46 protein-coding genes are annotated in these 57671 nt (G+C 68.7%); 15 read left to right on the forward strand and 31 right to left on the reverse strand.

Going from position 1 to position 57671, the window contains the following annotated elements:
* Positions 1 to 338: 338 nt before the first annotated feature.
* From ACFYY1_RS37815 to ACFYY1_RS37835, 5 genes are all read right to left on the reverse strand, one after another.
* Positions 339 to 779, reverse strand: a complete 441-nt coding sequence (locus tag ACFYY1_RS37815; RefSeq protein WP_388593884.1) for a hypothetical protein — start codon at positions 777 to 779, stop codon at positions 339 to 341.
* A gap of 116 nt (positions 780 to 895) precedes the next feature.
* Complete coding sequence (locus ACFYY1_RS37820) at positions 896 to 1555, reverse strand: glyoxalase (RefSeq protein WP_388593886.1); 660 nt, start codon at positions 1553 to 1555, stop codon at positions 896 to 898.
* A gap of 79 nt (positions 1556 to 1634) precedes the next feature.
* A complete protein-coding gene (locus tag ACFYY1_RS37825; RefSeq protein WP_388593889.1) occupies positions 1635 to 2045 on the reverse strand; it encodes a VOC family protein in 411 nt (136 codons plus the stop codon).
* A gap of 261 nt (positions 2046 to 2306) precedes the next feature.
* The gene (locus ACFYY1_RS37830) at positions 2307 to 3056 is read right to left on the reverse strand and encodes a dienelactone hydrolase family protein (protein WP_388593891.1); all 750 of its coding nucleotides are present in this window, start codon (positions 3054 to 3056) and stop codon (positions 2307 to 2309) included.
* 39 nt (positions 3057 to 3095) lie between these two features.
* The gene (locus ACFYY1_RS37835) at positions 3096 to 5246 is read right to left on the reverse strand and encodes a PQQ-binding-like beta-propeller repeat protein (RefSeq protein ID WP_388593893.1); all 2151 of its coding nucleotides are present in this window, start codon (positions 5244 to 5246) and stop codon (positions 3096 to 3098) included.
* Positions 5247 to 5743: 497 nt separating this feature from the next.
* Between ACFYY1_RS37835 and ACFYY1_RS37840 the strand changes: the two genes are divergently transcribed.
* The gene (locus tag ACFYY1_RS37840) at positions 5744 to 6283 is read left to right on the forward strand and encodes a L,D-transpeptidase family protein (protein ID WP_388593894.1); all 540 of its coding nucleotides are present in this window, start codon (positions 5744 to 5746) and stop codon (positions 6281 to 6283) included.
* Between the two features lie 52 nt (positions 6284 to 6335).
* On the opposite strand, the gene ACFYY1_RS37845 is transcribed toward ACFYY1_RS37840, so the two are convergent.
* Complete coding sequence (locus ACFYY1_RS37845) at positions 6336 to 7757, reverse strand: alpha/beta hydrolase family protein (protein WP_388593897.1); 1422 nt, start codon at positions 7755 to 7757, stop codon at positions 6336 to 6338.
* Between the two features lie 284 nt (positions 7758 to 8041).
* On the opposite strand from ACFYY1_RS37845, the gene ACFYY1_RS37850 reads away from it, so the two are divergent.
* Entirely contained in the window at positions 8042 to 9031 is a 990-nt protein-coding gene (locus ACFYY1_RS37850; protein WP_388593899.1) for a CorA family divalent cation transporter, read from the forward strand.
* A gap of 33 nt (positions 9032 to 9064) precedes the next feature.
* On the opposite strand, the gene ACFYY1_RS37855 is transcribed toward ACFYY1_RS37850, so the two are convergent.
* Entirely contained in the window at positions 9065 to 9673 is a 609-nt protein-coding gene (locus ACFYY1_RS37855) for a TetR/AcrR family transcriptional regulator (protein ID WP_388593901.1), read from the reverse strand.
* Positions 9674 to 9725: 52 nt separating this feature from the next.
* Between ACFYY1_RS37855 and ACFYY1_RS37860 the strand changes: the two genes are divergently transcribed.
* Complete coding sequence (locus ACFYY1_RS37860; protein WP_388593904.1) at positions 9726 to 10739, forward strand: GNAT family N-acetyltransferase; 1014 nt, start codon at positions 9726 to 9728, stop codon at positions 10737 to 10739.
* Positions 10740 to 10761: 22 nt separating this feature from the next.
* On the opposite strand, the gene ACFYY1_RS37865 is transcribed toward ACFYY1_RS37860, so the two are convergent.
* Positions 10762 to 11991, reverse strand: a complete 1230-nt coding sequence (locus ACFYY1_RS37865) for a PQQ-binding-like beta-propeller repeat protein (protein WP_388593907.1) — start codon at positions 11989 to 11991, stop codon at positions 10762 to 10764.
* Between the two features lie 208 nt (positions 11992 to 12199).
* On the opposite strand from ACFYY1_RS37865, the gene ACFYY1_RS37870 reads away from it, so the two are divergent.
* Positions 12200 to 13390, forward strand: a complete 1191-nt coding sequence (locus tag ACFYY1_RS37870) for a serine/threonine-protein kinase (RefSeq protein ID WP_388593910.1) — start codon at positions 12200 to 12202, stop codon at positions 13388 to 13390.
* Here the strand turns inward: ACFYY1_RS37870 and ACFYY1_RS37875 are convergent.
* Positions 13275 to 14261: a DUF3626 domain-containing protein gene (locus ACFYY1_RS37875; protein ID WP_388593911.1), complete on the reverse strand. Its 987-nt coding sequence runs from the start codon at positions 14259 to 14261 to the stop codon at positions 13275 to 13277. The two genes, ACFYY1_RS37870 and ACFYY1_RS37875, sit on opposite strands and share 116 nt — an antisense overlap.
* Positions 14262 to 14340: 79 nt before the next feature.
* Positions 14341 to 14931, reverse strand: coding sequence for a cysteine hydrolase family protein (locus ACFYY1_RS37880; RefSeq protein WP_388593914.1), 591 nt, complete (start codon positions 14929 to 14931; stop codon positions 14341 to 14343).
* A gap of 213 nt (positions 14932 to 15144) precedes the next feature.
* Between ACFYY1_RS37880 and ACFYY1_RS37885 the strand changes: the two genes are divergently transcribed.
* Entirely contained in the window at positions 15145 to 16173 is a 1029-nt protein-coding gene (locus ACFYY1_RS37885; protein WP_388593917.1) for a GlxA family transcriptional regulator, read from the forward strand.
* Between the two features lie 360 nt (positions 16174 to 16533).
* Here the strand turns inward: ACFYY1_RS37885 and ACFYY1_RS37890 are convergent, their stop codons facing one another.
* The 5 genes from ACFYY1_RS37890 to ACFYY1_RS37910 all read right to left on the reverse strand — a co-directional run bounded on the left by ACFYY1_RS37890 (position 16534) and on the right by ACFYY1_RS37910 (position 21894).
* Entirely contained in the window at positions 16534 to 17787 is a 1254-nt protein-coding gene (locus ACFYY1_RS37890; protein ID WP_388593919.1) for a hypothetical protein, read from the reverse strand.
* 166 nt (positions 17788 to 17953) lie between these two features.
* Complete coding sequence (locus ACFYY1_RS37895; RefSeq protein ID WP_388593922.1) at positions 17954 to 18688, reverse strand: GntR family transcriptional regulator; 735 nt, start codon at positions 18686 to 18688, stop codon at positions 17954 to 17956.
* Between the two features lie 152 nt (positions 18689 to 18840).
* The gene (locus ACFYY1_RS37900) at positions 18841 to 20157 is read right to left on the reverse strand and encodes an amidohydrolase family protein (RefSeq protein ID WP_388593925.1); all 1317 of its coding nucleotides are present in this window, start codon (positions 20155 to 20157) and stop codon (positions 18841 to 18843) included.
* Between the two features lie 213 nt (positions 20158 to 20370).
* Positions 20371 to 21180, reverse strand: a complete 810-nt coding sequence (locus tag ACFYY1_RS37905; protein ID WP_388593928.1) for an alpha/beta fold hydrolase — start codon at positions 21178 to 21180, stop codon at positions 20371 to 20373.
* A gap of 45 nt (positions 21181 to 21225) precedes the next feature.
* Positions 21226 to 21894: a DUF4097 family beta strand repeat-containing protein gene (locus tag ACFYY1_RS37910; RefSeq protein ID WP_388593931.1), complete on the reverse strand. Its 669-nt coding sequence runs from the start codon at positions 21892 to 21894 to the stop codon at positions 21226 to 21228.
* A 226-nt stretch (positions 21895 to 22120) separates the two neighbouring features.
* On the opposite strand from ACFYY1_RS37910, the gene ACFYY1_RS37915 reads away from it, so the two are divergent.
* Entirely contained in the window at positions 22121 to 22876 is a 756-nt protein-coding gene (locus tag ACFYY1_RS37915) for a helix-turn-helix domain-containing protein (RefSeq protein WP_388593933.1), read from the forward strand.
* Positions 22877 to 22894: 18 nt separating this feature from the next.
* Here ACFYY1_RS37915 and ACFYY1_RS37920 read toward each other — a convergent pair whose 3' ends face one another.
* A complete protein-coding gene (locus ACFYY1_RS37920) occupies positions 22895 to 23275 on the reverse strand; it encodes a winged helix-turn-helix transcriptional regulator (protein ID WP_388593935.1) in 381 nt (126 codons plus the stop codon).
* Between the two features lie 138 nt (positions 23276 to 23413).
* Here ACFYY1_RS37920 and ACFYY1_RS37925 point away from each other — a divergent pair, with 138 nt between their 5' ends.
* The 3 genes from ACFYY1_RS37925 (at position 23414) to ACFYY1_RS37935 (ending at position 25547) form a co-directional block, all read left to right on the forward strand.
* Entirely contained in the window at positions 23414 to 24349 is a 936-nt protein-coding gene (locus tag ACFYY1_RS37925; protein WP_388593938.1) for an NADP-dependent oxidoreductase, read from the forward strand.
* A gap of 130 nt (positions 24350 to 24479) precedes the next feature.
* A complete protein-coding gene (locus tag ACFYY1_RS37930) occupies positions 24480 to 24686 on the forward strand; it encodes a YdeI/OmpD-associated family protein (protein WP_388593940.1) in 207 nt (68 codons plus the stop codon).
* Positions 24687 to 24782: 96 nt separating this feature from the next.
* Positions 24783 to 25547, forward strand: coding sequence for an SAM-dependent methyltransferase (locus ACFYY1_RS37935; RefSeq protein WP_388593942.1), 765 nt, complete (start codon positions 24783 to 24785; stop codon positions 25545 to 25547).
* A gap of 45 nt (positions 25548 to 25592) precedes the next feature.
* Here the strand turns inward: ACFYY1_RS37935 and ACFYY1_RS37940 are convergent, their stop codons facing one another.
* Genes ACFYY1_RS37940 through ACFYY1_RS37950 form a run of 3 tightly spaced genes read right to left on the reverse strand, consistent with a single transcriptional unit; the run spans position 25593 to position 28118 of the window.
* The gene (locus ACFYY1_RS37940; RefSeq protein WP_388593945.1) at positions 25593 to 26162 is read right to left on the reverse strand and encodes a transcriptional regulator; all 570 of its coding nucleotides are present in this window, start codon (positions 26160 to 26162) and stop codon (positions 25593 to 25595) included.
* Complete coding sequence (locus ACFYY1_RS37945; RefSeq protein ID WP_388593948.1) at positions 26163 to 27725, reverse strand: helix-turn-helix transcriptional regulator; 1563 nt, start codon at positions 27723 to 27725, stop codon at positions 26163 to 26165.
* A gap of 60 nt (positions 27726 to 27785) precedes the next feature.
* Positions 27786 to 28118, reverse strand: coding sequence for a hypothetical protein (locus tag ACFYY1_RS37950; RefSeq protein ID WP_358950522.1), 333 nt, complete (start codon positions 28116 to 28118; stop codon positions 27786 to 27788).
* Between the two features lie 139 nt (positions 28119 to 28257).
* Here ACFYY1_RS37950 and ACFYY1_RS37955 point away from each other — a divergent pair, with 139 nt between their 5' ends.
* The 3 genes from ACFYY1_RS37955 to ACFYY1_RS37965 all read left to right on the forward strand — a co-directional run bounded on the left by ACFYY1_RS37955 (position 28258) and on the right by ACFYY1_RS37965 (position 30430).
* Complete coding sequence (locus ACFYY1_RS37955; RefSeq protein ID WP_388593950.1) at positions 28258 to 28464, forward strand: DUF5988 family protein; 207 nt, start codon at positions 28258 to 28260, stop codon at positions 28462 to 28464.
* 356 nt (positions 28465 to 28820) lie between these two features.
* A complete protein-coding gene (locus ACFYY1_RS37960) occupies positions 28821 to 29060 on the forward strand; it encodes a phosphopantetheine-binding protein (RefSeq protein WP_388593952.1) in 240 nt (79 codons plus the stop codon).
* A 50-nt stretch (positions 29061 to 29110) separates the two neighbouring features.
* Positions 29111 to 30430 carry a hypothetical protein gene (locus ACFYY1_RS37965; protein ID WP_388593954.1) on the forward strand — a complete coding sequence of 440 codons (1320 nt, stop codon included), beginning with the start codon at positions 29111 to 29113 and terminating at the stop codon, positions 30428 to 30430.
* 6 nt (positions 30431 to 30436) lie between these two features.
* Here the strand turns inward: ACFYY1_RS37965 and ACFYY1_RS37970 are convergent, their stop codons facing one another.
* The 11 genes from ACFYY1_RS37970 to ACFYY1_RS38020 all read right to left on the reverse strand — a co-directional run bounded on the left by ACFYY1_RS37970 (position 30437) and on the right by ACFYY1_RS38020 (position 51492).
* The gene (locus ACFYY1_RS37970; RefSeq protein ID WP_388593956.1) at positions 30437 to 31504 is read right to left on the reverse strand and encodes a protein kinase family protein; all 1068 of its coding nucleotides are present in this window, start codon (positions 31502 to 31504) and stop codon (positions 30437 to 30439) included.
* Between the two features lie 45 nt (positions 31505 to 31549).
* Positions 31550 to 32188, reverse strand: coding sequence for a hypothetical protein (locus tag ACFYY1_RS37975; protein WP_388593959.1), 639 nt, complete (start codon positions 32186 to 32188; stop codon positions 31550 to 31552).
* 142 nt (positions 32189 to 32330) lie between these two features.
* Entirely contained in the window at positions 32331 to 32633 is a 303-nt protein-coding gene (locus ACFYY1_RS37980) for a Dabb family protein (protein WP_388593961.1), read from the reverse strand.
* Between the two features lie 63 nt (positions 32634 to 32696).
* Positions 32697 to 34085 carry a condensation domain-containing protein gene (locus ACFYY1_RS37985; RefSeq protein ID WP_388593963.1) on the reverse strand — a complete coding sequence of 463 codons (1389 nt, stop codon included), beginning with the start codon at positions 34083 to 34085 and terminating at the stop codon, positions 32697 to 32699.
* Positions 34086 to 34126: 41 nt separating this feature from the next.
* The gene (locus tag ACFYY1_RS37990) at positions 34127 to 34882 is read right to left on the reverse strand and encodes an SDR family oxidoreductase (protein ID WP_388593966.1); all 756 of its coding nucleotides are present in this window, start codon (positions 34880 to 34882) and stop codon (positions 34127 to 34129) included.
* Between the two features lie 143 nt (positions 34883 to 35025).
* A complete protein-coding gene (locus tag ACFYY1_RS37995; RefSeq protein WP_388593968.1) occupies positions 35026 to 36789 on the reverse strand; it encodes an ABC transporter ATP-binding protein in 1764 nt (587 codons plus the stop codon).
* On the reverse strand, positions 36786 to 38429 hold the full coding sequence (locus ACFYY1_RS38000) for an ABC transporter transmembrane domain-containing protein (protein ID WP_388593971.1): 1644 nt from the start codon (positions 38427 to 38429) through the stop codon (positions 36786 to 36788). Before ACFYY1_RS38000 ends, ACFYY1_RS37995 begins: the two co-directional genes overlap by 4 nt.
* Positions 38430 to 38660: 231 nt before the next feature.
* Positions 38661 to 39737 (reverse strand): branched-chain amino acid aminotransferase, encoded by a 1077-nt coding sequence (locus tag ACFYY1_RS38005; protein WP_388593973.1) that lies wholly within the window; start codon positions 39735 to 39737, stop codon positions 38661 to 38663.
* Positions 39738 to 39824: 87 nt separating this feature from the next.
* Positions 39825 to 49376: an amino acid adenylation domain-containing protein gene (locus tag ACFYY1_RS38010; RefSeq protein ID WP_388593976.1), complete on the reverse strand. Its 9552-nt coding sequence runs from the start codon at positions 49374 to 49376 to the stop codon at positions 39825 to 39827.
* Positions 49377 to 49420: 44 nt separating this feature from the next.
* Positions 49421 to 50536 (reverse strand): glycine amidinotransferase, encoded by a 1116-nt coding sequence (locus ACFYY1_RS38015; RefSeq protein ID WP_388593979.1) that lies wholly within the window; start codon positions 50534 to 50536, stop codon positions 49421 to 49423.
* A gap of 80 nt (positions 50537 to 50616) precedes the next feature.
* Positions 50617 to 51492 carry a TauD/TfdA family dioxygenase gene (locus ACFYY1_RS38020; RefSeq protein ID WP_388593982.1) on the reverse strand — a complete coding sequence of 292 codons (876 nt, stop codon included), beginning with the start codon at positions 51490 to 51492 and terminating at the stop codon, positions 50617 to 50619.
* Between the two features lie 804 nt (positions 51493 to 52296).
* On the opposite strand from ACFYY1_RS38020, the gene ACFYY1_RS38025 reads away from it, so the two are divergent.
* Complete coding sequence (locus ACFYY1_RS38025) at positions 52297 to 53982, forward strand: carbamoyltransferase N-terminal domain-containing protein (RefSeq protein ID WP_388593985.1); 1686 nt, start codon at positions 52297 to 52299, stop codon at positions 53980 to 53982.
* A 93-nt stretch (positions 53983 to 54075) separates the two neighbouring features.
* Positions 54076 to 55983 (forward strand): amino acid adenylation domain-containing protein, encoded by a 1908-nt coding sequence (locus ACFYY1_RS38030; RefSeq protein WP_388593988.1) that lies wholly within the window; start codon positions 54076 to 54078, stop codon positions 55981 to 55983.
* Positions 55984 to 56056: 73 nt separating this feature from the next.
* Here the strand turns inward: ACFYY1_RS38030 and ACFYY1_RS38035 are convergent, their stop codons facing one another.
* A complete protein-coding gene (locus ACFYY1_RS38035) occupies positions 56057 to 56686 on the reverse strand; it encodes a sigma-70 family RNA polymerase sigma factor (protein ID WP_388593991.1) in 630 nt (209 codons plus the stop codon).
* A gap of 78 nt (positions 56687 to 56764) precedes the next feature.
* Here ACFYY1_RS38035 and ACFYY1_RS38040 point away from each other — a divergent pair, with 78 nt between their 5' ends.
* Positions 56765 to 57622 (forward strand): alpha/beta fold hydrolase, encoded by an 858-nt coding sequence (locus ACFYY1_RS38040; RefSeq protein WP_388593993.1) that lies wholly within the window; start codon positions 56765 to 56767, stop codon positions 57620 to 57622.
* Positions 57623 to 57671 lie beyond the last annotated feature (49 nt).

Raw genomic sequence — 57671 nt, forward strand, 5'->3', positions numbered from 1 at the left:
CCAACCTGATCATCAGCATGCACGGACACATCGTTCCAGACGCCCCGAACTCACACCCGACCAGCTTGACCAAAGACATAGGGGCACCCCCCCCGGCTCGACCTTCCCGAACCCGAGACCGAACCCGAGGGTGAATCTGAGGACGAGGACGAGGCTGAACCTGAATCTGAACCTGAGGTCGAGGTCGAGGTCGAGGTTGAGGCCAGGGCTGGAACCGGGGCCGGGGCTGGAACCAGGGCCGGGAACCGACCCGGGCGCGGGGCCCGGCGCCGCCCCCGGCGCGATGCGCGACCGTCCGCGGGAGCCGCCCAGGACGGGCAGCCGCCGACCGCACCGCGTCAACTGCCCGCCGCTGTCGCCGGGTTCGCCGGGCGCTGGGCCGAGCTGCGGCTGCTGGACGGGCTGCCCGGTGACGCGTCCGCCGGGCCGGGCCCGGCCGTCTGCGTGATCGCCGGCACCGCGGGCGCGGGGAAGACCACCCTGGCACTGCACTGGGCGCACCGCGCGGCGCCGCACTTCCCGGACGGCCAGCTGTACGTGAACCTGCACGGTTTCGCCCCCGTCACCGAGCCGATGCCGCCCGGCGAGGCGATCCGCGGCTTCCTGGAGGCACTGTCGGTGGCGCCGGAGCGGATCCCGGACGCGCTGGAAGCGCGGGCGGCGCTGCTGCGCACCGAGACCGCCGGTCGCCGCCTGCTGTTCGTACTCGACAACGCTGCCGACGCCGCCCAGGTCCGCCCGCTGCTTCCGGGCAGCTCCGGCTGCGCCGTGGTCGTCACCAGCCGGCAGCCAACTGGCCGGTCTCGCCGTCACCGACGGCGCCCTGTTGCTCTCCCTCGCGGGCGAGCCCGCAGCGCCGCGGGCAGGCGCGGCGGGCAGGCCCCGGCACGCGAAGTCACGCCCGGTGGTGATCGGCCGAACCGGCCAGCGAGGCGGCCTCCCACGCGAACCCGTCCGGGTCGGTGACGGGGCCGGCGTCGCCGCCGATCAGGAGCCCGTGCGTTCCGGTGCCCTCGGGGGAGACGCCGAGGTCCTTGGCCAGGGCGCGGCGCCGGTACAGCGCCAGCTTCACGGGGCTCTCCCCGGTGACAGGGTTCTCCCCGGCCGCGAACTCGACGTACACACGGCTGAAGCTCTTCGCCACGGCGAGGCCCCGGCCGACGTAGAACCGCTTGCTCGCGATCACGTCCGCGACTCCCAGCAGGAGCACGATCTCGTCGATCTTCCGGGTGGCGGGGCCGGTGTCCTTCTTCGCCGAGGTCGCGATCTTCCAGATCGTCCCGTCCGGAGCCTGTACGACGCCGCCGTAGCCCCAGAGGGACTTCGCGGCAGGCTTCAGCGACGTGGCGCCCGCGTCGAGCGCGGAGTCGATGAAGCCGTTCACGTCGGCCGGCTGGGACACCGTGAGGGCGAGCGTGAATCCTCGGAAGCCGGTGGTGGGGGCTTCCGAGGCACGCAGGCGGATCCGGGTGTCCAGGCCGAAGGCGGTGGCGTGGAAGCGGTCGGCGGCCTCGGGGTCGGCCACCTCAAGGGTCACGGTTTCGATGGTTGCCATGTCCCTCACGCTAGTTACGGCCCGGTGACCGGTGCTTCTCGATTCCTGATCGGTTCGGGCCGGGCCGCCGCCGGACGGCTCAGCGCACTTCCTGGATGCGCACCAGGTTGCCCGCGGGGTCGCGGAAGGCGCAGTCCCGGATGCCGTACGGCTGCTCGGTCGGTTCCTGGACGACCTCGGCGTCGGCGGCCCGCAGCTGCTCGAAGGTGCCGTCGAGGTCGCGGGTGGCCAGCAGGATCCAGCCGTACGTGCCCTTGGCCATCATCTCGGCGATGGTGCGGCGCTCGTCCTCGGTGACCCCGGGGTCGGCGGCGGGCGGTGCCAGCAGGATGGACGTGCTGGGCTGGTCGACGGGACCGACCGTGATCCAGCGCATCTTGCCCTGCCCGACATCGGCGCGTACCTCGAAGCCGAGGGCGTCGCGGTAGAAGACCAGGGACTCTTCCGGGTCGTCGTGCGGAAGGAAGCTCGTGTGAATGGAGATGTCCATAACGATCATGCTAGGGGCTGTCCCGTGATCCCTGGTGGATCAGCGTGCGGCGTCGGACGCGGTGCATCGCAAGGCGGAGGGACGCCCGAATACTGGATGTATCCGGGCGTTCCGACAACGCGGCGAGGTGCCGTGACTGTCGTCGCACGCCCGCCAGGGATCACGGGAAAGTCCCTGGGCGCGGCTCCGTGAACCGCACCTCGCGATTCCCGCCCGGCGGCCGCGCCCCTCGCTCCTCGCTCCTCGCTCCTCGCCGGATCCTCAGCTCTTGGTCAGGGTGCGGTCGAGGAGGGGGAGCAGGCGGTCCCAGTGGCGTTGCAGGGCGGCGGGGTCGAAGGCCGCGGTGTCGGCCATGGTGAAGCCGTGGAGGGCGCCGGGGTAGACCTCGCAGGTGTGGCCGACGCCTGCGGCGTCCAGAGCCTGCTCGAACCCGCTGATGGCCTCGGGCGACAGGTCGCCCTCGGCGAGGCCGAGATGCACCTCGGCCCTGATTCCGGGGACGAGGCGATGCGGGCTGTCCGGCGCGTCGGTGACCAGGCCGCCGGGGTGGAATCCGGCGACGGCGGCCACCCGGTCGGGATGGGCCACCGCGGTGCGCATCGCCAGGGCGGCGCCCATGCAGTAACCGATCGCGGCGACCGGTCCGGCGGCGACCTCGGGCCGGTCGGCGAGGAACCCGAGGTAGGCGTCGGCGTCGCGCAGGGCCCGTTCGGCGGTGTGCTCCTCCAGCAGGGGCACCAGCCGGCCGAACAGCGCGGGCCGGGCCTCCGCTCCGATGTGCTCGGGAAGTTCGACCAACGGTGCCGGGCCGTTCCGGTAGAAGACGTTGGGGACGAGCACGTAGTAACCGTGGCCGGCCAGTTCGCGGGCCAGCTCCTCCAGTACCGGACGCACTCCGAAGATGTCCATGTACAGCAGCACTCCCGGGTGCTGCCCGCCGCCATCGGGGTAGGCGGCGAACGCGTCGGCCTGGCCGTCTTCGGTGGGAATCCGCAGTGTCATGGTGGGCATGGGAACGAACCGTAGCAGCGGTGATCGGTCCGAATGCGCCTACGCCCGGCCGTCTTTGACAGTGGCGGTGGCGGTGGCGCTCAGGGCGTACACGTTCTTGTCGTCGCTGCCCACGTACACGACCCCGCCGGCCACCCTCGGGGACGACTTGACCATGTCACCGGTCGCGTACGCCCATTTCTTCTTCCCGGTGGCCGCGTCCAGGGCGTACACGTTCCTGTCGTCGCTGCCCACGTACACGACCCCGCCGGCCACCGCCGGCACCGAGTTGACCGAGTCACCTGCGTCGAACTCCCATTTCCTTCTGCCGGTGGCCGCGTCCAGGGCGAATACCCTGCCCTGCCAGCTGTCGCCCGCGCTGTCGTGGTTGCCGACGTACACGGCTCCATCGATGACCGCCGGTGCCGAGCAGCCGCTGAACTGACTGGACTCGATGCCGTGGACCCATTTCTGCCGGCCGGTGGCGGCGTCCAGGGCGTACACGGAGTGGACGCTGCTGACGTACACGACTCCGTCCACCACCATCGGCGCCGAATAGGTGCCCTCGGATCCGGTGCCGAAGATCCATTTCTTGGCCCCGGTGGCCGCGTCCAGGGCGTACACGGAGTGGATGTTGCCGACGTACACGTCCCCGCCTGCCACCGCCGGGGACGAGAAGAGACTGCCGCCGAGGGTGTCGAAGCGCCACTTCTGGTCCCCGGTCGCCGTGTCCAGGGCGAGGACGCCGCTGTCGCTGCCGACGTACACGACCCGGCCTGCCACCGCCGGCGCCGAGCGGACCGCGTGACCGGCGGCATAGGCCCACTTCTTCGTGCCGGTGGCCGCGTCCAGCGCGTACACGGTGTTGTCGAGGCTGCCCGCGTAGACGACTCCGCCGGCCACCGTCGGCGCTGCCTCGACCTTGCGGCCGGTGGCGAAGGCCCACTTCTTCTTCCCGGTGGCGGCGTCCAGGGCGTACACGCTCCTGTCGTCGCTGCCCACGTACACGACCCCGCCGGCCACCGTCGGGGACGACGTGACCGCGTCCCCGGTGGTGTACCGCCACCGGAGCGAGGCGGCGTTGCCCGAGCCGGCGCCGGGGGTTTCGTGGTCGGAGGCGTTCTGGTCGAACAGGGAGAGGGCGGCGGTGATTCCGGCACCGGCGGCGGCGCCGAGACCGAGCCGCAGTGCCGTGCGGCGGCTGAGGGCCCTCGTCGGCGCCGGTGTGCCGGTGGACGGGCCCGTACCGGGCTCGGGGGGTGGGACGGCACCGGGTGCTGTGGCGGTGACCGTGGCCAAGGCCGTGGTGCCGGAGTTCGTGTCCGTGTCGGGCGGACGGGGCGCGGCCACGGGGACCGGGGGCGGCGGGTTCGGGGCGGGCGCCGGGTCGGGAGGCGGGGCCGAGGTCTCGGCGGGGCGTTCGCGGAGGCGTTCGTGGACCTCGGCCGCTGCCGCGGGGCGGTCGTCGGGGTTCTTGGCCAGCAGGGCCATGACGAGGTCGTCGAGTGCGGCGGGAACACCGGGCCGCTTCCGGCCGGGCGGCTCGGGGACGCTGTTGAGGTGAGCGGCCATCAGCGCGACCGGGTCGGTGGCCTGGAAAGGAGCCTTTCCGGTGAGCAGCTCGTGGAGCACGCAGCCCAGCGAGTACAGGTCCGAGCGGGCGTCCGCGGGGAAGTCCCCGAAACGCTCGGGGGGCATGTAGGCCAGCGTGCCGATGACCTTGCTCGACTTGTGCGTGGAGGCTATGTACCGGGCGATCCCGAAGTCGAGGACCTTGACCCGGCCGTCCCGGGTGAGCATGAGGTTCGCCGGTTTCAGGTCCCGGTGCACCACCCCGGCGGTATGCGCGGCCTGCAACGCCTCGGCGGTCTGGGCCACCCAGTCCACGGCGGTGGCCACCTCGGGCACACCGTCCTCGCGGAGCACCGTGTCCAGGTCCCGCCCGGCGAGGAACTCCATCACCAGATAGAGGGTGCCGTCGTCGTCCTGCCCCAGGTCGAAGATCGTCACCACTCCCGCGTGGCTCAGACCGCCCGCGGTCCGGGCCTCGCGGAAGAACAGCTCGGCACCGGAGGTGTCCCGCCGGTCGTGCGGCAGCAGCTTGACCGCGACACGGCGCGCGATCACACGGTCGTGCCCCTCCCAGACCTCCCCCATTCCGCCCCGGCCGATGAACGCGACCAACTCGTAGCGGCCACCCAGAACCCTCACAGACACCCCACCCCGCTCGGACACCCACCACGCCACCCGCGGTCGGGCCGGACCCGCCTTCGCGGGACCGTATCGAAGATCCCACGCCTGCCCCGGGCCCACCGGCCGCTGAGCGGAATCGGCTCGAACCCGAGATGCCCGGCACCGGGTGCGCGGGCCTGTTCCCCCTTCCGGGTCCCCCGCGCGCCCACGGCTCGGCCACACCGCGTCCGATATTCATCCGGCGTGCATAAGCGCAGGCCGGAGCAGTGCATGGGGTGCGCATGAGGGCATGCATGACCGCCCATCGGCGCATCGTCGCCGGGCGTTCCGTGCCGTCTCCCCGAGGGCCCATGGTTGGTCCACGGCGCCCCGGGCTCCCGGGGCCTGCCGCTCCACACCACCCGTCGAAGGAGCAGTCACCCATGTCCGCAACCTCTACCTCTACCTCTACCTCTACCTCCGCCTCTCCCCTGCGTGTCCGTGCCACCGCCATCGGTCTGAGTGCCATGGCTCTGATGACCCTTGCCGCCGTCACCGCCCCGAGCGGTCAGGCCGCCCCCGCGGCCGTCGGCCGGCCGGCCGCTGCCGCCGCCGTCACCACCCTGAAGTTCGTACGGAACTCCGCCGACCCGCAGAACTCCCAGCTCCTGGTGGTACGCAACAACAAGACGCAGGCCGTCTTCCGCGCCGGCTCCGGACTCGGCCGCAACCACGCCAAGGGGCGCGACGAGTGTGCCTCGGCCAAGGGATGGCTGCCCGCGGGCACCTACACCGTCGGCGCCCGTCAGACCCGCTACAACGGCAACCTCATCAAGGGCTATGCCATCCCCCTGAGCAACAAGACGTGCAAGAACGGCCGGACCACGCGCACGGAACTCTTCATCCACAGCGAGATGACCCGTACCGGAGGGCAGGGCAGCACCGAGAGCCGGCGCTGGGACGGCGTGGGCGACTACAAGTCCGCGGGCTGCATCAAGCTCGCCCCGGAGGACATCAAGAAGCTGTTCCGCAACCTCGACCGGGGCGCGGCACCCAGGCATCTCGTCGTCGTCTGACACCGGGGAGCGGGCGCGCTCCGGGCTGCGGCCCCGGGCGCGCCCACCGCTGTCAGCGCCCCGGCAACTTCTCCTGCAACCAGTCGAAGACGACATCGCAGTGCTGCTGCGGGGCCATCGGGGAGCAGTGCAGCTGCGCTCCGGTGGCCGCGGTGAATCTCACGTAGTCCTTGGGGGACGTCAGCCGTTCGAACATCCGGCGCGGCTGTCCGGGATAGAACTGCTCGTACTCGTAGTCGAGGACCAGGGTCGGCATCGTGATGCGGTCCACGACGCTCGTGAGCGTCAGTGACTCGATGCGTTTGGCCGGGGTGTAGAAGTCGGTGAAGACCTTGCCCTCGCGGGCGGCGAGCATCGCCGGTACGGAGAAGGGTTCGAAGCGTTTCTTCATCGTCGCCGCATCGGCCGCGGACAGCTCGGGGACGACCTCCTTGTTCCAGATGTCGTTGGTCTCCGCCTTGCCCGGGGCGAGGATCTTCCGGATCTCGGGCGGGAAGCCCAGCCAGGGTTCCAGGCAGCCGGGCATCGCCACCAGGGCGGCGATCCGCTTCTCGAAGGCCGCGGCCCGGGGAGCCAGGTTGCCCGCCATGCTCAGCCCGGTCAGGGCGATCCGGTCGGCGTCCACGTCGGAACGCGCGACCAGCCAGTCGACGAGCGGGGTGACCACCGTCTCCCAGCGCGGCGTGAAGACCACGCGGTTCACGAAGAGCAACTGCCCCTGACCCGGACCGTCGTACACGAGGGCGTTCCAGTCGCGCTCCAGCGCGGCCGAGACACCGTAGGCCCACATGTCGACGTTCTGCCCGTCGCTGCCGTTGGTGAGGATCACGGTGGGGCGCTGCTCGCCGGAGTCGTCGGGGCGGAAGAGCCACACCGGCAGCGGGGTCTGCCCGTACGGAACGCTCGACGTCACCGGCGCCGGGTCGGACAGCTCGCAGAACGTGTCCCAGGCGCCGCGCCCCGACTTGTACAGCTGCTCCTCGGTGGCGGGGGTGTCGGAGCCTAGTACGAAGAACAGCGCCTGGGCGTAGTACTGCGCGGCGCGCAGTGCGCGAAAGCGCCTGGTCTGCCGGTCGGGCCGGCTGCCCCGGGGCGCCCCCATCAGCCGGTCGCCGAGCTTCTTGAAAGTCTCGACGTACGTCTGCGCGGAGAGGCCGGCCTTGTTGATCGTGTTCACGGCGGTGAGCACCTCGCCCACCTCGCTGCCGCCGAACCCCGCCCCGCCGAGGGCCCACAGGGCGCTGAAGTTGAACGCCGGGTCCTGGAAGAGCGTCATCGCCCCGGGCGTGGTGCCGGCCGGTGAACGGGTGGCCGACGCCGTGGGCGCGGGCGAGGGCCCTTGCGCGGAGGGGGCTCTGTTCGCGGGAGTGCAGCCGGCGGCCAGCGCGGCCCCGCCCCAACCGACGAGCCCGGTGAGTCCGGTGAGCGCGGTGCGCCGGCTCGGCCGGGACGCCTCCTGCGATACGTACGTCATACCGGCGACCGTAGGAGCCGGGACGCCCGCGCCGCCCCGCACGACACAGGCCGTTCCCCCGAACAGCCCGGACACCCGTCCGCCGGGCGGGAGTCGGTCCGTGGTCCGCGTCATCCTCGTGGTCCGCGTCATCCTCGTGGTCCGCGTCATCCACGTGGTCCGCGTCATCCACGTGGTCGGCGCGTACGTCCGGCCCGGCACGCTTCCCGCCCCGAAGATGGATCCGCAGGTGTATCCGCGGATGGATGCGAAGGCGGGTCGGAAGACGGATTCGGCGAGGGACGATGATCGTATCGATGGTGTCGATGCCGGACGGCACCGTCTCCCACACCCATGTGTCCCAGGCACGTGAGCGACTGGCGACATCCCGCTTCGTGCTCGTGGACATCGAACTGCCCGAGGAGGAACCGCCCGATGAACAGCCGGTCGCCCAACTGCTCGGGCTGGAGACCGAGGACGTGGCGTGGCTCGGCAGGGCGGGCGAATCCGCGCGGGTCGAGTTCCTCGGGGACAGCGCCGCGTTCGTCGTGCCCATGGTCCAGGCGGACCGGATCACGCATGTCCACGCCTTCGTGACCGAGCGGTACCTGATCACGGTGCACCGAGGTCCGGCCGAACCGATCAGGAGCCTCACCGCCAGGCTGCCGCACGAAAGGCCGCCCGACAGCGTGGCCGTGCTGTTCCTGCTGCTGGAAGAGGCCCTGGACACCTTCCGCAGGTCCGCCGTGCGGGCCCTGCTGGAGGTGGAGGACCTGGAGGACGAGATGTTCCAGCGCCGGGTCCCCCAGCACGTCTACCGGCTGGCACGGCTGCGCCGGCGCGGGGCGCTCCTGCACCACGCGCTGCTGCCCTACCTCCAGGTGACGGACGAGATCTTCACACGCCGGATGATGAACCCGGGGTTCCCCGAGCAACGCCAGAAGCTCGCGCGCGACTACCAGCACACGGCGAGGCTGGTACTCACGGACATCGAGTCGCTGCAGAACTCCGCCCGCCGCGCCTTCGCCAGTTACTCCTCGCTGGTGTCGGGCGAACAGAACAGCGTGATCAACCGGCTGGCGATCGTGTCGACGATCTTTCTGCCGCTGACCTTCCTGACCGGGTTCTTCGGCATGAACTTCAGCTACTTGACCAATGAGCTGGAGAGCAGGGACGTCTTCTGGCTGCTCGCCGTGGGGCTGCAGGCGGTGTTCCTGCTCATCGCCCTCTACGCGCTGCACCGCACCCGCATCTGGCGGAAGCTGCGCGACGACGAGGGCGTCGACGGCCGATAGCGCGATGCGCGCCCGCAGCCACCGGGCAGGGGCTCATCGCCGTGCGGGCCGGGGCGGTGCGACCGAGGCGAGGAAGCCGTCGAGCATGGCGATCTGTACGTCCTCGGGGAAGCGGCCGGGGTCGAAGAGGGCCTGGACGACGAGCCCGTGGGTGAACGCGACCGCCGTGGCGGCGAGTTGCTCCGGGTCGGCGGCTGCGGGGACCTCGCCCAGGCCCCGCGCGGCCTCGAAGTGCGGGCGGAGCGTCGAGCGCAGCCGGGTGTAGCGGCCGGCCTGGTCCGTGGCCAGCCCGTCGTCGGCGAGGGCCAGGTCCCAGGAGCTGACCCAGATGCGGTTGCGGGCGGTGTCGTCCGCGGTCAGCGGCAGGATGTCCAGCAGCATGGCCCGGACGGTGGCCAGGCCCTCGGCCGGACGCTCGCGGCGCGGTCGTTCCGCGGTGCGCTTCTCCAGCAGGTCCAGGGCATGCGCGATCAGGGCCCGCTTGGTCGGGAAGTAGTGCATGAGCATCCCGGTCGAGACGCCCATCGCGGCTGCGACGGCACGCAGCGTCAGCCCGCCGAACCCCTTGTCGGCGAGTACGTCCCACACCGCCCGGGACACGTCGTCGCGGCGGGCTTCACGGTCTCCGGGTGCGGGCGGCATGCTGCTACCTTACGTACCGAACGCTTGTTACGTACCCAGGGACGAGGTATCCGTGCTCACTCTGCCGCTCGGCGACACCGCTCGACTCCGCCCTCTGGAGCCCTGGCACGCGCCGGAGTTCCTCGCCCATATCGACCGCGCACGCCCCCATGTGGACCCCTGGATACCCTGGGCGACCTTCAGCACGGACCTCGCCTCCGCCACCGCCGTCCTCCAGCGTTACGCCGACAAGCAGGCCCAGGACGCCGCCCGGATCTACGGGATCTGGCTGGACGGCACGCTGGTCGGCGGCGTCATGTTCACGCGCTTCGACAGTGCCTCCGGGGTGTGCGAGGTCGGCTGCTGGCTGGAGGCCGCCGGGGAGGGCCGGGGGCTGGTGACCCGGGCGTGCAAGGTGTTGATCGACTGGGCTTTCGCGGAGCGCGGGATGAGCCGGGTCGAATGGTGGGTCCGGTCGGGCAACACCCGGAGCGTCGAGGTCGCGCGCCGCCTCGGGATGACCCGTGACGGGGTGCTGCGCAAGCACACCGAGTACCGGGGCGAGCGGCACGACATCGAGGTCTGGTCGGTCCTCTGCGAGGAGTGGCCCTCGGGGGAGGCCGAGGCCGAACCCACCGCCACGGCCGAACCCTGCGTCGACGCCGCGTCCGGCGTCAAGGCCGAACTCGACCGGCTGATGCACGCCTTGCTCGGCGCGTTCACCAACACCGGCGGCAGCCGGCCGAACCTCGACGCCGTCCGTGAGGTGTTCATCCCGCAGGCGACGATCATCGCGAACACCGGTGGCACCGCGGACGGCGGGGCCGAGCCGGTGGTCCACGACCTCGACTCCTTCATCGCCCCCCGGGAGAAAATGCTCACCGACGGGACGCTGACCGAGTTCTCCGAATGGGAGGTCGCCGAGCGGACCGAGGTCTTCGGGTCCATCGCGCACCGGTTCAGCGAATACCGGAAGTCCGGAATCCGCGACGGCGAGCGGTTCGAGGGGGCCGGCCGCAAGACGGTCCAGTTCGTACGGACGCCTGCCGGCTGGCGGATGAGCTCGATGGCCTGGGAAGACGTGTAGGCGCTCGACTGTCCGGATCAGATCACACGGCGGGGAGCGCGTAGATCCGCTTCCCGTGCATCACGGCCAGCCGCTTGCCTCCCGCCACCACGTACCACTGCTGGATGTCGCCGGTCCTGTCGTTGTAGGTCCAGCGCAGCTTCCCGGTCGCCACGTCGAAGGCGTGCACGCCGCCGTCCTTGTCGAACTCGGTCGCGCCGTACAGGGTGCCTTTCACCTTGGCGAACTGCCATGCCTGCGTCGCCGACTCCCGCAGGTCCTCGTTGTGCCAGATCTTCCTGCCCGTACCGGGGTCCACCGCCCACAGGCCGCGCGCGCTGTCGGCCGCGTAGAGCACCCCTTCCAGGACGTGCGGGTCGTTGAACGAGCTGAACTCCTCCGTCCGCAGCGACCAGCGTTCCTTCCCCCCGGCCAGCTCGAAGGCCCGCAGCCGCCGGCCGTCCGCCACGATCACCAGCTCCTTGTGCATGGCGAAGCGGCGGTTGTTGGACCGGCTGATCTTCTTCGTCCACACCTGCCGGCCGGTCGCCGTGTCGCGGACGGTGACGTTCTCCCGGTAGTCCGTGTAGACCAGGCGCCCGTCGACGGCGGCTGCGGTGATGCCGAACTCCTCGGTCCCCGCGTCGCGCTGCTCGCGCCAGGCGATCTTGCCGGACGTGGTGTCGATCGCGGCGATCACGTTGTTCGGCGTCGTGAAGTCCTTCTCCAGGATGCCGGCGATCACGTACACATGGCGGTCGTCGGCCGCGATCGGGCGCGGCTGCTCGTACTGCTTGCCCAGGCGGCTGCGCCAGGTCTCCTTGCCGGTCGCCGGATCCAGTCCCACCACGTCGCCGTCGTACTCGGCGCTGGCGAGGTAGAGCGTGCCGCCGCCGAGGATGAGCTTGGCACCGGGGGTGGTGACGCCGCGGCGCGACCACTTCTCCTTGCCGGTGGCCATGTCCCGTCCCACCAGCGGGTCGCCCGCCACCAGGGCCACGTCCCCGATCACCGCGAGCGCCTCGTCGCCGGACAGGCTGGTGTTCGCGGCAGCCGCCCGCCACAGCGGCTCGGGCGCGGTTCCCGGCGGCGGGGTGGTGAAGGTGTCACCGCTCCTGCCCCCGCCCGGCTTCGAGCCCCCGCCCGAGACATCCGCTTCCTCCTCGGGACCGCACCCCACGACACCGGCCCCGAACACGGCCAGCCCCAGCCCGGTCCCGGCCAGCCTGAGTATCCGCCTGCGTGACACCACGTGCCCGTCACGACCGCCCATGTCTTTTCCCACTTCCGTCCGGCTGTTCCGGCGTCCCCCAGGGACCCCTTGAGCGCCGCCAGGCTAGCCATCGATTTTCGGCCGACCGACGGATGGCACACAGCCGGGACACAGCCGTGAAGGTCTCGTCACAGGGCAACCGACGCACCGGGCGCCCCGGGTGCTGAGTCATACTGATGCGCTGAGCACAGGGGAGGGCTTACAGCGCATGGGGCACGGGGTGGACGGTGCGGGCCTGCCGGATCGTATCGGCGGGTATGCCGTGGAGCGGGAGCTGGGGGCCGGCGGGATGGGCACCGTGTATCTGGCGCGTTCGCGCGGCGGGCGTGCGGTGGCCGTGAAGGTGGCGCGCCCGGAGCTCGCGGCCGATCCGCACTTCCGGGAGCGGTTCCGGGCCGAGGTCGCAGCCGCGCGCAGCGTGGGCGGCTTCCACACCGCCCCGGTGGTGGACGCGGACCCGGCGGCGGTGACGCCCTGGCTGGCCACGGCGTACGTTCCCGGGCCCACGCTCGCCGCGCTGCTCGAAGCCGAGGGGCCGATGGACGAGGCGCGGCTGCGGCAGCTGGGCGCGGCGCTCGCCGAGGCGCTGGTGGCGATCCACGGCTGCGGCCTGGTGCACCGTGATCTGAAACCCGGCAACATCATCATGGCCGCGGACGGCCCGCGGGTCCTGGACTTCGGCATCGCGCGGGCACTGGAGTCGACCCGTCTGACGGCCACCGGTGTGGCGTTCGGGACGCCGGGGTTCCTGGCGCCCGAGCAGGCGCAAGGTCTGGAGGTCGGCGGCGCCGCGGATGTGTTCGCGCTGGGGGCGGTGCTCGTCGCGGCAGCGGGCGGCAGCGCGTTCGGTGCGGGTACGCCGATGGGCCTGATGTACCGGTCGGTGCACGAGGCACCGGACCTGGCCGCGGTGCCGGACGGCCTGCGGCCGGTCCTGGCGGCGTGCCTTGCCAAGGAACCGGGCCAACGGCCCACGCCGGAAGGCCTGTTGGACCTGCTGGTGCCGGACGGTACGACGCACTCCCCCACCGTGGCGATTCCCGCGCCGCCCGCCTACGCACCGTCCAACGCCGTCCCCCTGCACCAGGCGCCCACCGAGGCCGCCCCCGTGGGCTACGCGCCGGACGACAGCGACATCACCTTCGTTGCGCTTGCCCAGGAGAGTTCCCTCCTGGTCGACGCCGGGGGTGTCGTGCTCGGCTCGAAGGCCGGGGACCAGGCGTTCACCTGGGAGGAGATCAGCACCGTCGAGTACGCGGCCGAGGGTCCCAAACACCTCAAGGTCACCGTCCGCCTCCACAACGGCACCATCCACCAGGTCCTGCTCGCCGCTCGCAGACGGGCCCGCCTCCAGGAGTGGCTGGCGGATCTGCCGCTGATCCTGGAGTGCTTCGCCTGACGCACACGCCGCCCCGGCCGGCCGGCCTCCCGGTGTCGGGCGCCCCGAAGCGCGCCAGGCAGTGCCACACCTTCTTGAGCGCCTGGGGGTCGTGGCGGCCGTCGCGTGCCGCGTCCCCGACGATGCGGGGATCGAGTACGCCGCCGACGGCGATCCGCGTGCCCAGTTCGACGTACTCCTGACCCCGGTAGCCGGGGTGCAGGCGAAGCGTCTCGACCCCGAGGCGGAAACCCGGGTGCCACTCGACGGGGCAGCCGAGCCGCCCTGCCCCGGCCTCGACAGCCGTGTCCCGGTAGCACGGGTCCAGAACCAGCGCCTCCACGTGACGGTCCAGCAGGACCGGTCCGTGCACCTGGGCTTCGACGTAGTCGTCGAGCTCGTCCCGGCTGTCGGCCAGGGCGAGGGCCATGAGCCCCATGCGGGCCGCGACACCGAAGTCCGAGGGTTCGAGGAAGCTGTCCGGGTAGCAGAACGTGGTGCGTGCCAGTGTCCGTGCGGTCAGCCGGAAGTGGGCGGAGCCGAACCGCGGTGCGCCTCCGACCGGCTTGCGCCGGAAGTTCAGCGCCCCGTAGACGGGTCGCTCATGGGCGGACGCCGCATCGTACGCCCCACCGAAGATCCGGCTCTCCCAGCGCCACCGGTCCCCGCCGGGATGCGCGGTCAGTCCGCCGTTGCTGGTTCCGGTGACGAACTGGGAGCGGTAGACACCGTCTTCGGCCAGGGCTTCGAGGATCGGCTTGCCGTGCAGCAGGCGGTCCGGGTGGAAGTTGAGGGTCACCCGCAGCGCCGGGTCCAGTGGAGGACCCGACGCGAGTTCCGCGACATGGCGGATGGCCGTGGCCTGTGGTGTCCGGGACGCGTCGGGGATCATCCGTGCAGTGTCCACCGGGCCGGCCGGCCGTCACATCCGGATTCTCGCCGGCCACGGTCCGTCGCGGACGGCACAGGGTTCAGGTCAGGGACTTCCCGGTCTCGACGACGACCCCGTAGAGGTCGGAGATCGTGGCGAGCGCGCTGCGGTGGATCTGGTCGGCGGTCAGCTCGGTGCCCACCGAACGCAGCGGGCGCGTCGCGCAGGCGTCGGCGACCACCGTGGGCCGGTTTCCCCGCAGGAACGCGCCCTCGGTGGTGAACGTCACGCACATGTGCGTCATGAAGCCCGCGACGATGACGTCCTTGTGGCCGGCGGCGTCGACGTGCTCGGCGAGGTCGGTGTCGACAAAGGCGTTCGGGGCCTTCTTCACGACGACGGGCTCGCCCTCGACGGGCGCCACGCTCGGGTGGATCCGGCCGATCTCCGCACGGATGTCGTACGGGGTGCCCTCGCCGCCGTCGTTGATGACGTGGATGACCTTCGTGCCCGCCTCACGGGCCCTGCCCAGCAGCTCGGCGGCCGAGTCGAGCGCGGCCTGCCAGCCCTCCAGCTCCATCACGCCACCGACGTAGGTGTTCTGGTAGTCGACCAGGATCAGGGTCGAATCCGCGAGCGACGCGGGCGTCTCGTCGAAGCCGTTGAGTTCGCGCAGAGTCGTCGTAGCCATGGAATTACCGCCTCGGGTCTTGTGCCGCATCGCGTGCCGCGCATCGGGCCAGGTTCTGTCGCCCACCGACGCGGTGAGCCGACTCCAGAACGCTACGGCCGACCCGAGCATGTCGGCAATGCCATCTAACATGCAGATACCGACATCGCCGCGTCCGGCGTCCGGCCGGGCCGAGCCCGTCGGACGCATGGCCCCGAGGAACACGGAGACCTCATGAGCACCGTCGAACGACTCGTCGTCATCGTCCTGTTCGAAGGTGTCGACCTGCTCGACGTCACCGGCCCGCCGGAGGTGTTCGCCCTCCTGCGGCGCGAGACGGACGACGAGGCGGGCTACACCGTCGTCCTCGCCGCCGAGACCATGGACCCCGTCACCACCTCCGCCGGCGTGCGCATCCTCCCCGACGCCACGTTCCACGAGGTGTCCACGAGGAGCATCGACACCCTCCTGGTGCCCGGGTCGGTCGAGGTCGACGGCCGGCGCCGGGTGCACGCCCTCACCGACCCCGCCGTGGTCGGCCGGGTGAGGACGCTCGCCACCAGGACACGGAGGGTCGCGTCCGTCTGCGTCGGAGCGCACATCCTCGCCGCCGCCGGACTGCTCGACGGCAAGCGCGCCACCACCCACTGGTCGACCGCGCAGCAGCTCGCCTCCGACCACCCCGAGGTCGAGGTCGACGCGGACCCGATCTTCATCCGCGAAGGCGACGTGTGGACCGGTGCGGGCATCAGCGCCTGTCTCGACCTGTCGCTCGCCCTCGTCGCCGACGACTTCGGCGAGACCGTCGCGCTGCGCGTCGCCCGGCAACTCGTGATGTATCTGAAGCGGCCGAGCGGCCAGAGCCAGTTCAGCGTTCCGCTCGAACCCGTCTCCACGACCCGCCGCATCGAGGACCTCCGCCACCACATCATGGGCAACATCGGCGCACCGCTCACCGTCGCGGACCTCGCCGCGTACGCCCACGTCGGCGAGCGGCAGCTCACCCGGATCTTCAAGGCCGAGCTCGGCATGACGCCCAGTGCGTACGTCGAGTCGGTCCGCGTCGAAAGGGCGCGCAACCAGCTCGAATCCACCGACGCCACCCTCGAACGCATCGCGTCCGCCTGCGGGTTCGGCACGACCGACACCCTCATCCGGGCGTTCCGCCGGACGCTGGACACCACACCGACGGAGTACCGGCTCCGGTTCCGGGCCGGCTCCGACGGCCCGTCACCACGGGGCGGCCGACGACGCAGGAGTTGAGAGCCGTCCCGTACAGCCCGTACAGGTCGACGCGCATGATGCACAGCGGGGACGAGCCGGACGATGCCGCTGCCGTTGTGGCGGCGTGGGGCCGAACAGAGACACGGCTGACGGCGCACGCCCCTATGTCGCGGGCGACGTTGCGCTCGCCCGCGACCCCCGAGCAACTGGCCGCGGCCGAGCAGAACACCGGTCCTGCCCTGCCCGCCGGGCTGAAGGCGCTGTGGTTACCTGGTGAAGGCTGGCCACCGGGGCCGACGAACGTGCCCTCCCCCGGCCAGGAAACCCTCACCGGACACCTCTCGCGCGCGGCCGACGCACTGACCCGAAGGAAGTGGAGGAGCACCCCCGCCACACGGCTCAGGGGGCGCCGAAATCCTTCGCGTCCGGGTACGTCACGTGGGTGCAGCCGCGTCGCTCGGTGATGTCGTCCACGTAGGCGCGGAACAGGGCCGACAGCGTCCGGGGGGCGAGCACGTTGTCATAGGTGTAGCCGGCGCTGAGGGTGTGCAGGGCGGGCTTGCCGTCGCAGACGGAGGAGGCCCACCATGCGCCGCTCGCGTGTCCGGCCGTTCCCGCTGTGATGATCTTGTCTTCGTCGTCCCTCCCTTCGTCGCCCCTCTCTTCGTATCCCACCGCGCGCGCCTCCGCGCCGAAGTAGGAGACGGTGCGCAGCCACCACGGTGCGAAAGTGAGCGCAGCGCTCGCGTAATCCTGATCGGCGCCGTCCAAGCCGTCCGCGATACGGCCCACCTGGTCGGGGCTGACCGCCAGCAGGCAGCCTTCGGTCGGGGACGTGTCCAGGGTGGGTACCGCGAGGGCACGGTCGGGCAGTCGGCCCTGCCCTCGCTCCTCGACGTGCCGGGCGAACCAGCGGCATGAACCGTCCGTCGCCCGCGCGGGGCGGAGAGCAGTCGGTACGGGCGCCAACTGGTGGTCGGGCAGGGCGGGCAGCCGGCTCCGGCAGCCGATCCGGTCGATGAGCTCCTCGGTGGCCGAGCGGGCGATGTGGGTGAGGCGCTCACGGTCCGCTGCGGAGACCTCCTCGTAGTCGGCGTATTCGGCACGGGCCGTGACGGTCAGCAGCTTCGGGGCCGTGGCGCGGCTGCCGGGACCGCACTCCGCGCGGATGGCGGTGTACCAGTTTCCGTACCGGCCCAGGGTGCCATCGCCGATCGGTCGCGATTCGGGGCGCCGGTCGGCGATCGCGGTGACATCGGGTCTCCCACTGACACGGCTGTCGCGGAACGGCTCAAGATCGGTGTCATCACCGATCCGGTACACCGGCTCGGAAGTGTCACTGGCCCGCACCGACAAGGTGAACAGTCTCGTGATCCCACCGGAACCAGGCACCTTGAAGACGGTGCAGGAACTGGGCAGTTCGTCCACATCGAGCCTGAACTCGTCGTCGTCGCCGCCCCTTGCCCGGACCATCCCGCCCTGCAGGTCCATCACCGCGGCCCCGGACACCAGCCGGTCACATGCCGCGCTGATGTCGCGCTCGCTGGAAGCGCGGTCCCGGATGTCATCGAACGTCAACCAGCCCGCGTACAGACTCAGTCCGATCCCGCCCCACGCCGTCCACTGCCACAGCCTGATCCACCCAGCGCGCATCGCGCATCCCCCTCAGAACCCGTCCGGCGCGATCACTGTCGCCCGGACGTCGAGCGTAGATGTCCGGCCTCGGGCCGGTCGAGGCCGGTCGAGGCCGGGCGCGGACCCGAGGCCGAAACGCGCTCGTCGAAACGCTGTCGGTGTCCCGGCTCCCGCTGCGCGGCTCTCACACCTCGGTCGTGCGGTCCGCGTCCGGGCCGCCTGTCCCCGTCACCGCGCGCAGGGCCAGCTCCCGGCTCTTGCGTACGTGGAGGAGGGTGATCGCCGCCGCCGCGTCGGCGTCTCCCGCGGCGATGCGTTCGTACATCTCACCGTGCTGGGCACGCATGGGGGCGGGTTCCGTGTTCAGGCCGAAGAGCAGTCGCAGCTGGCCGTTCAGCCGTTGCATGAGCTGGGCCAGCAGCGGGTTGTCGGCGAGGGCCACGATGCCTTCGTGGAAGGCGGTCGCGGCGCCGTTCTCCCGGGTCCGGTCCCCGGCGGAGGCGGCCGCCTCCGCCCGTTCCAGTACGGCCCGCAGCTCCGCCAGGGCCCCGGGCCCACCCGGTGCGCACCGGGCCACGCGGCGGGCGGCGAGGCGGGACGCCTGGATGGCCAGCGGCTCCCACACGTCGTACAGGTACTCCACGTCGGCGCGCTCCAGCCGGCGCACCCGTACGCCGCTGTGCGGCAACAGGTCGAGCAGCCCTTCCTCCACCAGGGCCCGCAGTGCCTCGCGCACCGGCACCCGCGACATCCGGAGGTCCTGGGCGATCTCGCGCTCCACCACCCGGGTGCCCTGGGCGTAGCTGCCGTCGATGATGCGATCCCTGACGGCCTGGCGCGCGACCTCGCTCAGCGGGGTGCGCGTCGCCGGGGCGGACGGCTGTTCTCCGTCGCCCTTCCGGCCGGTGCCTGCCGTCACGTGTGCCGTCCTCCCTGTGCCTTCCCGGCCTGTCCCGGCCGCCCGGTCCCGGTCCTGGTCCGGGGCGTCCCGTCACCTTATGCGTAGGCTGGGGCGACGGGACGCCACCGGGGTCACCCGGTCCGGGTCCGGGAGCCGGGAACCGACACCCGTCAGACCAGTCGGCCGTCGCGGGCGACCACGCGTCCGCCGTGCACCACCATGTCGCGCGCGGGCATGTCCACCACGACCTGCGGCACGCACTCGGCGCGAACCAGCACGAAGTCGGCCGGCGAGCCCGGGGAGAGGTCGGCGCGGGGCAGCCGCATGACATCGGCACCGCCGTGCGCGCCGGCGTCGAAGCAGTCGGACAGTTCCTTGTCGAGGCGGACGTCCGTGACCCAGCCGAGCAGGTGCGTCCGGTGGAACATGTCCGCGTTGCCGAAGGGGCTCCAGGAGTCACGCACCCCGTCCGAGCCGAGCCCGACCCGTACGCCGTACTCGCGCAGCTTCTCGATCGGCAGGACCAGCGACGCGCTCGGCGCCACGGTGGTCAGGGCGATGTCCAGATCGCTCAGGTCCGCGGCGGTCTTCGCCAGTTCGGCGTCGGAGAGGCCGGGCAGGCAGAAGACGTGACTGACGGTCACCTTGCCCTTGAGGGAGAGGGCCCGGGTGCGGTCGATGATGGCGCGCAGCACCGTCGTGCCGTTCGCGCCCCGGTCGTGGAGGTGGATGTCGACGCCGACGCCGTACCGGTCGGCGAGACCGAAGAGCAGGTCCAGCTGCTCGTCCATGGCGTGGTCGAAGCTGATCGGGTCGAGTCCGCCGACCATGTCGATGAGTCCGCTGCGGGCGGCCTCCGTGAGCAGCTCGGCCGTGCCGGGCTTGCGGATGACGCCGTGCTGCGGGAAGGCCACGATCTGTACGTCGAGGGCGTGCTTGAGCCGCTCGCGTGCCTGCGCCACGCCTTCCACGGAGGCCAGGCCGTAGGCCGGGGCGATGTCGGCGTGCGCCCGCATGGCACGCGTGCCGCGGGTGACGGCGTGCGACATGAGCGCGTACGCGCGCTCGGACACCGGCCGGCGCTGGCTGCGGAACAACTCCGCGTCCTGCTCGGCGAGTTCGGCGATGGTGCCGGCCGGCTTGCGCGACACCCATTCACCGCCCCACGTCGTCTTGTCGGGGTGGATGTGCGCGTCGACCAAGGACGGCAGGGCGATGCGCCCGCCGCCGTCGATCACCTTGGCTCCCCGGGGCGCCGGGTCGCGCGTGATGCGGCCGTCGACGACCGTGAGGTCCACCGGCTTCGCCGCACCCATGGGCCGCACGTCGCGGAAGACCACCGCGTTGCGGGGCTCACGGCGTGAGTCGCGGCGGGAGTCGGCCACCGCCGACGGGATACCGGCGGACATGGCGACACCGGCACCCGCCAGGGATGCGGCGCCCGCGAGGACACCGCGTCGGGACGGCGTGGAGGGAGGGGGCGTCATGGGACTCCTTCGGCTTGGCACGGGATGCGATTGGAAACCAGTTTGTATACCAACGCGGCGGGCCGAACAAGGCCTTCAGGGGCCATCGCAGCATTCGTCCGGAATTCCCCCCATGAATCTCTCGCCGCACAGGTGTTGGTATACGAATATTTCGTCTATCAAGTGCGCATCAAGGCGAGCGCGCCGGCCGCACCCCGCACATGGACCGGCCGGTCAGGGCGTCGTGGTCCGGCCGGTCGCCCCGGTCTCGCGTACGGCGTCGGCGATGGCCAGGGAGTCCTTCTTCAGGATCGCGCCATGGTTGCTGGCGACCTTCGCGCTGATCCTGATGTGCGGGTTGCGGGCGGTCACCCCGTCGAGGCTGGCCCGAATCCGCTCCTGCTCGTCACCGCGGCTTCCCAGTGACGTCCCCGAGGCGACCACGTACCGCACCGGGACGGTGATGCCGTCCAGCACCGGGCCCAGCTCGCGCTCGCGGGAGAGCCTGCCGAGCTCGATGTTGCTGTCCGCCTGCTGCTCGGCACTCATCCGCGGGGTCAGGCCCGTCGGGCGCAGCAGCGGTGTGAACCAGCCCATCCGCCGGAACAGCTTCCGGATCCGCTGCTCCATGGCCTCGTCGAGCCAGTCGTGCGGGAAGGCGCCGTCGACCAGCACCGCGCCCAGGGCCCGGTCCGGATTCCGGCCGGCCCAGTGCGCCGCGACGAACGCTCCGTAGGACCAGCCCACCACCAGCGCCCGGTCCACTCGCCTGGCCGCGAGAACGGCATCGACGTCCCGCAGGGCGGCGGCGAAGGAGTAGTCCGCCGAACACTTCGACTTCCTGCCGCGCGCCCGCTCGTCGTAGGTGATGTGCCGCCATCCCGTGCCCAGTTGGGCGATGGTCCGCCGCCAGTACCCCTGAGTGGCGAACTGACCGTTGAGGTAGAGCACGGGGATTCCGGGACCGCCGGTGTCGGTGACGGCCAGGGCCGTGTCGTCCACCGGCACCATGCCGGTCCAGGCGGATTGCTCGATGGTGGTCATGGTTCCTCTTTCTCCGGAGCTGGAAGCGGATCGGGGAGGGTGCCCTCAGAGGCTGCGGGCGTCGATGTTGCCGTGGTCGGTGGTCGCGTGGATGTTCAGGACGGCGTCGCCGTCGGCGTTCTTGAGCGCGTTGTGAATCCGGCCGTAGCCGGTGCCGGCGTCCAGGGAGGCGGAGACTCCGGCGGCGGCCGTGACCGACACGTCGCCCATCTGGGTGCGCAGCACGACCGCGCCGCGCACGGCCTCGGCGATCCGGATGTCACCGCGTCCGGTGCTGATCTCCGCCGGGCCGCCCAGACGGCCGATCGACACGTCGCCACCGGAGGTGGTGACGCGGACGCCCGCGGCCTCGTCGACCTTGATCGCGCCCTGCGCGCCCTCGAAGGCGATGTCACCGAACCGTCCGACGCCCCGGAGTTCGGCGCAGGACGACTTCACCTCGACCCGGGATCCGGCCGGCAGCTGGACGGTGACCTCGATGGATCCGGAGGGGCCGAAGTACTGGTGCTTCGCCGCCGGGGCGCCGATCCGCAGAACGCCGTCGGCGTAGGCGACCTCGGTCTGCTCCGCCGCCTTCACGTCGCGGCTCTTCGAGGCGTTCGCCGGCAGGACCTCGACGGTGGTGTCGGTCCGGTCGGCGGCGATGAACTGCACGCGCCCGGCGGGGATGTCCAGGACGGCGGAGATCGGGGTGGCGGTGTCGAAGTTCTGCATGGTGCTCTCCTCTTGCGTTCGTCGTTTCTGACATCGCAAACGCTACGTTGCGTTCGAGGATTGAGCAACAAGCTTGTTGCACTCTATGGCCATCAGTGCAGATGAGAGGCCAATTATCGTTGCAATGATTCTGTCTTTAACGCAACGTCAGCCACCTTGCTCGTTGCATTGGATGGAGAGTGAACGCTATGCTGGAGGCACCAGGGAAGCGTGAAGGGAGATCGCGGTGCCGGGAGGCAGACTCACTCAGCAGGAACGCCAGCAGATCGCGCTGGGGGTGGCCGACGGGCTCGCCTACGCGGAGATCGCCAGACGCCTGGACCGTCCCACCTCCACGGTCACGCGCGAAGTGATGCGCAACGGCGGCCCGACCGCCTACCGCGCCGACCTGGCCCACCGCGCCACCGAACGCCGCGCCCACCGGCGCAGGCAGGCCACTCCTCGCGGACCGCAGGCGCCCGAGCAGGTCCACGGACGCGACACCGAGGCCGTGCGCGAGTACGAGGAGGTGTTCACCACCCTCCTGATGCAGCAGGGCCTGCCCCAGATGATGGCCCGGGTGCTGACCTGCCTGCTCACCAGCGACGCGGGCAGCCTCACCGCGTCCGAACTCGTCCAGCGCCTCCAGGTCAGCCCGGCGTCCATCTCCAAAGCGATGGCCTACCTCGAAAGCCAGGGCCTCATCAGCCGCGAACGGGACGAACGCCGCCGCGAGCGCTACCTCGTGGACGACGAGGTCTGGTACCGGTCGATGATCGCCGCCGCGCGGGCCAACGCCCAGCTCGCCCGGACCGCCCGGCAGGGGGTCGGCATCCTCGGCCCCGACACCCCGGCCGCCGTCCGCCTGGAGAACATCGCCCGCTTCGTCGACTTCGTCGGCGAGAGCATCACCCGCGCCGCGGAGCAGGCCCGCGAGATCCTCAGCACGCCCCCCGAACCGACTTCGGGCGAAGCGGCCACACCCCCTCCGGACCGCGGATGAGCAGGTCCGCCCGCCGCGTCAGGCCTCCGCGTCATAGCCGGACCGGGCGGCCAGGACCTCGTCCATGTTCGCCTCCGCCCACATCTTGATCGCCTGCATCACCGGAACCAGGCTCTCCCCGAGAGGAGTGAGGGCGTAGTCGACCCGGACCGGCACCGATGGTGTGACGGTCCGGGTGAGCAGACCGTCCCGTTCCAGGTTGCGCAGGCTCTGGGTGAGCATCTTCTGACTGACGCTCACCAGCCTCCGGGACAGCTCGGTGTAGCGCTGCGGCCCCTCGGCGAGGGCGTTGACGATCAGGCTGACCCACTTGTTGCTGATGCGGTCCAGCAGGTGCCTCGCGGGGCACTCGGCGAGGTAGGCGTCGTATGCGGCACGTGCCTCGGCTCGCGTTGCCATGGCTCTCCTTGCGTTCCCTGGGCACCTTGAAGTGCCTTCTTCCCCATGGAGAGTAACTCCCCTTAGGTTCGCCCCAGTTGATCGGAAGCCGAAGGACCGCTGGACCGATCGACCGAGGAACCGAGGAAGGGGCTGCGCGTGCGCGCGATCGTGGTACGGACAGTGGGCGGACCGGAGGCGCTGGAGCTGGTGGACGTGCCGGTGCCGGCCACCGGAGCCGGGCAGGTACGGGTGCGGGTCGAAGCAGCCGCGGTCAATCCGGTCGACGCGGCCACCCGCTCCGGGAATCTCCTCTCGGCGGGACTGATGGCACCCAGGGAGGTCATCGGCCTGGGCTGGGACGTCGCGGGCCGGATCGACGAGGTCGGTCCGGGAGTGACGGCGTTCTCCCCGGGCGACCGGGTGATCGGGGTACGGGACAGGCTCGACCTCTCCCTCGGCACCTATGCGGACTTCGTCGTGCTCGACGCCACCGCGGTCGCGACGGCGCCCACCGGGCTCTCGGCCGTCGAAGCCGCGACGCTGCCGCTGAACGGACTCACCGCCCTCCAGGCCCTGGACCTGCTGGCCCCGGAGCCGGGCTCGACCCTGCTGGTGACCGGTGCGGCCGGTGCGGTGGGCGGTTACGCGGTGGAGCTGGCCGCCCTGCGCGGGCTGCGGGTGGTGGCGAGCGCCGCGGCCGGGGACGAGGCGTTCGTCCGGGCGGCGGGTGCCCGGTGGTTCGTGCCCCGCTCGGCCGACCTCGCCGAGGCCGTTCGCGCGCTGGTGCCGGGCGGTGTGGACGCCGCCCTGGACGCCGCCGTGGTCGGGATCCCGGCGCTGGGTGCCGTACGCAACCGCGGCGCCTTCGTCTCGGTCGTCGGCGGTGCCGCGCCCGTGGCACTGCGCGGTATCACCGTGACCGAGCAGTGGATCGCGGCGGACGCCGATGCCCTCGCCCAACTCTCCTCGCTGGCCGGGACGGGACAGCTCACCGTGCGGGTGGCCGACACCCTGCCCCTCCACGAGGCGGCACAGGCCCACCGCCGACTGGCCGAGGGCGGCATCCGCGGCCGACTGGTCCTGGTTCCCTGACGGGGGCTTCGGGTCATCGTCCCGGCGCCGGCACGGGCATCGGCCGCCGGCATCAGCACCACATCAGCCGGACATCAGCAGAACGACAGTACGAGGGTCCACGCTGGGAGCAGACCAACCGCCGCACCACATGCAGCAGCGCCCCGGAAACTCCCCCGTTCCGGGGCGCTGCGACGTGGTCCTGGTCCGGGGCGGTGCGTGCGCGTTCGAGGCGCTCGACCGGTCGGGGCGCTACCAGCTGATCCTGCCGTTGCTCCGGGCGCTCACCCCGGAGAACCGGAAGGCCCGGCTCGACAAGGCCCTGCACCGGCTGGCGCACACCGATCCGCCGCAATGAGCCGAGGGCGGTGTGCGGCTGGGCGACGGCTTCGCCGATGATGGCGGGCGATAACTCGGTGTTCGTGGCGGGCCCTTCGGAGCTAACCTGCGCCGCATGACTGAGAACGATCTTCCGCCGCGCCTGACCCGGCTCACCTTCCACGGTCCGCTCTCCGAGGCGCGAGCCGCACGGATCGTCGACCGGCTCGGCCGGGCCGCCCCGGCGCGGGTCCTGGACATCGGTTGTGGCTGGGGGGAGTTGATGCTCCGCGTCCTCGACGCGGTGCCGGGGGCGACCGGGATCGGCGTCGACCTCAACGGCAAGGACCTCGCCCGGGGGCGCGCGAATGCCGAGGCCCGTGCGCTGGCCGGCCGTGTGGAGTTCGTCGAGGGATCCGCCGCGGGAACGTCCCACGGACCCGCCGACCTCGTCCTGTGTCTCGGGGCCAGTCACGCCCTCAGCGACGAGGAACCGCCCCTGCACAGTGCCGACGCGCTGCGTGCGCTGCGCGGGATCGTCGCGCCCGGGGGGCGGGTCCTGCTCGCCGAGACCTTCTGGCAGCGCTCCCCCACCTCCGCCGAACTGGCCGCGATGTGGCCGGACGCCCGTGCCGACGAACACCACGACCTGGCGGGACTCGTCGATGTCGCGGTGGCCGCCGGGTTCCGGCCCGCCTGGATCGAGACAGCCGGCGAGGACGAGTGGGAGGAGTTCGAGTCCGGCTACCAGTCGGACGTGGAGGAGTGGCTGGCCGCTCACCCGGACCACCCGCTGGCGCCGGAGACCCGCGAGCGAGTCGACCGGCACCGGGCGAGCTGGCTGCGGGGCTACCGGGGAGTGCTCGGGATGGCCTACCTCACGCTGATCCCCGTGGACTGAGCATTTCCCGCACAGCGCCGGGGCCTGGGTCGGGGTCGGGGTCGGCTACGCGGCGAAGCCGATGTTGGTGACGTACTCGTACTGACCCCACTGCGACCCCAGGTCGACGATGACGTCCTCCCAGGCGTCGTCCAGGCCCTGGTGGTCACCGGCCGCCCAGGCTTCGACGATGCGGTCCCAGCGTCGGACGTTCATCGTGCGGTACTCCACCAGCCGCTGAAGCGGACGCGGCACCTGAGACTGGTTCAGCGGGTGGATCTCCACCCGCGTCCCGCCGTCGGCGTTCAGGCGCCGCAGGAGATACCGGGCGACGTTCTGGCGACGCACCTGACGGTAGGCGGCGTCGATGCGTTCCAGGTTGGCGCTGGTCGGGCGGCGCTTCTCCTCCAGCCACGCCTTCAGCGTGCGGTCGGTCACCGTCAGCCCGGCGTCCCGGGCCGCCCGGCGGCTGTGCTCCGTCCTCGTCAGGTAGTGCAGGCGCGCCATCAGGCCGCGCTTCACGGTCACCGGGGTGACGACGCCGTCCGCCAGCTCGTCGAGTTTGCGTGCGACGGCGTCGCTGCCCTTGATCCCCCGGGCGCCGAACTTCCCGAAGTCGATGGTCCTCTCCGGCATTTACCCCTCCTCCCCCATCCCCGACATGTCCTCGGTGTCCTCGGTCTCGGCTCTGCCCGCGGTGTAGGTGTCCTTCATCTTGACCTCGGTCACGCCACGGCCCTCGGGGAAGACACGGTGCCAGTCACCGATCACGTGGAGCTCGTCGGTGCCCATCGCGCGTACGACGGTGAGTCCCTCGTCATGTGCCTTGAGGGCCTTCATCCAGAGGTTGGCGAACGCCTGGCTGCGGATGATGTGCATCCAGTCCGGGCGGTAGAGCTCCCGGTTGTAGTTCGACTCCCCCATCGTGGAGACGAACTTCGAGTACATCGCCTTCACGTACTCCAGCGTCACCTCGTCGCCGTCGGCGATCGCCGTGTCCCTGGCTTCCTTGAGGGCGACGCGGAACTTCTCCAGCAGGTTCTCCGTGGCCCCGGACGTGTAGGACTCGTGGATCTCCGGGGGCGCGCACAGGGCGTGCTTGGGACCGGAGAGGCGGAGCAGGAGGCGCAGGGTCGGTTCGGTGACCCACAGCGGGCCGGGCTCGTCCCGGTTGCCGATCGGGTTGGGCAGCACCGCCCCGTGTTCCCACTCGGGCGGGGTGATGAGGTGGACGCCGGCGCGGCGGCGGTCGTGGGCGAATCCGGCGCTGTGTTCCAGCTGGCCGAGCGGGAGGTGGGTCTTCAGGGCGGAGAGGTAGGCGCCGTTGATGTCGAGTGCGGTCACCTCGTGGCGGCCGGGCGGCAGTTCATGGCGGGTCCACTTCGGGCGCGCCTCCCAGATCCGGTCCGCGCCCTTGGAGGTCTGCTTGCGCAGGATGTCCGGGATCCACGGGTGCGCGACGATGTCGTACCGCGCGCCCTTGCGGGTCTCGTCGAGCAGCCGCATCGCGTCCGGGATCGCCCGCTTCAGCAGCGCCGCGAGGGCCGCTTCGACGTCGCCCCGGTGCTCGGCGAGCGCCGCCTGCACCGTCTGCCCGATCAGGTCCCCGGGCCCGGACTGCTCCTGGAACGCACGCTTGGCCGGGCCCCGGGCGGGCCGGGCGGGGGGCGGGGTGGGCTGCGCGGCGGCGGGCTGCTCGGCAGCCGGCTGCTCGGCGGTGGGCTGCGGCGCGGTCGCGGGGCGGCAGTCCGACGGGTCCAGGTGCTGGGTGAAGCCCGCCACCCGGTGCCTGGCCGGTGCTCCGCACAGCACACACGGCTCGGCGGCGGCGAGGGACTCCACCTCGTCCCCGGTCTCACCCGCGGTCCCGGTCTCACCCGCGCCCTCGACTTCGCCTGCTCCCTCGTCCTCGGCCTCGGCCTCCTCCTCGGCGGGCACCGCTCCCTGCCCCGTCCCGGCGGGGAACTTGGCGGCCAGTCCGTCCAGCAGGTACGCGTACTTGGCGCGGATCTCGTCCGACGGCTCGCGGCCGCCCTCCCACGCGCCGACCGTGCTGGGGCTCACACCGAGCGCCCGGGCCACCTGGGCCTTGGAGAGCCTGGCCTGCTCCCGCAGCTCGCGCCGGACGTCCGGCGGCGGGAGTTCGGCCTGCGGACCGACGTCCGCGAGCAGCGCGTCGATGGCGTCGAAGTCACTCACCGGAGCGCTCCTTTCGCGGCGACTGGGGTGTCATGAGGCCCATCGGACGTATCGGGCACATCAGATGTAGGTGACGGGGTTACGGGACAGATGCGGGCTACGGGTCGGGCGGCCGACCCGGGGGTCGGCACGCAGGAGTTCGCCTTCGAGAGCGTAGCGGTCACCGTGCTTGGAGATTCCGATGATCCTGGCGACCGCGAGGACCGTGCCTTCGGTGTTGATGATCTGCACCTCGTCCTGCGACAGGGCCCGGTCGGCGTTGAACTTCCAGATGCCCCGGCCGGCTTCCCATGCCTCGTCCTCGCTCATGCCCCGGCGCCACCCGAGGGTGGTCCGCATCAGGCGGTCGTCCGGGTCCGCCGCGCGCTCGGCACCGATCTGGATCTGCAGCACCCGTCCACCTCCCGGCGCCATACTGTTCAACTTGTTGGAAAGTTACCATGCACGCCGTCGGAGTGGGGCACGGCAGGCCGCGGTGAGCCCTTCGGCGCGTCACGAAGGAGCCGGACCACCGCCCGGAGAAACTCTCGCCATGACCGACGCAGCGAAAGCAGTCCTCGAAGGCGGGCCGGACGATCTCCCCGACCGGATCGTCCCCCTCGCCGAACCCGGGCCCGACATCAAGATCCCGTTCCGTGGCGGGTACGAACACTTCAGGGCCACGGCACGCCAGCAGGAAACGGCCGAGGGTCAGTTGCCCGTCTACGAGTGGTGGGAGCGCACCGAGGTCCCCGGGTAGGACCCCCGCGCAGACCACCGGATCAGCCCTCAGGCGTCATCCGCCGCCGCGTCGCGAAATACGGGGCGGCGGCGCACACACTCACCCGGGGCCATGTACGCGAGCGACGCCCCCCAGCCACGCAGCCACGCAGCACCGAGGCGCAATTCGGCACGAACCACACCAACGTGATATTAGCGCGGGAATTCATAAGCGAATAGACGAAGACACCACCGCTCCCCCGCAGTGCAATGCCGGTCGTCAACACAGCAGTGACATGAACTCACCCCTGTGGTAGCTTCGCAGAAAGCGCTTCCCATCAATCCGGTCCAATTCCACTCGAATTCCGGACAATTCTTGCCACGAAGGGAAGAAATATGGGGTCCTCAGAAGATCTGACCATAGTGATCAATATAGCGAGCGAAATATTCGACACACAGGTCAGCGCCTCCGACAGTTTCTTCAACCTTGGCGGAAACTCACTCCTTGCCGTGCAGATGGCGACCCGACTCGAAGAATCCCTTCGGAGAGAAGTCGACATACTCGACCTCCTCACCGCGGAGAACTTCAAAGAATTCACAGAAACAATCGACGGAGGAAGAACCGGGAAAGATTGAAGCACGCACCCTCAGCGCCCACCCCGGTCCGCCCGAAAGGCTGATTTCCGATGTCTGTGCAGATCGAAGAAATTCACATCCCAGGGGCACGTGGCAATGTCTCGTCACCACTCACCTGGGCGCAGAGGGCCATGTGGGACACCCTGCAGAGTCTGAGGAATGATCAAGCGAGGCTGAACACCCTTCTCACCATTCCAGTTCCGCCGGAGGTGGGGGTACCGGCGGGGGTGAGGGCCCTGATTCAGCTGATCGAGGACTGCGAAACGCTCAGAACGACTTACTGCGACACCGGCGACCAACCGACCCAGACAGTGATATCCGATTATTCAGCACACATCGCGATCCATGACATGCCTCCTGGTGACGGAGTGCATGAAGTGACCGAAGAAATGCTCTCAAAACGGATGGACTACAGTTCGGCCCCACCCGTCCAGGTGGCCTTCTTCGCCCGGAACGGGGCGCTCCACAGCGTTCACATCGTGGCCAGCCCCCTCGTGGCGGATGCGGCAGGAGGCGCTGTCCTGAGAGCGCGGTATCTGCACAACCTGTCGCAGCGCCCGTCGACGCCGGCAGTTGCGCAGCCCCTTGAGCGAGTGGTCTACGAATCCTCGCAAGCAGGGCGTGACGCGAATTCCAAGGGAATAGCTCATTGGAAGAATCGCCTGTCGGGCCTTTCGTCTCCCCTGATACCATCTGCCAGCAAGGGCGGATCGAAGGACTCGCTCCCTCATTTCACGCTCAGGTCTCCAGCCGTACTGTCATCCGTCGATCGCTTCGCGATACAGACCAGAAGCCTCAGGTCGGCAATATACTACGGCGTGCTGGCCCGACGCCTCTGCTCACGCTTCGATGTACCACAGTGCATACTCCCAGTAATGTCTTCCAACAGGAACAATAATTCCACCGACGACTACGCCGGAATATTGGCACAGCGCAGCATCGCACTCTTCGACTCCACATCAGAAGATGGAATCGTGGGCAGCAGGTCCGCGAATCGGGAAATTCTCCGATCGCTGCAGAACGGTGCATACGACCCGGTCGAGCGCAACTCGGTCGAGCAATCCATCGGCTCGCTCCGGGGGCACGATGCGGACGACTTCCTTTATCACGCGAACTTTCTGAGCGAGCCACGGGAACTGGATGCGATGAGCCGCCCTCCCGTGAACGGCCGTTGCCACGGCTCCGCAGAGCTGGAGGAAGATCCTCCGGTGAGCAGGAGCAATCTTCATTTCTGGATTCAATTTCTTGAAACACAGTCGGACGTACAGATCTCGATGTTCGCCAACCCGTCATGCTTCACGTCGACGGAAACACAAGATTTCCTGATGCTGTTGGAACGGGATCTCACCACGCTGACGTGCGGATCCTGACCTCTGTCAGTCGGCGGGCGGGCCGTACACACCTCCGATGCGGCGGATCTCCTCCAGCGGGTAGGGGGTGCTCCTGCTCTCGTACCGGAGCTTGCGGTTGAAGTCCGACATCACTGTGGCGATCCGCGCGTCCCGGGCAAGGATCGCTGCGGCCGCCGCGGGCACTCCCGTGGGGCGCTTCCCCTCCGCGAAAGCACGCACCAGCGCGCTGCGGCCCTCCCGGTCCTCCGGCTGATATCCGTACAGAGCGGTGACCAGCCAGTTCACCAGATACGTGGCGGTGTAACAGCGGTCGTAGGTCTGATGCCGGTCGAAGAAGCCCGTCTCGCCCTGCGACAGCTCGAACCGGGAGGAGACAGCGAGGCCGTAGTCCGTGAAGTAGAGGCGACGGCCGTCGGTCAGGATGTTGTCGAAGTGGGCGTCGAAGTGGAGGAGACCGCGACTGTTCATGAACGCGGTTCCCTCCGCCAGGCCCTTCTCCACCATGGTGAGGGCCCGGCAGGTGGCCTCGTCGCCCGATTCGACCTGCCCGCGCAGCCACTGATGCAGGTTCTGCGGGAGGTACTCCAGGAACAACGCGATGCTCGCCGGCGACTGCCGCAGCGCCTCGATCCGGTGACGTACCTGCTCCCCGCCGCCCCAGTAGGCAACTGCCCTTTCGATGTCGGCCAGTTGCTCGGGCAAGGGCGTCGAGTCGGGCAGGACCCGCCAGTGGTACAGGAGGGGGAATCCCTCGTGCACCCCCTTGACCACCCAGTCCGTCGTCATGGTGTGCACAGCGAGCTCCCGCCAGGCCCCGAAACCCGGCCCGCCGATGCCGTACTGGCAGAAGACCGGTAGCCCGAACAGGTTCGCCGTGCACCGGACGTTCTCCGGCCGCATCTCCAGGTCGGTGAGGGGGACACGCTTCACGAAGACCGTGGTTCCGGCGACGTTCAGCAGAGCCGACTTCCCGCCGTGGCCGAAACCGATCGGCACCGCGGCGTCCACGAGTTCGCGCAACGCGCCCTCATCACACAGAGCCAGCGAGGCGGAGACCGTGCTGTGAGTGGTGAGCCGGGCGTCATGTGACATGTCCGGGACTCTCACTGCTACCTCCGCCCGGGCTCCGCCGGCGATTCATCGGTGAACCCCACGCATCTCTTCGCTTCGCCTGTCCGGCGAGCCTTCCGATCTTTCGAACACCACGAAGCTCATGGGCGTTCCGGCCGAAAGGACATCAATGACGCTCAGCCCGTAGTGCTCCGCACATATGGCGTTGGTTATCGCCGCGGCCTTGCCCGTTTCAGCCATGGCCCGACGGCAGGCAAGACTGTTCGAGGTGACCTGCTCCGTCTGGGAAAGGCTGGAACGGCTGATGGTCGCCAGCAGCGGGACAGTGGCCGGATGATGATAGATCCTGGAGAACTCCGTAGCACCATTCGCGTTCTGGTCGGGAGCCGCGAGGACCATGTCCGGAAGCGTGGCTATGAACGCCTCGACCGCCTTGAGTTCAGGGTCGAAGAAGAAGGACCGGATCTCCGGATAGGCTCCGGCGACCAAAAAGGCGTCATGCCTGCCGGCTTTCACGCTCTCCGCAGCCGATTCGAATGTCGGATATCCGATCAGAGCACTCGCCCGCCCTTCGACGGCCCACTTCATTCCCGCGTCGACACTGCAGGTCAGCCCGGCCGGGTCATCGGCCAGCGTAGCCGCGGACCTGTAGTGCCCGACACGGTTCGTCTCACCACGGAAGGCGGGTTCCGGAACGTCCGGCATGTGCATTCTGGTATGCAATTGCTTCACCGATCCCGAGGAGGTGGTTACGGAGAGGGGTGGACTCGTGCGGAGTCCCCCGGCGTGGAAGTTTCCACGCCATTCTTCATGGCACGGTTCGATTCTCACGCGGACAGGTCGGCAGTCATTGCGGTGGTGTCTCGAAATCCGCCATCACCCAGGTGGAAAATTCACGCCAACTGTCGACGCCGCGTACGTGAACGGGGTGGTAGAGGTACGCTTCCACAGCATCTCTGTCCTCGAAGCCTCCGATGGCCGCGTAGTCATACGCTATATTTCGCTCAGCGACATTCCGCCCGCACTCCCATTGCAGTATCTCAGGAACATGGTTCGGAAGATCATGAATTTCTTCCTCCGCGCGGAGGAAGCGCGGATCGCCGTAGTCCACACCGTCGTGAAATTTGAAGAGCACAACATGCCGGATCATTTGTATTCCGCCCCTTGATCGTTTCGGGTCAGCTGAATTGGAGCACCGGACAGCGGTCGAGTTCTACGGCCGGCTCGCCGTTTCGGTTTCTGGAAGACAATCGATGACGAAGTGCTCCAGCTCTCGGAGAAAATCTACGATGCCGTTCGATGCGAGTGTCGCCGTATCGACTCGGAGAGTTATGTGGAAGTCCGACGGTGAACCGTGCGCAGCGAGATGGAACCGATCGTTCTCCACCGGGGTTCCCTCGACGTACTCGTACCGGGACTCGCTGAGAAGACACGCCGCCTGAGACCTGGTGAGTCCCCTTGCGTCGGTCGGAGGAAGAGGATCTGCGGCAGCGGGCAGGCTGAGGTTCACCGTGCATGCCAGCTTCGCCCGGATCCCCTCGGGTCCATACGCTTTGCTCATGGATTCGGCCAGGTGAACGGGGTCGCACTGCCCTCCGAGAGCGGCCAGCATCGCCGCGCGATGAGTATGGGCGATGAGCTCGCGAGGGGTCCTTCGGGACACATCGATGGCCACCGGAACACCCTGGACCAGGGTTCCTGGATAGCGCATCGACGCAGGATCGTATCTATGACTCGCGGCCATGATGAATCCGGTCAGGCCATTTTGTGTTCTCTTAGCCACCAGAGCGGCTGCCATGGCGTGAATGACCGATGCGGTGCTGACGCCCAATTCCAGAGACAACTTGAGCGACGCCGCACGCACGGCGACGGAGTGCATCGCGAACGTCTTGTAGCGAGGGCTCTCCGGCCGTTGAACGGGCTCCGGGAACGAGCTGTCCGGGAACTTGGCAAGCTCTTCCTCCCAGAATCTGATTCCTTGGGCCGAACGCCGGAGAGATCTCGGCTCCCCTTCCATGCGTGCCCGGTCCACCGGATGTGCCATGTCATCGGCCGCCACTCCTTCCGCGTCGACCGGGTGATCACTCACCAAGGATCGAAAATCTTCCAGAGCGAGTACCATCCCATGACAGTCCATGGCCATGTGAAAAGCACAGAGAACAATAAATTTTGGCATGCCGCCTGAAGTCACGACCGCAGCGCGGAAGGAAATTTCGGGCGCCGTGAACGGGATGCAGTTGAACTCTGCCTCGATGATGCCGGCCGTCGATCGCGCGTCCTCCTCGGCTACATCACGCACCTCGACCCGTAGGTTTCCGCTGTTCAGAACCATTTGGTACGGCTGCTCATCGAGCGATACGGAAAATCTGCTGCGAAATGATTCATAGCGATTGAGGAGTGCGCCGAGGGAACGGGATATCGTGTCCAGGTCGCATTGCTCAGGAGCCTGGATGATGTGGCTGTCGTTCAGGTCTGCGTAGTACGGGGCACGCGAAGAGACAGAGTTCCATATCCAGCGCTGCCCCCATGTGAGTACGAAGGTTCCTGACCTGTTTCCACTGAATGGAATGTTCAGGAAGCGTGTCCTGTAAGTCGCATACACGTCTTGTTCCTCTCTGTTCGGGATGGCCGGGGGCTCAGGAGTCAGAACCCTCGCAGGCCGCCTCCGTCCACCGGAACCATGACGCCTGTGAGGTAGGACGCCGCGGGAGACATCAGGAAAGCCGCCACCTTGCCGAATTCATCCGGAGTGCCGTATCGGCGCAGCGGAATCTCTGCAGAGTTGCGCTCACGGATTTCCTGGGCATCTCCGGTCAACGTATCTATTTCGCGGGCCCTTTCGGTGTAGATGCGGTACGGAAGAAGGCCCACGACCCGGATCCCACGTGGTCCGACCTCGTTCGCCAGGGACTTGGCGAAACCCGCCAGACCGGGGCGGAGACCATTCGACAGGGCGAGGTCTGGAATCGGCTCGTACACCGAACTGGAGAGAACGAAGGCGACCACGCCCCCTTCGGGGAGCTGGTCCACCGCCGCCCGGGCAAGCCGTACCGGGCCGAGGAAGACCGAATCGATCGCCTCCCGCCATTGGGCTTCGGTGATGACGGAGGCAGCTCCCGGCAGTGGCCCTCCGGTACTGATCAGCATCCCGTCGAAGCGTCCGAAGTGGGAACGTGCCGTTGCCATCAGCCGATCGGGCGTGGCGGGATCGGCGGTGTCCGCGGCGACTCCGACGGCACTGCTGCCGAGCCGGGCCGCCGATTCCGCGGCCCGCTCGCCGTCGCGCCCCGCGATGACGACGCGTGCGCCTTCGGCGACCAGCTCTCCGGCCGCGGCCAGCCCCAGGCCCCGCGACCCTCCGGTGACCACGAACGCCTTGTCCTTCAGTTCAAGATTCATGGCGATACTCCGCCGGGCCCGGTGGGCCGGGCCCCGGCGTTCTGCCCCTTCTCCGAGTGCGAATATGCGGGACGGCCGGGGATGCGCCGTCCCCTGCCTGCGGTACACCGGCACCAGGACATTCCCGAGCCGTGTCAGCCGTGTCAGCCGTGTCCACCTGGCCGATCGGCCGGCGAACGGTGATCGGACCAGGCCCGCCAGAGCGTCGCGTAACGACCGTCGATCGCGAGCAGGTCGTCGTGAGTTCCCTGTTCGGTGATGGCGCCCTTGTGCATCACGAGAATGCGGTCGGCCGATCGCACCTGGGAGAGCCGGTGCGCCACGACCAGGGCGGTCCGGCCCTCCATCGCCGCCTCGGCGGCTCTGTCCAACAGGTGTGCGCCCGCCGAACCGGCCTCCGCGGTCGCCTCGTCCAGGACGACGAACCAGGGATTCCTCAACACGATCCGTGTCAGGGCGAGTTGTTGTACCTGATCCGGTGTCAGTCGATGCCCGTGATCGCCGATGATCGTCTCCAGGCCGTCGGGGAGCGCCGCGACCCACCGATCCGCCGACGTCACCGCCAGTGCGTCGTGGATCTCCTCGTCCGAGGCCGTCGGCCGCACCAGCGTGAGCGACTCCCGTACGCTGCCGGCGAAGACATGGACGTCCTGGGTCACCAGGAAGACACCCGAGCCGGAACCGGCCCGCTCGGGGCCGTACGGAAGCCCGGCCGCCGTCACCGTGCCATGGGTCGGCCGGAGCACGCCCGCGGCGATCGCGCCCAGTGTCGTCTTGCCGGCTCCGGTGGCGCCGACCAGGGCAATCCGCTCACCGGCCGCGATCCGCAGATCGACGTCGCGCAGGACCGGTCTGCCCGGCGCGTACTGATGGGTGATCCCCGAGAGAACGACCTCTCCCGGGCCGACGGCCGGGGCGGGGTCCGAGGCCGATGGCATCGTGGCGATGCCCACCAGCCTGGCCAGCGCCGAGCCGACCGCCTGGAACTGGTCGAAAGTGAAGAGCAGTCCTCCGATGGGGGTGAAGAGACGGAGGAAATAGAGCGCCGCCGCGGTCACCGCGCCGACGCTGGTGAGGCCGTTCCGCACCAGGACGAACCCGAGACCGAGGACCGCGGCCAGCCCGAAGAACTCCGCCAGGTTGTTCCGGTTCAGGAAACGGAGCGTGAGCCGGTACACGGAGACGGAGACGTCCGCGGCCCGCCCGGAGGTGACCTCGATCCGTCGGCGCAGCGCGTCGCCCGTCCCGAAGGCCCGCGCCGTCGGAGCGGCGTCGACTCCCGCGAGGAGTGCCTCGGCGCGCTCTCCCTGCACGATCCGCTGCTCGCGGTACAAGCGCCCGGAGCGTGGCAGGAACCACCTCAGCCCGAGCACATAGAGCGGCGCCGACGCGAGCATGGCCAGGCCCAGTCGCCAGTCCAGGGCCAGCACGCCGGCGGAGGTGAACACCACCGTGACGGCCGAGCCCAGGACGAGGGGAATGACACCCTTCAGCCCTTCCGACACGGTCCGCACGTCGTCGGAGAGCCGCGAGAGCAGGTCTCCGGCGGAGGCCCGCTCGATCCGGTCCGCAGGAAGGCGCAACGCCCGGACGAGTACGCGCTCGCGCAGTTCGGCCAGGGCCGGCTCGCCCGCCCGCGCCAGCGCAACCGCCGACAGGCCTCCCAGCACCGCGGCCGCCACTGTCGCGAGAGCGATGATCAGCGCCGAGGAGAGGATGGTGTCGCGCCCCGCACGGATGTCATCGACCACGGTGCCCAGAACCCAGGGCGACACGACGCCGGCGGCGCTCGCCAGGACGATGGTGAGGGCCGCGACCGCGGTCGCCCAGCGGTCCGCCCAGGCCATGCGGCCCAGCAGGGCGAAGGTCTCCCGGTGGGTCGCGACCGGCAGCAGGTCCTGGCTCATCGCAGCACCAGCTCCCGGTACCCGGGCCGGCCGAGCAGTTCCCGATGCGTGGCCTCCGCCACGACACGGCCGCCTTCCACGAGTACCACGCGCTCGGCCTGGGCCAGCAGGGCGGGACTCGTGGTGATGATCCAGGTGGTGCGGGTGCTCGTGGCGCCGTGTCGCAGGGCCCGGATGCCGAGCGCGATGTCCTGTTCGGTGACCACGTCCACCGCGGTCGTCGGGTTGTCGAGAAGCAGGATCGGGGAGTCGGCCGCCAGCGCACGGGCCAACGCGATGCGCTGCCGCTGGCCACCGGAGTAGGTCGCGCCGGAGGGGGTCACCGGCTGGTCCAGGCCCAGTTCGTCGAGGGCGACGATGTCCTGTGCCGCCGCCGCGCCGACGATGTCCGCCAGATCGGTGTCGCTGTACCGGCCGTCCGGATCGAGATTGCTGCGCAACGTGCCTTCCAGAATTTCGGTGTGATGGGGGTTCACCAGGCGGCGCTCGGCGCGGGCTCGGATGCTGAGGTCGCTCGACGCGGCCCCGTCGAGGAGGACTTCGCCGGTCATTTCCTCGCCGTGTGTCTCTCCGGCCAGCACGCCCGTCAGAGTGGCGACGACGGCCGGATCGTCCACGACGAGGCAGAGGAGCTCGCCGGGCCGGGAGGTGAGGGTGAATCCGTTCAGCGCACCGGTGGTCACGTCCTTGAGTGAGAGCACCGGTGCCGAGTCGCCCGGCGGTTCCACGACGCCGTCGGCCAGCAGCGGTGGCTTGTGCAGGAACTCGACGATGCGGGAGGCGGAGGCGTATGCGGACGCCACCTGCGCGCCGACCCGGCCGAGCGCCTGGACGGGCACCGCGAGGAACTGGGCGAGGCCGACGATGGCGACCAGTTGCCCGACCGTGATGGCTCCGTCCAGTGCCCGGTGGCCCGCGAGCAGGGTGACACCGGCCAGGAACACTCCGCTGAGCCCGGTGGACAGGCTCTCCAGGACCCCGGAGGAGCCGGCGAGCCGGATGCCCGCGGCCTTGGCGAGCTGGCTCCGTACCCGGTAGCGTGCGGCGGCCTCGTCCTCCGCGCTGATGCCCTTGATGACGCGCAGGCCGCGCACCAGGTCCGCCGCCGCACCGCTGGTTCTGGCGATCTCGGTCTTCTGGTCGAGGTTGCGACGGGACAGTACGGGCGTGACGAACTGGATGACGGCCAGCACGACCGGCACGCCGAGCAGTACGACGAGCCCGATCGCGATGTCGATGCGCAGCAGGATGACCGCGCTCACCAGCACCGCGACCGCCGAGGCGAACGTATAGCCCACGGACCGGGTGAACCCTCCGACGCTCGTCGCGTCGGTGGTGGCCAGGGAGAGGGTGGCGCCGGGCAGGGTGCCGGTCCGTGCGCCGAGGGGCCGAAGGACGTGGTGTGCGATCTCGCCCCGGAGCCGGTGGCTCTCCCCCTGGTCGATCCGGAACGCCTCGGCGGCACCGTAGCGGTACGTGAGCATCAGTGAGGCGAAGACGAGGACCAGCGCGCCGGCCGCCCCGGCGAGGTCGACGACGCCGCCGCCCGCCACCGCGTGGTCGATGCTCAGGCCCACCACCACGGACACCATCGCCTCGGACAGCTGCCAGGCGGCCAGCAGGACGAAGGAACGTGCCACGCCGGATGCGTTGCGACGGATTCCCCGGAGCAGTAGCCGCGAAGCGGAACCGGGGGCCGGATCCGTCCGCTCCGGCGCAGGACGAGTTGTCGGCTTCGCACGGCTTCCAGGCCGTGCGTCGGCCTGAACATCAGTGATGGATGCCTCTGATGCAGGGCTGTTCATATTGCTCCCGTCGGCTCACGCGTCGGACTCACCGCTCCTTCTCCCACCCCCCGATTGCCGGTCGGTCTAAAGCACTCGTCGCATCCAGCCGAAGCTGTCCTCCGCTCGGCCGTGCTGGATGTCCAGCAGGTGCTTTCGCATGGTCGTCGTCTGTTTCCCGGGAGTGCCGTCGCCGATGACGAACTCGTAGCCCTCTCCCTTGAAGGCGACGACCGGTGTGACCACCACGGCCGTCCCGACGGCGAACACCTCGGTGATGGTGCCGTCCGCGGCTCCGCGGCGCAGCTCGTCCAGCGTGACCGTCCGCTCCACCGGGGCGAGGCCGAAGCCGGCGGCCAGGGTGAGAACACTGTCGCGGGTCACTCCGTCGAGGATCGTGCCCAGCGCGGGTGTGATCAGCTCTCCGCCGGAGGTGACCAGGCACAGGTTCATCGTGCCTGATTCCTCCAGCGTCCCCTCCCCCTCGCTGTCCAGGTACAGGACCTGGTCGCAGCCGTGCTCCCGGGCATCGATCTCCGCGGCCAGTCCCGCCGCGTAGTTGGCACCGCACTTGGCCGCACCGGTCCCGCCCCTGGCCGCTCGGGTGTACCGATCGCTCACCCACAGAGTGATGCCGTGGGAGTAGTAGGAGCCCGACGGGGTCGCGATCACCGCGTACACCACCTGCGTGGCGGGCCGGAGGCCGAGGAACGGGTCGGCGGCGAACATGAAGGGGCGCAGATACAGGCTCCGCTCGCCGTCGGACGGGGGAACCCAGGACTCGTCCGCCCTGATCAGCCCCTCCACACCGGCCAGGAAATCCGCTGCCGGCAGCTCGGGCAGTGCCAGGCGGCGGGCTGAGCGGGCGAAGCGGCGGGCGTTGGCCTCCGGCCGGAACAGCCAGACGCTGCCGTCGGCATGGCGGTACGCCTTCAGACCTTCGAAGATCTCCTGCGCGTAGTGCAGGACGGCGGTTCCGGGGTGAAGGCTGAAGGGTTCGAGCGGGCGGATCCTGCGGTCGTGCCACCCGTCCTGCGCGGTCCATGCGGCCGAGGCCATGTGATCGGTGAAGTGCGAGCCGAACACGGGTTCCGCGAGAATCCTGGCGCGCTCGGACTCCGGCACCGGACGATCGGTCCGGGACAGCGGGAATCCGGCGCTCATGGCCTCCCTCCGGCGGTGGACGTACTGCTGGACGGATCGCTCTGCCCGGCCACGGTGGTGGTCTCGGGCCATGCCGGGTGCGGCACGTCAGTTCCCCTCTGCGAATTGGTCGAGGATGGCGCGGTACGTGGCCGCGAGCCTGCTCACGGTGGTCCGCTCGAACATGCTCGTGGCATAGCCGAAGGTGCAGACGAGCTGCTGACCGCCGTCATTGACCACCAGGCCGAGGTCGAATTTGGCAGCCGGGTCCGCCTCCGCGCCGAGTTCGGGTCCGTGGTGATCGTCCGTGCGCCGGAGAACCCGGTTCGGCGGCCGGTCCGCGGCCACCTCCCCGAAGGCGTTCACGTCGAACCAGACCTGGAAGAGCGGGTGGCGGCCGGGGTCGGGCGGCAGGTTCAGATGACCGACCAGCTGCTCGATCGGCAGTTCCTGGTGTTCCTGCGCTTCGAGCAGGCGAGCCGAGACCTTCCTGATCAGCGTCTCCACCTCGTCCTCGCGGTCGATGTCCAGGTCGAGCGCGAGCGAGTTGACGAAGTAGCCGATGAGGTCGCGCGTCTGCCAGTGGTTCCGATTGAACGCCGGAATGCCGACGACGAGGTCGTCACGGTTGGCGAACGCCTGGAGCAACAGGCAGTAGGCGGCGAGCAGCACGCTGAACAGGCCGACGCCCATCTCCCGCGCCAGCCGCCGCAGCGCCTGCGTGGTCTCCTCGTCCAGCTCGATGACGACCTGCCCGCCGCGGTAGTCCCACTTCTCGGGCCGCGGCCGGTCGGTGGGCAGCTCCAGCGGCGGCCTTCCTGCCAGGTGGCTCCGCCAGTAGGCCAGCAGCTCTTCGAGGCGGTCGCCCTTGAGCCGGCGGCGCTCCCAGACCGCGAAATCACGGTACTGGACCGTCAGTTCCGGCACGTCCGGCGTGGCCTGCGCGCCCGCTTCCAGCCGGCTGAAGCAGTGGTGGAACGCCGCCAGTTCCTGGAGCAGGAGATCGGCCGACCAGCCGTCGAAAGCGATGTGATGGACCAGAACGCTCACGAACACCCGTGATGCGCTGCCCTCGCCCTGCCGGAAGAAGGTGATCCGGAACGGCGCGTCCTCACCGAGGTCGAAATGGTGGGTGGCCTCCGCCCTGAAACCGGCGGCCAGATCGTCCTCGTCGGTGACGGCGACGTTCCGGATGACGAGCGGAACCTGGTGGTGGTCCAGTACGACCTGGTGGGGCTCGGCCCCCGAGGTCTTCCGGATGACCGTCCTGAGCACCTCGTGCCGTTCGTGGACGGCACGGAAGCCGCGTTCCAGCAGCTCCACGTCCACGCCCGGCAGGACCTCGTAGCGAAGATGGACGTTGTACGCGTCCGTCCCCTGCTCGTACTGGTCGATGAACCACAGCCGTTCCTGTGCGAACGAGAGCGGCTGCCGCGACTCGTCCGAGCGCGGGATCGACTCGATCGGCACGGGCTTGGCGGCCATGGTGGCGAGGCTCTCCACCAGACCGGCGACCGAGCGGTGCCGGAAGATCGAGGCGATGCTGATGTCGATGTCCCATGCGGCGGTCAGGCGGCCGGCCAGTTTGATCGACAGCAGGCTGTTTCCGCCCAGCCCGAAGAAGTCGTCGTGCACGCTGATCCTGTCGGGCGCCATGGCCAGGATGTCGGCCATGATGGTCCGGGCCTCCGCCTCCGCGTCGTTCCGGGGAGCGATGAACCCGCCGTCCCCGCAGAGCTCGGAGGCAAGAAGCGCCGCCGCGGCCGTCGGCTGCGCGGCCGGCACGTCCGGGTTCCGACGGGCACGGTGCTCGAACGCCCCGTGCCGGACGGCGCTGCCGTCGTACCGTCGCTGAGGGGAGCTCCGGTTCTCCACCACGTGGCGTTGCCGGGCCCCGTCCGGATACGTCAGGTTCGCGATCGAGAGCCGGCGCCGCGCCGGTTCGTCCCCGGCGAGGTCCGCGATCTGCCGCAGAAGGTGCACGTAGGTCTCGCCGAAACTCTCGACCGTCGCCCGGTCGAACAGACTCGTGGCGTAGTTGACATCGACTTCGAGCTCTTCGCCCGAGTCGTCGACGTAGGTACTGAGATCGAACTTCGCGACCTTGTACACGTCTCGGCTCTCCGCCGTCGTCCGCAGGATCCGGCTCTGCCGTACGCCCCGTCCCTGCGCGGGATGGCCGAAACTCTGCACGCTGAACAGCACTTGGAAGATCGGGTGGCGGCTCGTGTCCCTCGGGACGTCCAGCGCCGTCAGAAGCCGCTCGAAGGGCAGTTCCTGGTGCAGGAGCAGGTCCATGACCTCGCGCGAGGTCGCCTCGATGTGATCGGCGACCGTCGCTGTCGGGTCGATGCGCACCCGCAGGGGCAGGGTGTTGACGAAGAAGCCGACGAGGCTCTCCAGCTTGGGGTGGTCCCGGTTCGCGACCGGCACACCGACGACGATGTCGTCCTGGTCGCTGAAGGAGCGCAGGGCCAGGTGGTGGGCGCCCATCAGCAGGCTGAAGAGGCTGACGTGCAGCTCCTGCGCCAGCTTTCGGAGCCCGCGCGACACCTCAGCGTCGACGGTGAGGTAGATGTCGTCGCCTCGATAGTCGATGCTGTCCGGTCGCGGGTGGTCCGGAACGAGATCGAGGCCGGTGCGGTCGAGGAGCTTTCCCTCCCAGAACCGGATGAGTCCGTCGACCCGTTCGTCGGTGAGGTACTGCCGCTGCCAGGCGGCGAAGTCCTTGTAGCTCAGCTCCGGGGTGGGCAGCGGGCCGGTGGGAGCGGCCCCCGGCGGAACCTGTTCCAGCAGGGCGTAAGCCGACGTCAGGTCCTCCAGGAGCACATCGGTCGACCAGCCGTCGAACGCGATGTGGTGGATCACGAACGTCAGATAGCGGGCCGCGGGCCGCTCCACCTCGTAGAGCCGCACGTGCAGCGGGCCCTCGTCCACCAGGTCGAAGACCCGGTGCACGTCTCCTCTCAGCTCCTCGCGGAAGGCTTCGTGGCCGGGGACGCGCACGACGGAGGCCGGCGGCACATCGGCCATGTCCCGCACGAGCTGGTACCCGACGCCGTCCGGGGTCTCCTTGATGAGGGTCCTCAGGGTCTCGTGGCGTTCGACCACCACGCGCACGGCGGACAGCAGGGTGTCGCCGTCCACGTCGTCGGCCACGCCCAGGACGAGTGACACGTTGTAGGCATGGGTGCCGCGCTCGAACTTCTCGATGAACCAGAGACGCTCCTGCGCGAAGGACAGCAGCTGGTCCTCCGGCCGGTCGAACACCGCGGGCGTGACCTCGGCCGGCCGGGAGCGCCGGAGCTCAAGACCGGCCACGAATCTCCTGACCGTACGGTTCTTCAGGAGGTGCGCGACGGCCACCTGGAGGCCGAGTTCGCGGCGCAGCGCCGAGACGAGCTGGATGGACAGGATGCTGTTGCCGCCGAGTTCGAAGAAGTCGTCGTCGATGCCGACCTCGTCCGTGTGCAGCCCGAGCAGTCGGGCGATGGCCTGGCACAGATCGGCTTCGAGCCGCGAGCGGGGCGGTGCGGGCTCCCGCGCGGGGACGAAATCCGGCTCGGGCAGGGCCGCGCGGTCCACCTTGCCGCTGATGGTGCGCGGCAGTGCGTCGATGCGTATGCATGCGGCCGGCACCATGTGCGCGGGCAGCGTCCGCCGGAGGTGGCCGGTCAGCTCGTCGGCGTCCGGGGCGTGATCGGCGACGTAATAGCCGACGAGTACCGTGCGGCCGATGTCCCTGACGACGACAACGGCCTGCCGGATCCCGGGAAGACGGAGCAGGGCCGCCTCGATCTCGCCGAGCTCGATCCGGTGTCCGTAGATCTTGACCTGGGCGTCGTTGCGCCCGACGAACTCCAGCACTCCGTCCGGGAGGAGCCGCACGAGGTCGCCCGTGCGATAGAGCCTTGAGGGGGCACCTGCTCCCTCGGTGGCCGACGGCGCGGTCACGAACCGCTCGGAGGTGAGGTCGTCCTTGCGCAGGTAGCCACGGGCCAGTCCCCCGCCGCCGATGTGGAGTTCACCGATCGCGCCCACGGGCAGCGTCCGCCGGAATTCGTCCAGGACGTGGACGGTCTCACCGCCGAACGGCCTACCGAGGTTGACCGGCAGCCCGTCGCGCGGCTGCGCGTGCCCGTAGAACCAGGACGTGGACCAGATCGTCGTCTCCGTCGGACCGTAGACGTGGACGAGGTCCAGCGAGGCCGCCATCACCCGGTCGAGGAGTTCCGGGTCCATTTTCTCACCGCCCACGAGCAGCAGCGTGCCGTCGGTGTCCGTCAGACGGTCCAGCAGCACATCGCACACCGTGGGCGTCACCTGTACGAAGTCGTAGGGCGCGCAGTTCAGGGTGTCCGGGATCCCGACCGCGAGATCGACGGTGCCGCCGGTGCTCAGCGGCAGACCGTATTCGAGGCCGAAGATGTCGAATACGTGATTGGTGATGCTGCAGGTGCTGACCGTTTCCCTGTCCGCGAAGTACTGCGCGCCCGTCTGGGAGACGAGCAGGTCGAACGACCCGTGCTCGACCATGACTCCCTTGGGGTCACCTGTGGTGCCGGAGGTGTAGAGGATGTACATCAGGTCGTCGGCGGCGGCGCGCGCCACGGGGTCGGCGGGCTCCGAAGCCGCGAGCGCGGCGGCCGTCCCGGGGGAATCCGGTGCGAGAACCGACAGGGTCCGGTGCAGCTCGCCGAGGCCGGCCAGGCGGGCCGTGTCGCGGTGCGCGGTGAGGACCACCCTCGCCCTGGTGTCCTTCAGGACGTAGGCGATCCGCTCGTCCAGATAGCTCGGGTCCAGCAGCACGTACGCGCCACGTGCCTTGAGCACGGCGAGGATCGAGACCAGGAGGTCGATGCCCTTGTTCATGCAGACGACGACCGGCTCCTGTGGCTCCAGGCCGTGTGTCCGGACCAGCAGGTGCGCGAGCCGGTTGGCACGTTCGTTGAGGCACTGGTAGGTGAGACTCTCGCCCTCGCAGTTCACGGCGGTGTGCCGCGCCCGTAGTCCGGCCTGTGTCTCGAAGCGGTCGAGGAAGGTGCCCGCGACGGGGGGCTCCGCGACCGGCGGGCCGAGAAGGCCGGTGACCGCCGCGCGCTCTTCCTCGGTCAGCGGCTGGATCTCCCGCCAGGGCCGGCGGGCGTCCGCGACCACTGCGTCCAGCAGGTTGCCCAGGATCCGCAGCATCCCCTCGACGGGTTCCGCGTCGAACAGCTCGGCGGCGTACACCAGACGGATCCCGATGCTGTCGGGCGTGTCGGAGACGACCACGGAGAGCGGGTAGTCGAATTTCTCGTACTCGCCCTCCTTGCGCACCCGTAGCGCCCTCTGCCAGCCGCCGGGGCTGATCCTGGGCCAGTTCTCATAGATGAAGAGCGAGTCGAACAGCCGGTTGGAACCCTCGTGCAGCGCGGCCAGGTTCACCGTGCTCCGGGCGTTCAGCTCGTTGATGCGGCTCTGCACGTCGTGGAGGGTGTCCACGATCAGCTCATCCGGAGCACCGGCCGTCACCACCAGCGGCAGGGTGTTGATCAGCAGTCCGACCGTACGCTCGATGTCGTTGGCCGGGATATTCCGGCCGGAGACGACGACGCCGGTTGTCGTCTGCCGCGATCCGCCGTAGCAGGCCAGCACCTTGTGCCACAGGGTGAGGAAGAGCGCGTTCGATGTGATCCCCGCGCCCTGTGCCAGCCGGCGTACTTCGCCGAGCAGTTCCCCGGACACGGTGAGAGAGGTCTCGCGCCTGTCCTCGACCCGCCGGACCTCGTCGGTCCGCACACCGGCCGCCCGCGCCGCGGAGCTCAGCAGTCCCCGCAGATCCATCCGGTCCTCGTAGCCGGAGAGGTACTCACGCCAGTACCCGACGTGGTCCCGGTGGTGCTCCTGGAGGTATCGCTGTGCGGCCCCGTAGCCACGATCGGGGGTGGCGTCCACCGGGGTTCCGGCGAGCAGTGCCTGGTAGCTGTCGTGCACGAAGCCCAACAGGACGGTGATGCTCCAGCCGTCCAGGATCGCGTGGTGATGGCTGAACAGGCAGGTGTAGTGCCCGTCCCCGAGCCGCACCAGGTGGATCCGGAACAGCGAGCCGCCGTCGAGGCCGTAGGGCTCGGCCCGGTCCGCTTCCCGTATCCCACGCAGGGCTTCGGCCCGGCCGTCGGGGGACTCGTGGCTCAGATCGTGGGAGCGCCAGTCCACAACACCCTTCGCGTCGATGACCTGGACCAGTTCGTCCTGCCATCCGAAGCGCAGCCGCAGGCTCGGGTACTTGCGCTGTGCGCCCAGCCACGCCTCGTGCAGGAGCCGCGGATCGATCTCGGTGTCGTAGCTCCACACCATCTGGACGTTGTAGGCGTCGTCGGTCCCGTCCTGTGTGACGGCGTGGTAGATGAAGCCCTGTTGCAGGCTGTTGGCCAGGAAGACCCCGTCGATCTCGCGATCGGCCTGGAGCACGTCGAGGTACTCCGAGGAGATCACGTGGTTCACGTCGGACGGTGTGAGGTACGTCCGCCCCGCACCCGACAGCGCCTCGACGAGCCCGATCAGCGACTGCTCGAACCGGTCGGCGAAGTGGTCGCCCACCTCCTGCCCGAGCTTGTTGACGATGGAGAAGGTGAGCCGGCCGTCGACGACCCAGCCGTTGACCGTCATGATGTTGCCGTCGTGGTTGTCCGGGTGTACGGCGGCGCCCACGCGCTCGCGGGTGATCCGCCAGCGGGTCTCCGGGCTCGTCGCCTCGTCGTTGTCGAGCTGCCCGAGATAGTTGAAGTTGATACGCGGCAGCCGGCTGTCGTCGTACCCGTACAGAGCGCCGTATCCGACACCCTTCGCCGGGATCGCGCGCAGCGCCTCCTTGATGGCCCGCAGGTCGGCGAGGTGGTCCGGCCCCGCGCACAGCCGCACGGGGAACATCGTGGTGAACCAGCCGAGCGTGCGGGACACGTCCAGCTGCGGGCCGATCTCCTCGCGGCCGTGCCCCTCCAGGAGAATGTGGTGGGTCGCCTCGCCGGTGAGATCGCGAAGGGCGTGCGAGAACGCGGTGAGAAGAAGGTCGTTGATCTGGGTGCGGTAGGTGTGGTGGCTCTCCCGCAGCAGCCGACGACTGGTGTTCTGGTCCAGCGTCAGCTCCGACACCGTCCGCGTGTCCTCGCTGATCACAAGGCCACGCAGGACCTTGTCGCCCTTCCGGCCGATTCCCTCGACCGCCTGCTGCCAGTATTCCCGTTCGGCTGCCTGCCCGTCCGCGTACTGCTGGACGGCCGCGCTCCACTGCCCGTAGCCGCTGCCGAGCGGCAGCAGAGCACGGCCGTGGTAGAGCGCCTCCAGCTCCTCGGTGAGGACGCGCCAGCCCACGGCGTCGACGATCAGATGATGGCAGGCGACGAACACCCGGGCGCTGCCGTCCGGGAACCCGTCGATGTAGCCGACGCGGTAGACCGGGCCACTGCGCAGGTCGAAGTCGCTCTGCCACGCGGTGAGGAGCTCCTGGAGGTCTTCGTTCCCGGCGGCCGACGCCGTGACCAGGTCGGTGGGCCGGAAGCTGTCCGTGTAGTACTGCGTGGGCTCGCCGTCGGGTCCGTACCGGTATCTGAGGCGGAACGCGCCATGCCGATTCCCGAGCTCGTGCACGGCCTGTCGGAGCCGGTCGGGTGCCAGACGCGGGGTCGCCACGAGGAACGCCTGGTTCCAGTGGTCCGGACGCGCGAACTCCCGGTCGAAGAACCACTTCTGGATCGGCAGGAGCGGGATCTCGCCCTCCGGCGCCGACGGCTCGCTCACCACTTCGCCGTCGGTCCGGGCACCGTCGCCCAGCTCGCGTGCCAGCAGTGTGCAGAGGGACTCGACGGTGGTGTGACCGAGTACGTCGTTGACCCGGAGGTGGACACCGAACCTTCGGCGCAGCCGGCTGAGCAGCTGGATGGCGACGATGCTGTCACCGCCCAGTTTGAAGAAGTCGTCGGTGATCCCGACCGGTGCTCCGTCGCGGCCGAGCAGCTCGGACCAGATCCCGCAGACCTCACGTTCGAGGTCGGTACGCGGGCTCACCCGTGTCTCCCGCCTGAACTGCTCCGGTTCGGGCAGCGCGTTGCGATCCACCTTGCCGTGCGGAGTCAGCGGAAGGGCGTCGAGAAACACATACGCGGCAGGCACCATGTAGGGCGGCAGTATGCCCTTGAGGTACTGCGCCAGTTCCTGCTCCGAACAGCCGAACTCACCGGCCACCACGTGGGCGACCAGCGCACGCGACCTCTGTTCGTCCCCGACGGCGCAAGCGACGACGACTGCCTGCTCCACGTCACCGTGGGCCTGGATCGCATGCTCGATCTCACCGAGCTCTATACGGAATCCCCGGACCTTGACCTGGTCGTCATTGCGGCCGACGTACTCGAAGTCACCGCCGGGAAGCCGGCGTACGAGGTCGCCCGTCCGGTACAGCCGGTCACCGCGGCCGGTGGCGGCGGGGACGCCGTGATCTTCCTCCGCCGGGAGCGGGTTCTCATGGAACCGGTCGGCGGTGAGTTCCGGCTGGTTCAGATAGCCCCGGGCCACGCCGGCCCCACCGATGAACAACTCCCCCAGCTCGCCGACTCGCGCCGGCCGGCCGTCGGGCCGCAGAACGTGACCCTGGCAGTTGTCGTAGGGGCGGCCGATGTTCGGGACCTCGCCGGCCGGCAAGGGGTGGACCACTCCCGCGCATGTCCCCACGGTCGCCTCGGTCGGGCCGTACTCGTCGTACACCGTCAGGTCCTGCCCAGGCCGGGTACGGATCCTCTCCAGGACCGCCGGTTGCAGCTTCTCCCCGCCCAGGACGACGGTCCGGACCCGGGTCCTGTGCAGCCCGTCCGCGATCAGCGCGAAGTAGCCGGGTGTGAGTTTGACGAACGTGACGTCGTTGCTGGTCAGGAACTCCTTGTAGGCATCGACGTCCTGGACCGGCTGGTCGTGGACGGCGACCCGGCCGCCCAGCGCGAGACAGGCAAGGGTCGTTGTCACCGTCAGGTCGAAGCTGATGGGGGTCGAGTAGTCACAGGTGTCGGCGGCGGACAGACCCAGGTGTGCGCCGACGTTCCTGACGTAGTTGACGACTGATCGGTGCTCGACCATCACGCCCTTGGGCCGGCCGCTCGTGCCCGAGGTGAAAATGACGTACGCGAGTTGGTCCGCTGTGGCGGGTGCCCACTGCGCCGGCCCGTCCGACGGAAGCGGCGGCCGGGTGAGGAGCTCCTCGTCCACGGTGAGGACCTGGACATCGCCCGGGACGGTGGTCCGGACGACGTCCGCCAGACGCGCCTGGTGGATGCCGTCCGTCAGCACCACCGGGCAGGCGGTCTCCGTCATGAGAAGCGCGATCCGGTCGTTCGGGCTGTCCGGGGAGACCGGGACGTAGGCGCCGCCCGCCTTCAGGACCGCGAGCATGCTGACGAGGACGTACGGGCTGCGGTCCAGGCACAGCATCACCAAGGACTCAGGACCCACCGCATGCGCATGCCTCAGGACGCGGGCCAGTGCGTTCGCCCGGTCGTCGACCTCCTGATAGGTCAGTTCCACATCGCCGCAGCTCATGGCGACGGCCGCAGGCTGTTCCCTCACCTGCTCCTCGAAGAGGTGGTGCACCGTGGTCCCCGCGGTCCGGGCGGATTCATCGTACGAAGGGCACATGTACAGGTTTCCTCAACGGTGGGAGGGAACGGTCTGCGGGCGAGTCAGGAATCCAGCGCCGGGAAATACGACTTGCGATCGCCCGCACGTCGAATATCGACCGTGCAGCAGTGGAAGCTGCCACCGAAGTGATAGACGTTGGCGAATGGAATGGCGATCACCCGGAACCCGAGCGACTTGAAGAGCTCGATCATCGGCTTCTCCCGCTCCTCACAGATGATCGTCTCCTCGTTCACGTTGAAGACGTTCATGGAGATCCAGTTGCTGATCTCCGGGGTTCGGTAGAAGCTGCCCCGCACCGAAGGCTCCGCGGCGACCACCCGCCAGCCGTTCTCCTCGAAGAACGCGATCGTGTCGCCGACCGGAGGACGTTCCGGGTTGAACATGATCAGACCGGGACGCAGCGGCACCATCGTCGCGTCGATGTGCTGGGGGTGCGGGTCACGGAAACGGACCCGGTGGAGTCGGTATTCCGGCCCGAGATGCCTGGCAAGCCACTGTGCACCAAAATCATTGGTCACGATGTCCGGCTGGTAGAAGATGTCCTTCCCCATCCGGATGAAACTCGCGGCGTCGAAGGAGGGCTCCAGACCGGTCAGAGACGGGTGTTCGTCCGCGTCGAACGGGCCATCAGCGATCGAGAAATCCTGAACATACATCTCGTCAGCCATGCTCGGCTTGGGGGCCGCCGTCCACCTGGCACCCTGCCTGAAGTATTCCCGGACCAGTTTCCGGTAGGGCAGGTACTCGAAGAAGCGGCTCCGCATGGCCATGGGCGCCTCGATGATCTCGTCACCGACGACAAGCAGAACGTCCCGCGGGCACGCACTCGTGTTCTGGCTGCTCACCTGGAACGAGGGCGTCTTCACCTCGGTCATGAAGTCCACCGGAGTGGGCCGGCGCACCACGACGTTCTCGCTTTCGAGCACCTTGGCGAGATTGTCGAGTTGACCGGTTGCCGCCTCGATCTCCGCATCGCTGCGCCGGGCCGCCTTGAAATCCTGCTGTGCCGGGTTCGGGAAATATGGGCGCAGAGCGGGTTCGAACCCCATGCTCGCCGAATTCGCGACGCTTCCGACGATCACTTCTTCGAGCGGGTCCCATCCGTTGTACGAATTGACCACCGGCTGCGCGGAACATTCGGAGCTGTCAGCAGACACATTGGATCCCTTCGTTGATGTGCGCTGGACACTGAAAAAGATCTGAACCCTCGGTCGAGTCACCGGCCGGCCCCGGCGCATCAGCTCATGGCAACGACGGTCTTACGGTCTCCTTGATACGGGTTGCGGCCGTGTGCGAGCAGGAGGTTGTCCAGGATCATGATGTCTCCCCGACGCCAGGGGACAACCATCTTTTCCTTCTCGTACACGTCGCGAATATGTGTCAGCACCTCGGGTTCAATCGGATCGCCATTCCCGTAGAACGCGTTCCGAGGTACGTTCTCGATCCCCAGCTCACTGACGAGCGATCCCCGTTCGCTCTCCGCCAGGGCGGATATATGGAAGAGATGCGCCTGGTTGAACCAGACCATGTCTCCGGTTCGGGGGTGGCGCAGGAACGCCTGGCAGTGCTGACGGGTGCTCAGGACAGGCCCGTCGGACCGCCATTCGAATTCGATTCCGTGCGCCTCGCAGTAGGCTTCCACTTCCGCCCGGTCAGCTGTCTGGAATACTTCTTGCCAGCTCAGGTCGATGCCGTCGGTGAAGTTTCTGACGTAGCGGACACCCGTGCGTTCGAACTTCTCCCGCACCGCCGGGTCGATCCGCTGGTACACGCGGCGGCTGTCCGCAGTAGGGGTCTCTCCCCCCTGACCGGCGGCCACCGCACAGTAGAAATATATCCGGCTGGGCCACGAGTCCGTATAGGAGTTCTCGTTGTGCAGAGGTATAGACTTGTCCGCCGGATATTCCGTTGCGGTGTAGAGCTTGCCGCCCACCTTGGTCCGGGGAGTGGAGCGGTGAACGTATTCAAGAAGGTCTGGAGTAAACGTCCGGACCGCTCGGTTGAATTCAGAGACCGCATTCAATCCGAGGTCGCGCAGGATCACACCTCCACGCGTGACGACAAGATCGTCGATTGCGGATCGGTTTTCCTCAAGCCATTCGAACGGGTCCACGCCCGCCCTGGGCGGTCGCAGCAGTACAGGCCCGCGATCCCCTGGGGGATTCAGATCCTCTGAGGGCTTCATCTTCAATCCCCAAATCCACAGTCAGCACAGCGAAGACATCGATGTCACATATCGCGGGCGGAGAGCACGGCAAGCTCTGCCGATACTCCGGATTGGAATCGGGCTTCGCCGTTTCGAAGTGTCTGCGAAGACACCCGGCGTGCCCTTCGTGGAACGGTGAAGCGGACACGCCGACGGTAAGCGGTTGCCATCGGCCGAGTCAACGGCCCCGCCACCACATTGATCAATTATCCGATTTGAGAGCTTCGATGCCCGGATAGCAGCTGCGATCGCGTCTGAATTCTGGGCTCAATATGCGCTATAGCTGCATGGGACATCACTCTTGATCATGAAACAGCCAAAGGAGGCAAGTTACCCATATCGTGACAAATTTTTCTGCGGGGCAGCGCTGAACCCAAGTCGTTGACAGCGCTGTAGGTAACCGCTTACCTTACTGCCATTCGCCTCATGTATGCCTTGGGGATTCGGTGCCACCACCACCGCCAAGGGTCCGGTAAATCCTGATGGAACAGCGCATGCCGGCGGACGCGGTGCCTCGCACAATGCGTTCCCGGATTCTCGGTATCAAAGTCGCTTCGGGTCGAAGAGAACAGCGTGGCGCGGCGAACCGGAATACCGAACTGCTTGACTTCCACGGAAGCTCCTCAGCCGGGCGTCCCGACGAAGTGGGAGTTCGAGACCATCCCATCCGGAAACCAGGTCGCTATGCGACCAGAAGGGTGCGACTGATCAATGCTTATTTGTGGGGTAAAAGCATCGCATGATGGCGGGGTTGCGGTCATCGAAGACGGTCGCCTCCTTTTCAGCGTCGAAACCGAGAAGCTGAACAACGGAGAACGCTACAGCTCCCTCGGGGACGTTGGCCGAGTGGCCGAAATACTGGCCACCGAAGGGCTGTCGCCGGCCGATGTGGATCAGTTCGTCGTGGACGGGTGGTATGCGCAGAACGACGAGGGCGCTCCGGCGGTGGATCTCGGCGATGGCGATGGCGATGGCGATCGCAAGGTGCGGCTGCGAGTCGCCCCGTACGTCGAAGGGCCGGGCGATGGCGGTGTTCTGCAGCGCCACACCTTTGACGACCATGTCTTCGGCGATGCGCGAGGCTATGCCAGTTACACCCATGTGGCCAACCACCTCCTGGGGGCCTACTGCTCAAGCCCGTTCGCCGCACGGGGGGAGGACGCGTTCGTCCTGGTCTGGGACGGAAGGATCGTGCCTCGTCTGTACCGGGTGCAGGCGGCCACCCGAGAGGTTTCCCTGGTGTCGGCGCTGACGCCCGTCACGGGAAACAGCTTTGCGGATTTCAGCGCGCACTTCGGTCCGTTCCGGCGTGACACCAGTGGCATGTCGTCGGAACAGCAGATACGTCATCATCTCTCCATTGCCGGAAAGGCGATGGCATACGCCGCTCTGGGGAATGTCGAGGCTTCCGCCTTCGCGGTCATCGACAATATAACCGCAGGGTTCCCTGACATTACCACCGAGAACGCCGACGTACTGGGTTCGAAACTCGCCTCGAATCGCGATGAGTTGATGCCCGGCCTGTCCGACGCGGATATCATCGCCACGTATCAGGCGTATCTGGGTCGCAATCTTCTCCAGCGGCTCATCAGCGTGGTGGAACGACGATTTCCTGGCGGTGACTGGAATCTTGTACTGAGCGGTGGCTGCGCGCTCAATATCAAGTGGAACACCGCTGTTCGTAGCAGCGGTGTATTCCGGGAAGTATTTATACCGCCCTTCCCCAACGATGCAGGAGCAGCTATCGGTACGGCTGCCTGTGAAATGTTCCGGCGCGGACGTATCGACCTGGACTGGGAGGTCTTCAGCGGGCCGGCGGTCACCGTGGGCGAACTCCCTGCCGGGTGGCGGGCCGAACCATGCGATGAGCGGCAGCTGGCCGGCATCCTGCACGCGGAAGGTGAGCCGGTGGTGGTTCTTTCCGGGCGCGCGGAGCTGGGCCCGCGCGCGCTCGGCAATCGGAGCATCTTGGCGAACGCGACCGACCCCCGGATGAAGGACCGGCTCAATTCCATAAAGAACCGGGCCGACTATCGGCCCGTCGCACCCATTTGCCTGGAGGACCGCGCTCCCGAGGTATTCGAACCCGGCACACCCGATCCATACATGCTGTTCGAACACCGCCTCCGTCCGGAATGGGCCGAACGCGTTCCGGCTGTCATACATCTGGACGGTACGGCCCGGCTTCAGACCATCTCACCGGCATTGGACTCGGCCACCGCCCGCATTCTCGCTGCATATGCAGAGATAAGCGGGGTGCCGGTGCTCTGCAACACCAGTGCAAATCTGGAAGGGCGGGGCTTCTTCCCCGACGTCGAATCAGCGGCCCGATGGGGCGGAACTCGTTACATCTGGTCCGACGGTGTCCTGTACACCGGCCACGGCACCGGCGAATAGGAATCTTCGCCACAGGAGAGCGACTGGTTCGCTGCGCACTGTCCATGCGTGCGAGAAATGTTCATTCCACCCTGAAGCATTTGTGAGGATGCCTTGAAGATTTCCGAACTGAAGCTCTTGTCGAGCGAGGAGCAGAACCGGGTCGTTGCCCTGGGGAGGGGTGCTGAACACGAGGTTCCGTTCGAGCAGACGATCCCCGATGTGTTCCGGGCACGGGCAGCGGCCTCTCCCGGTGTCCCGGCGGTGGTGTTCGGTGAGGACCGGCTGACCTACCGGGAACTGGACGAATGGTCGGACAGGGTGGCTCATGGCCTGATGGAGGACCACGGGGTAGGACCGGAACGCCTTGTCGCCCTGTGCTTCAGCCCGAGTACGGAGATGACTGTCGCCATCATCGCGGTGTGGAAGGCCGGTGGCGCCTACGTCCCCCTCGATCCGGAGACACCGGACGAACGTGCGCGGTACATACTTGAGGACAGCGCCTCGTCCGTGGTCCTGTGCGGCGAGGACCACCGCGGACGAATGGAGCGGTTGGTATCGCCATCGGGCAGGACGGCGGTGAGAGCACTCGATGGTCCGTGGGATCGCCACCAGCAGGACAGCGGTCGTCCGATTCCCCGGTGCGCTGATCGCAGTGCTGCTGATTCCGCCTACGTCATCTACACCTCTGGAACGACCGGCACCCCCAAGGGTGTCGTGGTCGAGCAGCGTTCCGTGGTGAATCAGGTGTGTGTCGGCAGCACCCGCTACGGAATGACGGGCCAGGGCAGCGAGGTGGTGCTGCAACTCCTCAACTACGCGTTCGACGGCGGCGTGTACCCCATGATCCTCGCCCTGCTCACGGGAAACACGCTGCTGCTGGCACCCAACGAGCTGTGGACGCGGAGCGAACGGTTCACCGAGTACCTCGGGACGCACGGGGTCACGCACATCAACGCCACTCCGACCCTCTTCAAGCATGTCGGCCTCGGCGAAGTGCCCAGCCTGAAGCGTCTGGTGGTCGGAGCCGAGGCGCTGGATGTTGCGTGCTTCCGCGAGATGACACGGGCGAACAAGGTGCCTGTCTTCAATGAGTACGGGCCGACGGAAGCCACCATCTCAACCGTCTCGCAGCGCGTGCGCGAACTCGATCTGGCGATCGGCCGCCCCCATGACAACGCACATGTGCTGGTGCTGGACGAAGCGTTGCGACCGGTCCCTGTCGGTGCCATCGGAGAGGTCTGCCTCGCCGGTCCGGGGCTGGCACGTGGCTATCTCAATCAGCCGGCGTTGACCTCGGAGAAGTTCGTCGCGAACCCGTTCCGGACCGATGCGGAGATCGCCGATCTCGCCCATGGGCCCCATGGGCGAAATCACCGCCTCTACCGGACCGGAGACCTGGCGCGTTGGCGCTCGGACGGAGTCCTGGACTACGTCGGCCGCAACGACTCCCAAATCAAGGTCAGAGGCTTCCGCGTCGAGCTGTCCGAGATCGAGGAAGTCATTCGCACGTATCCGGGCGTGCTGGACAGCGTGGTACTGCCCGGTGCCTTTGGTGATCGCCAGGCGGAGGGCGGCAGCGTCGACAGCATCATCGGCTACTACGTCGCCGAATCCCCCCTGGATGTCACGGAGTTGACTCTGCATGTGGGGATCAGGCTGCCTTCCTACATGGTGCCCCAGGTGCTGGTGCAGATCAGTGAGCTCCCCATGACGGTAAACGGAAAGCTGGACCTCCAGGCGCTGCGCGATCTCCAGCCCGATTCACGCGGCAACGCCCTTGCCCCGCGGACAGAGCTCGAAAAGCAGCTGCAGACCCTCGTTGCGGAGATCATCGATGCCGAGCCGGAGACCATCGGGATGGAGGACGATCTGTTCCACCTCGGACTCAACAGCATTCTGGTCATGAAGCTGATCGCTCGACTCGAACATGATCTGCAGATCGAAGTCAGCATCGCTTCGCTGTTCACCTACCCGACGATCAAGGAGCTCGTGGCGAGTCTCGATTCTTCCGATCGCTGAGGTTGGAACGACCACGGCCACGACCACGGCCACGGACGCAGCCACGACCACGACCACGACCACGACCACAGGATCAGGCGTCGCCCCTGAGCCGGTCCCGTTGGATCCGGTGTGCGAGGGTGCGGCGCACGGAGGCCGATGTGGTGGCGGAGGCGGAGGCCGATGTGGTGGCGGTCGACTTCGCGGGGATGTCGAGGCCGCGGCTGATCTTGTCGTACGCCTCCTGGTAGCTGCCGGGCATCGTCTCCCGGTGCCGTCTCAGGTCGTCCTCGACGAGGCGGCGCAGCTCGTCGACGTTCTCGGGAGTGAAGCGCTTCTTCCCACGGGCGATGGCGTTGACGTAGCGGGTGCAGCGGGCGGTGTCGCCGAGGGTCTCCGAGATCTCCTCGGCAAGGGCCCACAGGCGTCCTTCGAGCCATGGGACGTCGTGCTGGTCGAGGGAGAGCGCCATCGGGGGCGGCGGTTCGTCGTCCAGCCGGTATTTCGCCAACTGCTTGGACACGGCGGGCTGGCTCATGGCCGCGAGCCGGGCGATCCTGTCCTGCGTCCAGCCGAAGCCGATGAACAGCTTGATCATTTCGGCGCGCAGCTTCCGCATCTCCTCGCCCGCGCGGATGACCTCGTTCATCTCGGCGAGCATGCGCCCGGCCTGTTCCTCGGTCAGTGCCTCGGGGGCCCGGTGCGTGCTCTCTTCGCCTGCCATGTTTCGGTTATACACCTTGCCCCCGTCACCTCATAACCAGGTTGTACAACTTGGTTATGAGGTGGCATGGTCCTTGCCATGCCCACTTTCTGCGCACCTGACGGAACCCGGCTCGCCTACCACATACACGGAGACCAGGACAGCGGTCGTGGTACCGATCGCGACGGCGCCCCGGTCATCTGCATCCCCGGAGGTCCCGCGGACTCCCGTTACCTCGGCGACCTCGGCGGCCTGTCCGCGCACCGCCGGCTGATCGTCCTGGACCTGCGCGGCACCGGACGGTCCGCGATCCCCGACGACACCTCCTCCTACCGCTGCGACCGCCTCGTCGAAGACGTCGAAGCCCTGCGCACCCACCTCGGACTCCCCCGGATCGATCTGCTCGGCCACTCGGCCGGAGCGAACCTCGCGACGCAGTACGCGGCTCGCCACCCGAAGAACGTCGGCAGACTCGCCCTGATCGCCCCGGGCACCCGGGCCCTGGGAATCACGATCACCGGGGAGGCGCGACGTGAACTCGCGCGGCTTCGCCGGGACGAACCATGGTTCCCGACGGCGTACGCCGCCCTGGAGGCGGTCACCGCGGGAACCGGCAGTGACTGGGAGGCCATCAGCCCCTTCTTCTACGGCCGGTGGGACGCCGCGGCCCGGCGGCACCAGGCGGCGAGCCGGCCGGACAACGAGGAGGCCGTCGCCCTCTTCGCGGCCGAGGGAGCCTTCGCGCCGGACGCCACCCGTGCGGCGCTCACCGGCTTCGGGGCCCCCGTCCTGCTGCTCGCCGGAGAGTTCGACGTGAACAGCCCGCCCCGGTCGGTGGCCGAGGCGGGCGAGTCGTTCCGCGATGCCGAACTCGTGGTACAGCCGGGGGCAGGTCACTATCCCTGGCTCGACGACGCGGACCGGTTCACGGCAACCGTCGCGGCGTTCCTGAGCTGACGCCCGCACCCTTCCTGCCGGCTGCTCCTGTCCTGCGGCTGCTCCTGTC

The organism is Streptomyces sp. NPDC001890 (genome assembly GCF_042891445.1).
GTDB lineage: Bacteria > Actinomycetota > Actinomycetes > Streptomycetales > Streptomycetaceae > Streptomyces.

What these genes read in the sequence shown, in the direction of transcription:
- ACFYY1_RS37820 (WP_388593886.1), bottom strand. Translation starts at nt 1,555, where the DNA reads ATGGCAACCATCGAAACCGTGACCCTTGAGGTGGCCGACCCCGAGGCC.
- ACFYY1_RS37825 (WP_388593889.1), bottom strand. Translation starts at nt 2,045, where the DNA reads ATGGACATCTCCATTCACACGAGCTTCCTTCCGCACGACGACCCGGAA.
- ACFYY1_RS37830 (WP_388593891.1), bottom strand. Translation starts at nt 3,056, where the DNA reads ATGCCCACCATGACACTGCGGATTCCCACCGAAGACGGCCAGGCCGAC.
- ACFYY1_RS37840 (WP_388593894.1), top strand. Translation starts at nt 5,744, where the DNA reads ATGACCCTTGCCGCCGTCACCGCCCCGAGCGGTCAGGCCGCCCCCGCG.
- ACFYY1_RS37845 (WP_388593897.1), bottom strand. Translation starts at nt 7,757, where the DNA reads ATGACGTACGTATCGCAGGAGGCGTCCCGGCCGAGCCGGCGCACCGCG.
- ACFYY1_RS37850 (WP_388593899.1), top strand. Translation starts at nt 8,042, where the DNA reads ATGATCGTATCGATGGTGTCGATGCCGGACGGCACCGTCTCCCACACC.
- ACFYY1_RS37855 (WP_388593901.1), bottom strand. Translation starts at nt 9,673, where the DNA reads ATGCCGCCCGCACCCGGAGACCGTGAAGCCCGCCGCGACGACGTGTCC.
- ACFYY1_RS37865 (WP_388593907.1), bottom strand. Translation starts at nt 11,991, where the DNA reads ATGGGCGGTCGTGACGGGCACGTGGTGTCACGCAGGCGGATACTCAGG.
- ACFYY1_RS37870 (WP_388593910.1), top strand. Translation starts at nt 12,200, where the DNA reads ATGGGGCACGGGGTGGACGGTGCGGGCCTGCCGGATCGTATCGGCGGG.
- ACFYY1_RS37875 (WP_388593911.1), bottom strand. Translation starts at nt 14,261, where the DNA reads ATGATCCCCGACGCGTCCCGGACACCACAGGCCACGGCCATCCGCCAT.
- ACFYY1_RS37880 (WP_388593914.1), bottom strand. Translation starts at nt 14,931, where the DNA reads ATGGCTACGACGACTCTGCGCGAACTCAACGGCTTCGACGAGACGCCC.
- ACFYY1_RS37885 (WP_388593917.1), top strand. Translation starts at nt 15,145, where the DNA reads ATGAGCACCGTCGAACGACTCGTCGTCATCGTCCTGTTCGAAGGTGTC.
- ACFYY1_RS37890 (WP_388593919.1), bottom strand. Translation starts at nt 17,787, where the DNA reads ATGCGCGCTGGGTGGATCAGGCTGTGGCAGTGGACGGCGTGGGGCGGG.
- ACFYY1_RS37900 (WP_388593925.1), bottom strand. Translation starts at nt 20,157, where the DNA reads ATGACGCCCCCTCCCTCCACGCCGTCCCGACGCGGTGTCCTCGCGGGC.
- ACFYY1_RS37905 (WP_388593928.1), bottom strand. Translation starts at nt 21,180, where the DNA reads ATGACCACCATCGAGCAATCCGCCTGGACCGGCATGGTGCCGGTGGAC.
- ACFYY1_RS37910 (WP_388593931.1), bottom strand. Translation starts at nt 21,894, where the DNA reads ATGCAGAACTTCGACACCGCCACCCCGATCTCCGCCGTCCTGGACATC.
- ACFYY1_RS37920 (WP_388593935.1), bottom strand. Translation starts at nt 23,275, where the DNA reads ATGGCAACGCGAGCCGAGGCACGTGCCGCATACGACGCCTACCTCGCC.
- ACFYY1_RS37930 (WP_388593940.1), top strand. Translation starts at nt 24,480, where the DNA reads ATGCAGCAGCGCCCCGGAAACTCCCCCGTTCCGGGGCGCTGCGACGTG.
- ACFYY1_RS37935 (WP_388593942.1), top strand. Translation starts at nt 24,783, where the DNA reads ATGACTGAGAACGATCTTCCGCCGCGCCTGACCCGGCTCACCTTCCAC.
- ACFYY1_RS37940 (WP_388593945.1), bottom strand. Translation starts at nt 26,162, where the DNA reads ATGCCGGAGAGGACCATCGACTTCGGGAAGTTCGGCGCCCGGGGGATC.
- ACFYY1_RS37955 (WP_388593950.1), top strand. Translation starts at nt 28,258, where the DNA reads ATGACCGACGCAGCGAAAGCAGTCCTCGAAGGCGGGCCGGACGATCTC.
- ACFYY1_RS37960 (WP_388593952.1), top strand. Translation starts at nt 28,821, where the DNA reads ATGGGGTCCTCAGAAGATCTGACCATAGTGATCAATATAGCGAGCGAA.
- ACFYY1_RS37965 (WP_388593954.1), top strand. Translation starts at nt 29,111, where the DNA reads ATGTCTGTGCAGATCGAAGAAATTCACATCCCAGGGGCACGTGGCAAT.
- ACFYY1_RS37970 (WP_388593956.1), bottom strand. Translation starts at nt 31,504, where the DNA reads ATGTCACATGACGCCCGGCTCACCACTCACAGCACGGTCTCCGCCTCG.
- ACFYY1_RS37975 (WP_388593959.1), bottom strand. Translation starts at nt 32,188, where the DNA reads ATGCCGGACGTTCCGGAACCCGCCTTCCGTGGTGAGACGAACCGTGTC.
- ACFYY1_RS37980 (WP_388593961.1), bottom strand. Translation starts at nt 32,633, where the DNA reads ATGATCCGGCATGTTGTGCTCTTCAAATTTCACGACGGTGTGGACTAC.
- ACFYY1_RS37990 (WP_388593966.1), bottom strand. Translation starts at nt 34,882, where the DNA reads ATGAATCTTGAACTGAAGGACAAGGCGTTCGTGGTCACCGGAGGGTCG.
- ACFYY1_RS37995 (WP_388593968.1), bottom strand. Translation starts at nt 36,789, where the DNA reads ATGAGCCAGGACCTGCTGCCGGTCGCGACCCACCGGGAGACCTTCGCC.
- ACFYY1_RS38005 (WP_388593973.1), bottom strand. Translation starts at nt 39,737, where the DNA reads ATGAGCGCCGGATTCCCGCTGTCCCGGACCGATCGTCCGGTGCCGGAG.
- ACFYY1_RS38010 (WP_388593976.1), bottom strand. Translation starts at nt 49,376, where the DNA reads ATGTGCCCTTCGTACGATGAATCCGCCCGGACCGCGGGGACCACGGTG.
- ACFYY1_RS38025 (WP_388593985.1), top strand. Translation starts at nt 52,297, where the DNA reads ATGCTTATTTGTGGGGTAAAAGCATCGCATGATGGCGGGGTTGCGGTC.
- ACFYY1_RS38035 (WP_388593991.1), bottom strand. Translation starts at nt 56,686, where the DNA reads ATGGCAGGCGAAGAGAGCACGCACCGGGCCCCCGAGGCACTGACCGAG.
- ACFYY1_RS38040 (WP_388593993.1), top strand. Translation starts at nt 56,765, where the DNA reads ATGCCCACTTTCTGCGCACCTGACGGAACCCGGCTCGCCTACCACATA.